The following is a 57,671-nucleotide window of genomic DNA, read 5'->3' as shown; positions in this document are numbered from 1 at the left end:
AAAAAATCTTCGCCCCAAGTAGTTTTTAACCGAATCATTGCAGTGTAATTATATAAATAATTATACAGGAAGCGTGCGCATTTTTTTTCGCCGCAATCTTAATGCGTACAATGATTCGGTTTTTTCTTTTTATTTACTTTCAGAGATTACCACCATGTCGATAAACAATATTGAAAAGTTGAACGCGTTAGTGGAACGTGTAAAAGCCGCGCAAAAGATTTATGCCACTTTCTCCCAGGAGCAGGTCGACAAAATATTCCACGCTGCAGCGCTGGCGGCAGCGGACGCCCGAATACCGCTTGCGAAAATGGCTGTTTCCGAATCCGGGATGGGGGTTGTGGAAGATAAAGTTATTAAAAATCACTTTGCCTCTGAATATATATACAATGCTTATAAGGATGAAAAAACCTGCGGTGTGCTGGAGGAAGATGACACATTTGGCACCATCACTATCGCGGAACCCATTGGTATTATTTGTGGCATCGTTCCGACGACTAACCCGACATCCACAGCCATCTTTAAGGCACTGATTAGCCTTAAAACACGTAACGCCATCATTTTCTCCCCGCATCCACGAGCCAGAAATGCCACAAATGAAGCCGCGAAAATAGTGCTCCGGGCAGCGATTGCTGCAGGTGCTCCGGCAGATCTGATTGGCTGGATCGATGAGCCATCTGTCGAATTATCTAACGCGCTGATGCACCACCCTGACATCAACCTTATTCTGGCGACCGGCGGTCCGGGTATGGTGAAAGCCGCCTACAGTTCCGGCAAACCTGCAATCGGCGTGGGAGCCGGTAACACGCCCGTAGTGATCGATGAAACCGCTGACATTAAGCGTGCAGTGGCATCGGTGCTGATGTCCAAAACGTTCGACAACGGTGTGATCTGTGCATCTGAGCAGTCTGTCGTGGTGGTGGACAGTGTCTATGACGCTGTCCGGGAGCGCTTTGCCAGTCATGGCGGATATCTTCTGCAGGGTAAAGAGCTGAAAGCCGTGCAGGGCATCATTCTGAAAAATGGCGCGCTGAATGCGGCGATTGTTGGCCAGCCGGCTTACAAAATCGCTGAAATGGCGGGTTTCACTGTTCCGGTCACCACCAAAATTTTAATTGGTGAAGTGAAAAATGTGGACGACAGCGAACCCTTTGCACACGAAAAACTGTCTCCCACCCTTGCCATGTTCCGGGCAAAAGATTTTGACGATGCGCTTGTTAAAGCAGAGAAACTGGTGGCAATGGGGGGGATCGGTCACACGTCATGCCTGTATACAGACCAGGATAATCAGCCAGAACGTATACAGAAATTCGGTTCAGAAATGAAGACTGCGCGCATTCTGATCAACACCCCGGCTTCACAGGGGGGGATTGGCGATCTCTATAACTTCAAACTGGCTCCGTCTCTTACCCTCGGCTGTGGCTCATGGGGTGGAAACTCCATTTCGGAGAACGTCGGGCCCAAGCACCTGATCAACAAAAAAACTGTGGCAAAAAGGGCTGAAAATATGTTGTGGCATAAAATACCGAAATCCGTGTACTTCCGCCGGGGTTCCCTGCCGGTTGCGCTGGATGAGGTCATTGCCGATGGCCACAAACGCGCTATCGTGGTTACCGACCGCTTCCTGTTCAATAACGGGTACGCCGATCAGATTACATCTGTTCTCAAACAGGCAGGGGTGGAAACAGAAGTTTTCTTTGAAGTGGAAGCCGATCCGACACTGAGTGTGGTTCGTAAAGGCACGGCGCTGATGAATGCCTTCAGGCCTGACGTCATTATTGCCCTCGGAGGGGGATCGCCAATGGACGCAGCCAAAATCATGTGGGTGATGTACGAACATCCGGAAACGCATTTTGAAGAGCTGGCATTGCGCTTTATGGATATTCGTAAGCGTATCTACAAATTCCCTAAAATGGGCGTAAAAGCAAAAATGATCGCGGTTACCACCACATCCGGTACGGGGTCAGAAGTGACACCTTTTGCCGTGGTGACTGACGATAAGACCGGCCAGAAATATCCGCTGGCTGATTATGCCCTGACGCCGGATATGGCCGTTGTCGATGCTAACCTGGTGATGGACATGCCGAAATCATTATGTGCATTTGGCGGTCTGGATGCGGTAACGCATGCGCTGGAAGCGTACGTTTCCGTGCTGGCATCTGAGTTCTCTGATGGCCAGGCACTGCAGGCACTCAGGTTACTGAAAGAAAATCTGCCGGCGTCCTATCATGAAGGGGCCAGAAATCCGGTTGCCCGCGAACGTGTTCACAGCGCAGCCACTATTGCCGGGATTGCATTCGCTAACGCTTTCCTGGGTGTCTGCCATTCCATGGCACATAAGCTGGGTTCGCAGTTCCACATTCCGCATGGTCTCGCTAACTCACTGCTCATCTGCAACGTGATCCGCTACAACGCGAATGATAATCCGACGAAACAGACGACATTCAGCCAGTATGATCGTCCGCAGGCCCGCCGCCGCTATGCTGAGGTGGCAAACCATCTCGGCCTGACGGCGGCAACGGACAGCACAACGGTAAAAATTGAGAAACTGCTGGCCTGGCTTGAAAGCATCAAAGCAGAACTGGGTATACCGAACTCCATTCGTGAGGCCGGCGTTCAGGAAGTCGACTTCCTGTCACATGTCGACAAGCTTGCGGAAGATGCCTTTGATGATCAGTGTACCGGGGCTAACCCGCGCTATCCCCTTATAACTGAACTGAAGCAAATTCTCCTCGACAGCTTCTATGGCCTTAAATACACGGAAGAGGAAATGAGCGGAGAAAGGTTGCCGGTGAACGCCCGACATAAACAGGGTGAAAAAACGCTTACCCGGTAGGACCCGAGCTGGCTCCCGTTACCCCGGGAGCCAGCATAATAACCAGCAAGTTACACTATACTTACTGGAAAATATCCAGTGCTTTATTCAGATTATAATCTGCATTTGTTCTGGCCAGGTTAGCCAGCAGGGGAAGAGAAGTCCGGGTGTCGCTGATATTCCAGCAAAAGTAATAGTCCACGATGGGCAGTTCGAATTCACTGACATGCGCTGTAAGTTTTTTACTGATAACAAGTGGCGTTAAAAGTGTCTGGGGCAGCAGGCTGATACCCACCTTTGCTATAGTGCATGCCGTAATGGCCGACAAACTGTTGCAGGTCATCGTTCTTGCTGAATTTACATGATTATGAGTGATCCATTGATCATAAATACGTTTTAAATGGGAATCGGCTGTGTGAGTCAGATGGGTAAAGTTTTGCAGCTGTTCTGAAGTGATACGGCTACTAACCGGGAGTAATTCGGGTGACGCAGCCCAGAGGAATTTTACTGTGGAAAGCTGAACTGCATTAAAATGCTTATCCTGCTCTGAATTGAACGGCAATATGGCGAAATCTATTTCGCCTTTCGTCAGTCTCTTCAGTAATACTGCGGCAACATCAACATAAATTTCGGCTTCGAAATTTATGTTAATGTTATAAACAGAAGAAATATAGCCAGGAAACCAGGTCATTGCCGTAAGTTCACTTATGCCGGCCTTGAATTTCCCACTTATTTCCGATGAAGGGGTGACTGTGTTGTAAATTTCATTTTCAATCTGAATCATCCGGAATGCATGGTCAAAAATTTTTGTCCCGACTTCCGTTAAGACAAGTTTTTGAGCGGAACGGGAAAAAAGTGACTGCGAAAGAAAACTTTCCAGCTCAAGCACTCTTTTGGAAAGGGTGGACTGGGTTATGTTTAATTTCGCTGCCGCTGCACTGATACTACCGAGGCTTGCCGCCCAGTAGAATGCCTGCAGTTGTTTGAGGGTCATGATTTTTTCCTTTTATTTGTTACGCAATAATTGTAGTCCTTAACTCAGGTTAATAAAAGACGTTGTAACACCAGGTATACAGATTTATGGAGGCAAAATGAAAAAATCAGTAACGAAAAATGAAGTGCCATTTATAAGTTCCTTCGACGCACACGTATCATACTGCCTCCTTGTTGCAATAGGTATTGAGCGTAAATGCGGGAGAATTAATAGCCATCACCAACAACAAAGTTTCATTGATGGCTGGATAAAAAAAGCCCTGCATAACAAGATATTTCCTGTTTCAGCAAGGCATTGTCTTGAAAAACTAAAAAACCAAAATAATTCAACGATTCAGGGCGCTGAGATCCTGAAGAATTGTTTATCCCGCTGGAATTTCTGGCAATCCGTAATACTGAACCAGAGCGATTTGGTAAAAGTTTCATATTTCTGTGAAGAGCTTAAACAGTCAGGCTGGCAGGGGAACAGTATGACGCCAGGAGAATGGGGAACACCTTTTAATGCGATGAATGGAAAACATTATTTCACTCAGAAACAGAGTCTCAGGGACGTTTTTAACAGATCCGGGAAGCTACTCAGTCCCCTTGTATTCAGGGTGAAGCAATATGACAGTGAGTTTATGTCATTGCTGAAAAATTATAATTTTTTGCGCATTAATACAGTAAAACAATGCGGAACGACAGAAATCACAATTGGAGTCTGAATTGCAGCCGCAGGGTATTTCGTGAAAAAGTGACGACCTGTCTCACTCCTAATGCTCGCTCATCATGCCCCGGCACCCGGAAGCTGTGCTCGGGTGCCTGAAGCTGGCCGCGCTGGTGACTAATAATGTAAGAGAATCTGGGCGCGTGCCAGGGCTGGCGATGGAAAACAGGGTCAAGGTAAGTCGCTGGATTCAGTGATCACCCCTGAAATTTCCGGGCTCGTTATTTCATCGTACCGGGTATTTTATTTTTAAGCGTGTAAAGTCTGTCAAATTGCGCGTAGGGTTCTCCTTTTTCGGCTGCATGCCGGAGTTTTGCCTCCAGAAGTTCGGGCAGTGCGATCCCGTGACTGAGCGAATGATAAAGATCATAACCGCTGACACAAATAACCCGCTTAACTTTACCGAAGGCAGTCAGGCCTTCTGCAGTATAACCCATCCAGCTGATGAACACGCCTCGTGTCCAGGTCGCCTTGGTCCTGAGTTTACCTTCGAAAACGTGGAGATCGGCAACGGGCGTCCTGTTCTGGTGCCATTTCGCTTCCATCAGGTAAAATTCATCATTCAGCCGAAAGCTGCCGTCGATCTGTTCGCCTGTGTTACGGAAAGATGAACGGGGGGCGAGCTTAAAGGTACTGAACAGGTCAGCCAGCCAGCTTTCAAACCGGAACCCCCGGGTATGCGGTGCCAAGGTTTTCAGCTCGTTCATTTCGTTTACAAGTGAAGGCCAGTCAATTCCGTGCCAGACCTGGACAGGTTTATCGCCCCTGGCTGTTTCAGCGTCCGTATTTTCCAGTCGGGAAAGCAATGCAAGCCAGTCATTACGGGTTCGTTCAGCCTGTTCAGGCATAGCCTCGGTTTTATATTGCCAGAGGGCGTTGAGAACCTGCAGGGCAGTATCACGATCCACCTGTTTCAGCAGACATCTGACCCGTTTGGCTTTAGACGTTCCCTCCTCCTGATAAAGCTCATCATCAATATCGATGCTCAGTTCTTCATCAAAGAAAGCCGACAGAGTACGGTTAGAGAAATCCAGTATCCATCCCGGGTCGCTTTCAAAAACGAGGTTAAACAGTCTCAGATCCTGCATTTTCAGTTTCACGCCAGCCTCCTGTTTTTTCATCAGTATAACGGGAAGGAAATGCAGGTGGTACTGAGCGACATTCACCGTACCGGTGCAGGCATATTCCGACTTCACCAGAAATCGGATCTCAGTGAAAAGATGAGAGAGCAGGTAATAAAAACGTTGAAATCGTAATACAACCAGGCAATCATAACCCAATAGCCATTTGGTGTCCGAATCACCAATTGTGGTGTTTTTTTTTGTAATTTCGCTTAAAACGTCAAAGAGGAGTTCATTATGGAAACTCAGCCTACAACTGAAAGAAATGAGTCCCAGGGGACAGTGTCGGTCTCGCTCAAGGGTATTCCGACCGATCAGGGCCACGCGCTGAAAGAAGTGGCAAAAGCCCGCGACATTAACCAGTCCGCGTTGCTGCGTGAGATGGTCAGTGCCAGCATGGGCAGCATCCTCCACGTCTTCTGCCTCAAAAGCTCGCTGGTCGCTTCCCTGGATCAGGATATCGCCCAGTATAGCGGCAGTCAGGTTCTTCCGGCCTGGAACAGTGTACCTCCGGCCCCCCAGTTTGAAGTAGCCTACCGTGATCTGCTTGGTATAAGTACGGAAGATGATTTGACCCGTATTCTGCTCCGTAATGCGCAGCACCTCCGCTCGCGGGCCAGCCAGGTTATGCGGGGGGTGCCGCAATTCTACGGTGGTACTGCCCTGTATTTTGCTCTGTTCTGTGAAGTTGCCAGTCGTGATGAGCAGACCATTGAAGCCTTCTGGGCCAGTATTGCCCGCTTCTGGGGGGCGTGGTATCGCCGCCAGGATTATTACGGTCACATTAACCAGTTACGCAGTATTATGGGACTTGATCCCGCAGATCGTCTCTATGAGGCACGGGCGAAAGGCTTTTACAGCCAGGCGGAGGTTTTTCAGGGCGAAGGTGGTGAGAAAGGACTGAGACAGGTTCTGCTGACGTTACGCACAGAGAATACCCGGGCTCTGCCAGCTGGCGCTACCAAGCTGTTCAGCCTGCCCAACTGCAATGGCCACATTCTGATGCCTGACCCGGGGTATGGCGCACCTTTCATTTACCAGAACAACGCTCTGGGAATAGGCTTCCGTTTCCAGGAAGAGTCCTGCTCTCTGCACTGTTACAGCGTGGAGGACTCCCGTATAGGAGACACACAGACACTTAGTGAACTGGCTAATGCCCTGGTTGATGGCGTAGATGAAACACTCCGTGCCTATACCGCAACCATAACCTCCTCGGTAAACCAGAAATAATTGCGTTAAGGCCACCACCGTGTGGCCTTTCTTAATCCGGGAAATTCTGCCATTCTTTTTCAGGCGAAAAGATTTTGCTCCAGTAAGTCGCTTTCTTCTTTGAAACCAGCATGTTTGAGTTTATCTATGATGCGCGAAGGATAAGCTCGCCGCCCGACGCTGCGCAACCAGACCTCCTTTATTTCAGCCATGCGGCTCCGTTGAGAAGATGAGAATGCTACCTCCACTTCCTTTTTGTAAGATTCGTAGCAGCTGTCATGCTCCTCACTAAAACAATAATCTCCGGCGTCCAGTAATGCCTGTAGCCCGGCAAGTTTCTCTGCTGTTGCCCACTGCTTAAACTGATTGAAAGAAGTGCGGGTGTCTTTCGTTACCTGGAGTTCATGGTTCAACCCCTGCATAGGGCTAACCGGTACAACCGGAGAAGTACTAATGCCGGATATGTCATCACGTAATTCGTCCGACAAAGCATCGCGATCCCATGCCACCTTCCAGAAGTCATTGAGAGTTATCAAATCTGCCATAGACAATCCCGGAATAGCTCCGGGCACGCCGATAATTCGAGCCAAATCTCTGCTGTCTTGAATTTTTCTGAATGCCTCAGACAGTTCTTTGCTGCCGATATTGTATTCAGATTTGATGGAGTCTTTGATGCCAGTAAGGCCTGAAGAAGGCTCAGCCCATGACTGCCGCATGGGCAACTGAACAGCGATAGCCTGAAGATCATTACGACTGAGGTTTTTGGTGAAAACCCCGGTTGAGTATTCCTTCCATAGCCAGTGAGTCAACCCTGTTAGTTCTTCCAGTTGCTCACGAATGACGCGAAACTGATCACGCAGAACCAATACGTTGATAACACTGACGTCTGTCAGATGTTTCTTGGCTTCAGTACTGTAACTGTAGCGAAACGTCTGACCAGTGGGATCTGTTTCCCCAATACAGCGAATGAGAGGTTCCAGCGCTGACACCTTTTCATTATAACGTCGATCAAACGCGGCTGCATGGCCTGAAAAAAATGCCCACAGGTTCATAATATCGTGCTGATTCAGCACTTTTTCTACGTCCGCATCCGGTGCAAGCGGCTGTTTACGTAGTTTCGCTAGCCGGCTGAGATCCTGTATCTGCCCCTTAATAGTCAGTTCCACTGAGTGCCGCAGATTGAAGCAGATGGGATAAATAAGCGTATCCAGTAATGCGCGCTGCCCTGAAATCAGGGCATCAATAAGCAGGAATACGCTGTCAGCGAAGCCGTCAGCATAATAATAAAGGTCCGGTGAACCGTTGTTCCCCACACAGGCATTGTAGGCCCCACGTGTATGATCACCTTGGAACAGGGCATTCCAATTAAATGGGGGTTGTTGTGAACCAGGATTTTCACTAATTGATGTTGAATTAACCATTTACTAGCACTCTCTGTAAAATTGTAATTTCCCGAAACAGGTCAGAGCTGATTATCCCGCCAGTCAAAAGATTGGTGCAACCGGAATAAATGGCAGACGGTTGAGAGGCGGATAGATCCGGAACTTGGAGTTTCCGGATCCTGAGCGGAGAAAGGAGATATTATTGAAATTTAAGCAATAATGTAAAATTAGTTATGCAGATAACGGCACAATGCGCGATAAGCAACAGTAGAAATCATTTATTGCAAGAACAGCAAAAAAACAACCGTGGTGTGCGCCCTCATCCTTCGGTCGCAGGGTCAGAATCAGATCGCACAGGATTGATGACCATCTTGTGTTCATCCCGGCCGGTTCCCATTTTTGGCGGCTGAATCAGGCCAGCTTCGCTGAGTTGCTCAGCCAGCTCCCATAACTCTGCTGTGTGAGTCATTTTGCGGTACCTCTCATTTGGTAACAGTCCATGGTAGTTCTCATCGGCGAAGCTGTTCAGCACATTATGGAGCATGTTTTTATCGGCATCTCCGGCAGCCAGGCAGCTTTTCAGGAGGGATAAGCGCAGGGTGTCGTCATACATCCATGGACTCAGTTCAGCCAGCAGATCTAAGGGCAGCAGCTGTACCTCATCCATCAGGTCCGGATCGTTATCACGCAGCCAGCGCAGGGTGCCCACCTTGATATTCATACCAATATGCCCGTTACCGAACAACTCCCGGGCCAGATCTCTGTCGAAACTATCATCGATATAGAATATCTCTTCAGGTTCAGCAGACAGAAGTTCCGGCCGCCGGGCAAGATGGTTGCAAAGCAGGGTATTCATCCTGTTCAAATTATTATCTTCGCCACTGAGAGCATTATACAGTGCCGTAAAGACCTGTATTGTCGGAGCCAGTTTGTTCAGTGAACATAATACTTCGGCATTCCTGATCGGAATGTTTTTTGGAATTTCCATAATAAGAACGCTGAAGCAATTCATCACTCTCCGTAAAGTGTCTTCCGACAGATCAGGAGATGCAATAAATTTTTTTAGAAACGTATCGAAAACGTGTCCTGAGGAAATGACAATATTTGCTGGCTTTAACATGTGGTGTTTAGCGTTAGCCCAGCGCACAAGGTCGTAAGGTATATCAATCATGTTATCGTGTAGCAGATGAACAAAGTTATCCAGACTTGGTGATATACGATCATGAGAGAGTAAAAGGCTGTAGGTATTGATTTCCGGAGCAGCCGGGTCTCTGGGTGATAACTCGGCTTGGTTTTCGATCGAAGCTATATTGTCGATACAAAATTCCATGCGATTTATAATCAGCTCCGCGGTGCTGAGCATCATAAGATGAGAGCTAAGCAGTTCGGGGATACGGTCAAATTCATCTGAGGTAACAAATAAATCAGACACGAACGCATCTATGTTTTTATTTATTACATTTTTTAATTCAGGAAAGCTAAGTGACTCAAGGCACTGTAACGGTCTGCGTGCAAAATCCAGCCCGTCCTTGCTCTGCGACAACAGCAGATAAATATTCTGAAGGTTTTCTGCTGAATAGGAAAAAAGCCCCTTAGAGACCAAGTGAGTGACCAGGGCCCGGTGTTCTTCTGTTGCCACAACCGGAATATTGGATACCAGAAAGCGGTTACTAATGAGTGTATCTGAAAACATCTCCGTATGACTTTCAGGTACGAATTCAATCAGCGACGCTGAGCCGGAAATAATTCCTTCTGCCAGTTCGTAAATATCATCGTTTAACCAGGCATTCTTATATTTGTTCAGGCATAACATCAAGGAGGTCATCTCCTGAACAAATTCCTGCGGTTCAGACTCAGAGAGATATGTCAGAAGTTTCCGGAGTAGCTTTTCGTCCTGCATAAAGATTTCACAGTACCGGAGCCGGAGCTCCGTGGAGAATTCACGCTGGATCAACGCCAGTAACTTGATCGCACGCTCACCGCCTGACTGGCCGAGTAGCGCTGCCGTGTTCTCTTTAAGCGTTTCTGGTGCATTATCAAGCAGCCAGTGAATAATGTCCGGATGCTGCGCATTTTCCCGCTCGATAACAGCCAGTTTTTTTAAACGGGCAACCACATTAGGAGTATTTTGCAGGGGGATAGTGAACGACTCCCCTGCATCATTGCCGGCCATTACCGACTTGATAAATATGTTATCATTTTCTGTCAGCACTCCCGGCATGAAGACGGAGCGGAAGGACATATAGTCGGTCGAGAGATAGCCGCTGGATAACAGAAAATAGACAAAGTCGAGTTGCTCGTTCTGACGCGGGGTCAGTTCCTTTCCGTCATTAACATGTTGCACGACCCAGCTGCGGAAGCCAGATTTCTGCATACGGTTGATGATCCCGGAAACGGATTCGGCTCTTATACTTCTTTTTTCTGTTTCAAGTAAGGCTATATTGTTTTTAAGGCGTAAAATACTGGCATCGGTTTTTTTCTCGATTAACTCACATCGTTCTTCATATGCTGTGCGAAGCGAACTGACTTCATTCACTCCGACCTGCAGAATATTATGATGCCGGAAACTATCGATGATACTAAACCCTTCGCTATTAAGTAGCTTCACAAAGTCGTCTTCATCATCGAGAATGTGTTTCAGACTCAGAATAGATCCGTTATAGAATGAAAGCTTTTCTCTGTAAACTTCACTAATGTACGGAGACAGCAGTTCTTTCCGCAGTGCCCCCCGGTAGGTATTTTTTTCGCTGTTAATACTATTTAACTGATTTTGTTCTAGGCTAATCTGCGCATTAATATCTTTAACATACCTCTGGTGAATGAATCGGTCCACATAAGCATCCATAAAATGGAAAACAATGCCGCCTTTTTTATCAATGCTGTGGTAATCCTCAGCGCATAAATTCTTATACGCAATCATGGCCAGAAGTTTAGGGGTGTTTTCCCGATTGTTTACTATATTCTGATATAATCTGAATTCATTGGTGATGTTGTGCATAACCCGCATATCAGGGATGAAAGTGGCGATCCTGCTGATACATTCATCCAGTCCTTTCTGTTTTCGTTCCTCCTTAGTGAATTTATTGCTGAAATGATCAGAGGCATTATCCTTATCCATCACCGGAATGACAGGTATAACAAAATCAAAAAATTTAGTCCGTGACTCCGCAGAACTGAAAAGATCGTCCCGGACAGCATAAATAAACTTTAAAGGATTCCTGTCAGAAAGACAGTTGTTAATTATCTGGTTAATTTCACGGAGCTTTATAAAAATGCGATTATTATTGAGGCGATCAAGATCTTCGAATATAACCACATCATACTTTGTGGAATCGAAGAAGTAGACGATCTCATCAATGTAGACATTCAACAGGGATGGGGACGATGACTTTGTCGTCACCGCACCTTTCAGAATATCTACTTTATCCAGGCTGACTTTTCTGTCAAAGATACCGGTCCGGTGCAGCTGATACAGAAGCAGGGACAGTGAGCCCAAAACCGATAATACAGCCCCGATCAGGCGTGCTGAAAAAGGCCATACAAGAAGCTTCTGACTTAATGCCACCGGCAGTGAAAGCTTGGCTGTTATGTAGTCAGGGGCAAGGAAAAAAAGGGCAACGCCTGCCAGCATCATTGTCAACGTAAGCAACGCGGCAGATTTCAGTATCTGCCCTGCCGTAACACCTGAGATTCGCTCAATGCGGGAGTAAGGTAGTTCATTTTTTTTATTTTTATAAAGGATTTGTTGCAGGATACTGTATTCAATGGATTTCTCTGAAGTCTCTGCGTTTTTTTCAACCTCTTCAGATTTTCCTTTCTCGAGCTGATCTTCTTTTTCTGACACCGATTTCTGCATATCAAAATCAGCAAGTGACACGGTTAACACACGCAGCGCGCCTTCCTTTGCCTGACACCAGGTTTTCAGTACCGAACTCTTTCCGGCTCCGTAAGGTCCGGTCACTGCAACGTTACGTATGTCGGGCTGGCTGTAAGCAAAATTCAGGGCTTCAATATAGCTGGCGGCTTTTTCTTGCTCCAGAACCGCTGGAGTGAGTGCTTCATATCCGAGTGCATTCACTTCGGCACTGTCACTCTCTGCGGCATGCAATGTAAGCCAGGGTGTGGGTATCATTTTCAGACTCTTCCGTTAGTTGTTTTGCACAGTATTTCACTGGTTTTCATCAAGTTCCATTCCAATTCCTGTCGTAAGGTTAAATGACAGCTGAAAGCTGCGCTGACCCGCATGGGTAAAGCCCTACACGTAACCGGCTGGCGCTTTTCTTGTGCCCTGCTTGCAGCGAATGCAGCTGTTTTTGGCGCAAAACTGGATGCAGGAAATTTTACTGTTCTGATCGTGGTGGGGCAGTTGTTCACCGGGTTTGTAATGGATCTCTTTCGACACACATATGTGAGATACCGGCCGTTCAGGCAGACATGTTTAGTCGGTGAGACTCACATTCTGGCTGGCGCAATTTTTTATCCAGCTTGGTAGCTGACCAAGGGCAATTACATGTAGGTTCCTACATTACCTTTTTTCGGATCTCAGCGGAAAATAGGGAAGTAAGGATTGGTTTAGCATATCCATATGTAAGACATCTGCATAGGTCAGGCATACGCATACCATCTGCATATCCAGCCCCTATACATATGCATTACATCTGCATATACTGAACATATGCACACACCCGGTGCAATGAACACCATTCCGGATATGCTTCATATATCCACACTTACCCGGGAGCGAATCATGAGAACCGTATCTATTTTTAAAAACGGCAATAACCGCGCCATCCGCCTTCCCCGCGATCTTGATTTTGAGGGGGTGAGCGAGCTGGAGATCGTCCGGGAAGGGGACAGCATCATCCTGCGTCCCGTCCGGCCGACCTGGGGCTCGTTCGCCCAGCTTGAAAAAGCTGATTCGGACTTTATGGCGGAGCGTGAGGACGTTGTCACCGACGAAGGACGATTTGACCTGTGAACAAGATTTATATGCTCGACACGAACATCTGCTCATTCATCATGCGCGAGCAGCCGGAAGCCGTCCTGAAGCGCCTGGAGCAGGCGGTGCTGCGCAGCCAGCGCATCGTTGTCTCGGCCATCACTTATTCCGAGATGCGCTTCGGCGCCACCGGGCCGAAGGCCTCACCGCGGCATATCGAGCTGGTCGACGCGTTCTGCGCCCGCCTCGATGCCATCCTGCCCTGGGACCGCGCCGCGGTGGATGCGACTACAGAAATCAAGGTGGCGCTGCGCCTCGCGGGTACACCGATCGGGCCGAACGACACGGCGATCGCCGGGCACGCCATTGCCGCCGGCGCGGTGCTGGTGACGAATAATGTGCGGGAATTTGAGCGGGTGCCGGGTCTGGTGCTGGAAGACTGGGTAAGATAACGCTGTAATACAAAACAGGCGGTCTGGCGCTGCCGGACACTCTTTCAGTCAGCGGTATATAAAGGAATAAAAGATGCCTCTGATCACGCGGCTTATGCTGCAAAACTTTAAAAAGTTTCCGGAACTGGATCTGCGCTTCACTCATGACCGTAACATTCTGGTCGGTGACAACGAGTCCGGGAAAAGCACGATTCTGCTGGCCCTTGACCTTGTGCTGAGTGACAGCCGGCACCGGGTCGAGGCATTGGGTGTGGAATCGCTCCTGTCCCAGTCAGCAGTCAGGCATTTTCAGGAAGGTGAGCGCCGCGCCGAGCTGTTACCCGTGCTGACAGCTGACGTTTTCCTGAGTAATGGGGGAGATCCTGACCTGAACGGCAGGCAAAATCTGGCGGGTATCGATGCGGATGGACTCAGAATGCGCATTGCACCAATGACGGAGGAATACGGTCAGGATATTCACAATGTACTACAGCAGGATCCCGATAATTTTCCCTATGAATACTATTCCGTGCGGTTCAGCACCTTCTCCGGTGGTCATTTCGCCGGCTTCAGACGCTATCTGCGCCATCTGCTGTTAGACAGTGCACGCATCGATAACGAGCACGCCGCACAGGAATATACGCGCACAGTTTACAGCGTCAATGTGCCGGTGGCCGATCGTTACCGGCTTGAAAACAGTTACCGGCAACAGAAAATGCTCTTCTGCACCCGGCATCTGTCAGCCATAAACGACACGCTGGAAACGTATCAGTTTGGCGTGCGTTCCGGTGCTAAATCAGGTCTTGAGGCGAATCTGGACATTACCGAGGACGGTATTTCCATTCGTCACCGTGGAAAAGGAAGGCAGTGCTTCATCAAAACAGAGTTTGCGCTGCAGCGCCATCAGCAGCAGGGAGAGCTCCACGCACTGTTGCTTGAGGAGCCGGAGAATCATCTCAGCCATGTCAGTATGAAGAGGCTAGTTAATCAGCTTGCCACTGAACGGCAGACGCAGGTGTTTATTGCCACACACAGCAGCCATATCTCCTCCCGCCTCGATCTGCGTAAGGCAATCCTCCTCGGATCTACCCGGCCGGTACTGATGAATGAACTTTCCGCTGAGACTGCCGCCTTCTTCATGAAAGCACCGGATAATAACGTGCTGGAATTTGCGCTGGCCAGACGTGTACTGCTCGTGGAGGGGGATGCTGAGTTTATTCTGATTGAGGCCTTTTATCGCCGCCTGTATGGCAGGGCGCCGGAGGATGACGGGGTTCACATCATCGCTATCGGCGGAACGAGTTTCCGTCGTTATCTTGAACTGGCCCGTCTTCTGGAAAATCGCGTCGCGGCCCTTCGTGATAATGACGGAAACTATCAGCAAAACTGCGATGAACGCTATGCTGACGTGCTGTGTTCCCGCACCCGGGTATTTGCTGATCGCGACAACACCCGATCCACATTTGAAATCTGCCTGTATCAGGATAACGCTGCTCTGTGTGACGCGCTTTTCCGCGGAACCCGCCGAACACTCACGGTGCAGGAATACATGCTGGCCAATAAGGCAGAAGCAGCATTCCGGCTGTTACAGCTGCACGCCGAAGAGCTGACGGTACCTGATTATATTCAGGAGGCACTGGCATGGATAAGAGAGTGATATTTGCGGTTGCCGGCTCGGGCAAGACCACGCTGCTGATACGGCGGTTGAGTGAGGACCGGAGAACGCTGATCCTGACCTTCACCGTGAATAATGAAGCGCATCTGCGGGCGCAGATTATCAGACGTTTTGGCTTTATCCCGGACGGGATCAGGGTGATGACCTGGTTTGAGTTTCTGCACGGTTTTTGCTTCCGGCCTTTCCTGCAGGAGCGGCTGGCATCGCGTGGCCTGAGCTTCGACCGACCCCCTCCCGGAATACCGCGCACGAATGCCCGGCATTATCAGGATCCCGCCGGACGGCTATATCACCGGAGGCTCGCAAACTTGCTGACAGCCCGGGGGCTGCTGCCGGATATCCGTACCCGGCTTGCCCGTTACTACGATGAACTGCTTCTCGATGAAGTCCAGGACTTTGCCGGACATGACTTTGATTTTCTGCTGGAGCTCTGCCGTGCGGAAATCACTGTGCTGTGTTGCGGTGATTTTTATCAGCATACCTTTGATACAAGCCGTGACGGCAACGTTAATTCAACGCTGCACGATGACATTACGCGATATGAGGCCCGCTTCGCCGCAGCAGGTTTCATGGTTGACCGCAACACGCTCAACCGAACATGGCGTTGCTCGGCTTCGGTGTGCGAGTTTATCACCGGGCAACTGAACATCCGTATCGCTGCCCATGGGATACATGCCACCCTGATTGAAACGATCACAGATGCAGAGCACACAGCCACCCTGCACGCCGATAATACGGTGATTAAGCTCTTCTATCGTGAACATCACCGTTACGGCTGCTATTCCATGAACTGGGGCGTCAGCAAAGGGCTCGATCACTTTCAGGATGTCTGCATTGTGATGGGGCCCGCCCACTGGAAGCTTCTGACCCGTCAGGAACTGGCAGCCCTTCCACCGTCGTCCCGTAACAGGCTGTACGTGGCATGCTCACGGGCGCGCGGCAACATTTATTTTGTTCCGGAAACTCATCTGCGCCGATTCCGAAATTGAGTTAGCTGCTTCTCAGTAGGGCACAAATCAGTAAAAAGCGAGGGTCATCGACGGAAATACCGGCTGGACAGGTGCGGTTCCGGTTCTCGCTTTCCGGAACCTGGCTGACAATATGTAACATTATCATTAAATTCAATTATGCCAGTTATTTTCATTCGCAAAATGTGAATAATGTGGCATACACGCCAGCATGAAATTATTGTTAACATTTTAAGTTCTGGATGGTTTTTCACTTGTTCAGTTAAAAGTGCAGGTCATTGAAAACATTGTACGGTTTTATTGACCGGAGACTATTTCATCATCGCGGATAATGAGCGGAATTAACTGTCCATTATATCTTGGCCAGACAGAAAACATGGTATAGTCGGTGATGGATGCTGAAGTTTAGTAATTTCAGAAATAATTTAATTTGAGATGCCATGACAATGGTTTTTCTGATTTACCAGAGCTGAAAATATGGCATACTGCAGATGTTACCTGACTGCACTCATACCGGGTAACGGACTGTGTATTGTGATGATTTTTTTATTACAGGAGGGGGTGATCGTGATCTATAAGATTTGCCAGGTAATTGACGGGGAGTACGTCTGCGACATTGATATCAGTGTGGAAGAATGGAAAAATCTGTTAATGAATGAAAAGGTTTTTGACTCTAAAAGTATTGAGGCGTTAAAAAAATGGTATATTGAACCAAATCATTCCTGCACATGTTTTGATATAGGCAAAAAGTACGACCAGCACAGTATGAGTGCTAATGGCGTTATTAACGGGCTCGGTGGTAGAGTTCAAAAAGAGCTAGGAAGGTTTGAAGTTAAAGGGATCGGTAATATAGCACCTGGCACAAAATTCATTACAGTCATGAAGAGTAAAGAAACCGGTGAAAAACCAAAAAGATACTTATGGACTATTCGTGATGAACTTGTTCAGGCAATTAAAGAGCTAGATTTATTTGGTGCGGAAGAAATAACCATCAATGAGTATTACTCAGACGATGAGTTGATCAACGCCATGGAAGCGAATAATACATTTGATATCGCCCAGACATTTGAATATACAGGGGAAGCTAAACCAAAGAAACATGCAATTGAAGTAAAAAATGGCGTCTCGTACCCAAGAAATAAAGGGGTTTCGAAAAATGCACTGAACAAAGCAGGTTACAGATGTGAAGTCGATGGTGAACACCCAACCTTCAGAAGGCGTAACTCTTCCCTGAATTATACTGAACCTCATCACATTGTACCTATGTCCAAACAGGATGATTTTAACACTTCGCTTGACGTCGAAGAAAATATAATATCGCTGTGTTGCAATTGCCATAAGCAAATTCACCTCGGCCAGGGATATGAAGAAATGCTTGAGAAAATATATAATGAGAGAAAGGAGTTATTAAAACAGGTAGCTATCGATATATCTCTGGAGGATTTGATTCGCTATTATAAAGGCGAGAACAGGTGAGTGTTATTCAATAGTAATGTTTTTACCTTGCTTGCAGAGAAGGTCATTATTTCCTGGTAGTTACCGATTTGGCGCGTAAAAATACAAAACCCGAAATTAATCGGGTTTGAATTATATAAAGATTAACAGACTCCCGCGCCCAGGAGCGATGTAAAATCACGCTTGTCGTGACGTTTCTGCAATGTTTACTTTTGACTATCAAGCCATTTATTCATCTGCTCAATTTCACCTTTTTGAGCTTTAATGATGTCCTGCGCGAGCTTTCTCATTTCCGGATCTTTTCCGTATTTTAGCTCGGTCTCAGCCATTGCTATTGCCCCTTCATGGTGCGCTACCATGCCTTTCGCAAAAGCCTTGTCGGGATCGGATTCATTTACGGCAGCCATCATTTTGTCATGCATGTCTTTCATGCCAGCCATATATTCCTGTGACGAAGCCGAGGTAGACATATCAGTCATTTTCATTTCTGAATGTTCTGCTGAAATCGCTGGCAGGGATAACATTAATACTGCAAATAAAGTGTTTCTGGCTTTCATAAAAAATATCCTTTTAGCGTTGATACCCGTTAACTGTAGCAGAATCTGATAAAAATGCCCCCTGTAGGGGGCAAAGATGTTGCCATATATCCGGTTACGGAAAAATCTATCAAGGAAATAAGGACAGCACAGATACTTCCCTAGCCGTCAGCCTGCACTGAGCATGCGACGATGCGCTTCGGCCATGGCCTGATGTGGGCCAGACTGACCGTTATTCATAAATTCATGGGCAACTGCAGCTCTTTCATGCTCATTCATTGCCGCTAATGACTTCGACGGCCCGGTAGGGGAAACGGTCTGACTTCCCATCATCCTCTGATGACTTTCCACCATTTTCTGGTGCGCATCCGCCGACCCGTTCGTCATGGTTTCATGAGCAATAATGGCCTGTTCATGCTGGTCCATACCGGCCATACGAGGTGCAGTCCCCTGGATCCCGACAGGAGCCGCAGCAGACTGCATCTGGTGAGCAGGTGCCTGTGCATTGTTGACCCGCTCATGGATATTCACGGTTTCAGTGGCCCCGGCCGAAGAAATTAAGCCAAAGCCCAGCAAGGATGCTAATACGATATTTTTCATGATAACTCTCCATTTCTTAATTAGTGATGTCCGGGGGAGTACAACCGGTGTTTTCAGTTCCATAACTGAAACAGGTTCGGAAGTGTTTATTTCTCCGGGAGGGGACTGGATATTCATTTCCTGGCGTACACTGACGCCGGATATTGATAAAGCAATCCAGCCTTCCTGATAAGTTGCACTAATTATATCGAATGGCTTCTGTTTGCTGCATGACAGGCTAATGACATCTTTGTCATTTAAATCTTTATTCTCAGTACTGGGTGTCCGGAATAATTTTCTCCAGTCTGGGCACGGATAAGATAAAACGCGTTGAGTGTACGTCCGATTCCACCTGCACTCTTCCGTGATGTGCTTCCACGATTGACTTCACAATCGCAAGGCCGATGCCGCTGCCTTCTCCTTTTCGTTGTCTGGACGGATCCACCCGATAAAAACGGTCAAACAACCTTGATAAATGCTCTTCAGGGATTGGTTTCCCCGGATTTTCAATCACAAGATTAAAAAAACTCTCCTGCTCCCTTATTGAGACGGTGATTGCTTGTCCCTCTGGGGTATAACGCAGGGCGTTGGATAACAGATTATTGATCGCTCTTCTGAACATTTGTGGATCTCCCTCAACCAGGCAGGGCATCCCGTTAAATTTGAGCATAATATTGCGTTCTTCGGCCCAGGCTTCGAAAAACTCGAAGACTTTCATGACTTCTGCTCTGAGGTCAAACCGAACCCTGTCAGGTATCAGCTGATTATTGTCCGCCTGTGCCAGGAACAGCATGTCGCTGACCATTTTGGTCATCCGGTTATACTCTTCAAGGCTGGAATAGAGGACATCCTCAAGTTCCTTCTGCGTTCGATCCTGACTCAGAGCTATTTCAGTCTGCGTCACCAGATTGGTGATGGGGGTTCTGATCTCGTGCGCGATATCGGCAGAGAAATTGGCCTGGCGGGTAAAAACATCCTCAATCTTTCCAATCATATGATTGAACGAGATAACCAGCTGCTCCAGCTCAATGGGAACGCGTGTCGGTTCCAGCCGCGCATCAAGATTCTCGGAGGTGATGTTTTTAATGGCATTGCTGACATTACGAAGGGGCAGGTGCCCCTGACGGACAGCAATGCGAATGATCAGAACAATCAGCAGGCTTATCACGACGGCAATCGCAATCAGATTTTTTTTCAGCGCATCGAGGTAATGGAGATGGAAATTAATGGAGAGGCCAGTCAGCATGACATAGTTCTGCTGTTTGCCCTGAAATGTCGCCTGGCCAGAGGAGGCGATAATCCGGTACGTTTCCATCTTCATTCCAGACCCGGTATCCATCGCTCTCGCAGGATCCTCCACCGTCCAGAGAAAGACATCCCGTGCGCGGCTGTGCTCGCTAAAATCGGCTGAATTCACGGCCGGGCGTAGTGCTGCCCCCTGCGCAGAACTGTACAGCACCTCACCCCGGGGATTGAGGAGCAAAAGGGCAACGTTGCGGTAGCTGGCGATCGATTCCTTTATTTTGCTTACTTTTTTTTCATCCGGATCTGCCGGGGACTGGAGTATACGGCTCAGTGTGGTGCTGATTTGTTGCAGATCGCTGACATCCTGCTCGGCAAAATGCTTTTCAACAGAATGGAGCATAAACCAGGTGAAGGCGATAAACGCCAGTATTGTGGACAGGCTGATAAAAAAGGTCAGCCGCAGAGCGAGTGAGAAAGGTCGTCTGGACGGTTTGCTATGCATCCGGGATCTCCAGCATGTAGCCCACGCCCCGCACTGTCTGGATCAGTTTTGTCCCGTAATCGTTGTCTATTTTAGCGCGGAGTCGCTTTACTGCGACATCAATCGCGTTAGTGTCGCTGTCAAAATTCATGTCCCAGACCTGAGAGGCAATCAGGGAGCGGGGAAGAACTTCTCCCTGATGGCGAATGAAGAATTCCAGCAGGCTGAACTCTTTACTGGTGAGCACAATGCGGTTCCCGGCGCGGCTGACTTTTCTGGATACGAGATCAACCGAGAGGTCAGCCACTTTAAGCTGGCTTTCCGTGATCATCGTGTTTCCCCGCCTGAGGAGGGTTCTTACCCGGGCGAGCAGTTCAGCAAACGCAAAGGGCTTCACCAGATAATCGTCCGCACCCAACTCAAGTCCTTTGACCCTGTGTTCAATCGTGCCAAGGGCCGTCAGCAGTAATACCGGCATCCCCTTTCCGGCACTGCGCAGCATACGGATGATATCCCAGCCGTTTACATCAGGCAGCATGATATCCAGGATGACTAAATCATAATCGGCTGTCATGGCAAGATGATATCCGGTCAGACCATTATCAGCATGATCCACGACGAACCCCGCCTCTGTCAGCCCCTTGCTGAGATATTCACCTGTTTTAATTTCGTCTTCAACGATTAATATTTTCATCATGCTCCCCGGCTGGCTACTAATGTCATTTTATTGCGCCCACGATCGTTATCAACGGATTACAGCAAAAATGACAACATTGTCATTATCCTGTCACCCGGCAAACAGAGAGCGTTCGGTAAAGTATCCCTATCAATACTCTGGACTTCGTTTGAACCATTTACCAGGTCTGCCTGTACGAGAAGCGTTATGTTCAAATTAAAATTACTCAGCATCAGTACCATATTCATCCTGGCAGGTTGTGTTTCTCTGGCACCTGAATATCAGCGTCCGCCAGCTCCGGTTCCCCAGCAGTTTTCATTGTCTAAAAACAGTCTGACGCCTGCGGTAAACAGCTATCAGGATACGGGCTGGCGAAACTTTTTTGTCGATCCCCAGGTCAGCAGGCTGATCGGTGAAGCCCTGAATAATAACCGTGATTTGAGAATGGCGGCCCTGAAGGTTGAAGAGGCCCGGGCCCAGTTCAACGTCACGGATGCAGATCGTTATCCCCAACTGAATGCCTCATCCGGGATCACATACAGCGGTGGTCTGAAAGGTGACAAGCCGACCACACAGGAGTACGACGCGGGTCTGGAGCTCAGCTATGAGCTCGATTTTTTTGGCAAACTTAAGAACATGAGTGAGGCTGATCGCCAGAACTACTTTGCCAGCGAAGAAGCCCGTCGTGCCGTACACATCCTGCTGGTCTCCAACGTTTCACAGAGCTATTTCAGCCAGCAACTGGCGTACGAACAACTCCGTATTGCGCGGGAAACGCTGAAAAATTATGAACAGTCTTATGCATTCGTTGAGCAACAACTGGTGACCGGGAGTACGAACGTTCTGGCGCTTGAACAAGCCAGGGGGCAAATCGAAAGTACCCGCGCCGAAATAGCCAAACGAGAAGGCGATCTGGCTCAGGCAAACAATGCCCTGCAACTGGTGCTGGGAACGTACCGCGCAGTTCCGTCAGAAAAAGGGATGAAAGGTGGGGAGATCGCACCAGTAAAATTGCCACCAAATCTGTCGTCACAAATATTGCTGCAGCGTCCGGATATTATGGAAGCGGAATACCAGTTGAAAGCGGCTGATGCTAATATTGGCGCAGCGCGAGCGGCTTTTTTCCCGTCCATTACCCTGACCAGTGGCCTCTCCTCAAGCAGTACGGAGCTGTCCAGCCTCTTTACGTCAGGAAGTGGAATGTGGAATTTTATTCCTAAAATTGAAATTCCTATATTTAATGCTGGCAGGAACAAAGCCAATCTGAAGCTGGCTGAAATTCGCCAGCAACAGTCCGTGGTTAATTACGAACAAAAAATTCAGTCAGCCTTTAAGGATGTTTCCGACACGCTTGCGCTGCGCGACAGCCTTAGCCAGCAACTTGAGTCACAGCAGCGTTATCTTGATTCACTTCAGATAACTCTACAGCGTGCCAGAGGATTGTATGCAAGTGGTGCTGTCAGTTACATCGAAGTGCTGGATGCAGAACGTTCCCTCTTCGCGACGCAGCAAACCATTCTCGATCTTACCTATTCCCGACAGGTTAACGAAATTAATCTGTTTACCGCGCTGGGTGGCGGTTGGGTAGAGTAAATTTATTCAATTAATCAGGAAATTAAAAATGCATAATTCACTTAAAGCCGTTTTATTTGGTGCCTTTTCTGTCATGTTTTCTGCCGGTCTTCATGCTGAAACACATCAGCATGGCGATATGAATGCTGCCAGTGATGCTTCGGTACAGCAGGTTATCAAGGGCACCGGTATCGTTAAAGACATTGATATGAATAGTAAAAAGATTACCATTTCGCACGAAGCAATCCCGGCGGTGGGCTGGCCTGCAATGACCATGCGCTTCACTTTTGTTAATGCAGACGACGCTATCAATGCCCTGAAAACCGGCAACCATGTCGATTTCTCGTTTATTCAGCAGGGCAATATCTCCTTACTCAAAAGCATTAACGTTACGCAATCCTGATTAACAGTCCGGAGCGAATACATCCAGTGCGCCTGAACATTCATTATGGGATTACTATGAATGAATGATCGGGCGCATATGCCAGGTGTTTTGATTTTTCAGCGAGAAATTGTATGGCTTCTTTAAAGATAAAATATGCTGCAATAATTATCAGCAGCCTCATAGCAGGAGGGCTGATATCGGTTACTGCCTGGCAGTATTTAAACTCATCACAAAAAACAGTACCAGCAGAACAAAAGGCACCGGAGAAAAAGGTACTTTTCTGGTATGACCCGATGAAACCGGATACCAAATTTGATAAACCCGGAAAATCTCCCTTTATGGATATGGACCTGGTGCCGAAATATGCTGATGAAAGTGGCGATAAAAGCAGTGGCGGGATCCGTATCGATCCAACTCAGGTTCAGAATCTGGGATTAAAAACGCAAAAAGTCACGCGAGGAATGCTGAATTATTCTCAGACAATCCCGGCTAATGTCAGTTACAACGAATATCAGTTTGTCATTGTGCAGGCGCGTTCTGACGGTTTCGTCGAAAAAGTGTATCCCCTGACGATTGGCGATCATGTGAAGAAAGGCACTCCGCTTATCGATATCACCATTCCTGAATGGGTTGAGGCACAAAGTGAGTTTCTGCTGTTATCCGGTACAGGCGGTACGCCAACCCAGATAAAAGGGGTTCTGGAGCGACTTCGTCTGGCTGGTATGCCGGAAGAGGATATTCAAAGGCTGCGTTCAACCCGCACAATCCAGACCCGTTTTACCATTAAAGCACCTATTGATGGTGTCATTACTGCATTTGACCTGCGCACAGGCATGAATATTTCGAAAGATAAGGTGGTGGCTCAGATTCAGGGGATGGACCCGGTCTGGATCAGCGCTGCAGTGCCAGAATCTATCGCCTATCTGCTGAAAGATACGTCGCAGTTTGAAATTTCGGTACCGGCTTATCCGGATAAAACATTCCATGTCGAAAAATGGAACATTCTTCCCAGCGTGGATCAGACAACCCGCACGCTTCAGGTCCGCCTCCAGGTTACTAACAAGGATGAGTTTCTCAAGCCGGGCATGAATGCCTATCTCAAACTGAATACCCAAAGTCAGGAGATGCTGCTGATACCAAGCCAGGCCGTTATCGATACCGGCAAAGAACAGCGCGTGATTACTGTTGATGATGAAGGCAAGTTTGTGCCGAAACAGATCCACGTTCTGCATGAATCACAGCAACAGTCTGGCATTGGCTCCGGTCTTAATGAAGGCGATACCGTGGTGGTCAGTGGCCTGTTCCTCATTGACTCCGAAGCCAATATTACGGGCGCGCTGGAACGTATGCGCCACCCTGAAAAAACAGAAAACAGTATGCCAGCAATGTCTGAGCAGCCTGTAAATATGCATTCAGGGCACTGAGGAGACGACGATGATTGAATGGATTATCCGGCGCTCTGTCGCCAACCGTTTCCTGGTCATGATGGGCGCACTGTTTCTCAGCATCTGGGGCACATGGACGATAATTAACACGCCGGTCGATGCGCTGCCTGACCTGTCAGATGTGCAGGTCATTATTAAAACCAGCTATCCCGGACAGGCCCCGCAGATTGTAGAAAACCAGGTCACCTATCCGCTTACCACCACCATGCTGTCCGTACCTGGCGCAAAAACCGTGCGTGGCTTTTCACAGTTCGGTGATTCGTATGTGTATGTCATTTTTGAAGACGGGACCGATCTGTACTGGGCCCGTTCGCGCGTGCTGGAATACCTGAATCAGGTTCAGGGCAAACTGCCTGCGGGTGTGAGCTCTGAAATCGGCCCGGACGCTACGGGAGTGGGCTGGATATTTGAATATGCCCTGGTCGATCGCAGCGGAAAACACGACCTTTCAGAACTGCGTTCTTTGCAGGACTGGTTTCTGAAATTTGAACTGAAGACCATCCCGAACGTGGCTGAGGTAGCCTCGGTTGGTGGCGTGGTGAAGCAGTACCAGATTCAGGTCAATCCGGTAAAACTGTCCCAGTATGGGATCAGCCTTCCCGAAGTGAAACAGGCTCTTGAATCGTCTAACCAGGAGGCCGGTGGTTCATCCGTTGAAATAGCCGAAGCGGAGTATATGGTCCGCGCCAGCGGCTATCTGCAGAGCATTGATGATTTTAATAACATCGTCCTGAAAACAGGCGAGAACGGCGTGCCGGTTTATTTGCGGGATGTTGCCCGCGTGCAGACAGGGCCTGAAATGCGGCGTGGTATTGCCGAACTGAACGGCCAGGGGGAAGTCGCTGGCGGCGTGGTGATCCTGCGGTCGGGTAAAAACGCGCGTGACGTAATCACGGCAGTGAGGGATAAACTGGAGACACTGAAGGCCAGTCTGCCGGAAGGTGTTGAAATCGTGACCACCTACGATCGCAGCCAGTTAATCGACCGGGCGATTGATAACCTCAGTTCCAAACTTCTGGAAGAGTTTATCGTGGTGGCCATCGTCTGTGCCCTGTTCCTGTGGCACGTACGTTCTGCCCTGGTGGCGATTATCTCTCTGCCGCTTGGCCTGTGTATCGCCTTTATCGTCATGCACTTCCAGGGACTGAACGCCAATATCATGTCGCTGGGAGGGATAGCTATTGCCGTCGGTGCGATGGTGGATGCCGCCATTGTGATGATTGAGAATGCGCATAAACGGCTAGAGGAGTGGGATCATCAGCATCCGGGTGAGCAGATTGACAACGCCACCCGCTGGAAGGTGATTACCGACGCCTCCGTGGAAGTGGGACCCGCACTGTTTATCAGCCTGCTGATCATCACCCTGTCCTTTATTCCTATCTTTACCCTGGAAGGTCAGGAAGGACGTCTGTTTGGCCCGCTGGCATTCACGAAAACGTACTCCATGGCGGGCGCGGCCGCGCTGGCCATCATTGTCATTCCGATCCTGATGGGATTCTGGATCCGGGGAAAAATTCCTGCCGAGACCAGTAACCCCCTGAACCGGGTGCTGATCAAAGCGTATCATCCATTGCTGCTGCGGGTCCTCCACTGGCCAAAAACAACCCTGCTGGTTGCGGCCTTGTCCATTTTCACCGTTATCTGGCCATTGAGTCAGGTGGGGGGGGAGTTTCTGCCGAAGATCAATGAGGGCGACCTGCTGTATATGCCGTCAACATTGCCTGGCGTCTCTCCGGCAGAAGCTGCAGCACTCCTGCAGACGACGGACAAGTTAATCAAAAGCGTTCCTGAAGTGGCCTCTGTATTTGGCAAGACCGGTAAAGCAGAGACCGCAACGGATTCCGCACCGCTTGAAATGGTGGAAACCACGATCCAGCTCAAACCTGAGGATCAGTGGCGTCCGGGTATGACGATTGACAAGATTATTGAAGAACTCGACAAGACCGTCCGTTTACCGGGTCTGGCAAACCTGTGGGTTCCGCCAATCCGTAACCGTATTGATATGCTCTCAACCGGGATCAAAAGCCCGATAGGTATCAAGGTCTCAGGGACTGTCCTGGCCGATATTGATGCGACTGCGCAGAGTATCGAGGCGGTAGCCAAAACCGTGCCGGGCGTGGTGTCTGCCCTGGCTGAGCGACTTGAAGGCGGGCGTTACATCGATATCGATATCAACCGGGAAAAAGCGTCCCGTTACGGTATGACTGTCGGTGATGTACAGCTGTTTGTCTCATCAGCCATCGGCGGCGCAACGGCAGGGGAAACGGTTGAAGGCGTGGCCCGCTACCCGATTAATATTCGCTATCCGCAGGATTACCGGAACAGTCCAAATGCATTGAAACAGATGCCGATCCTGACCCCGATGAAGCAGCAGATCACGCTGGGCGATGTCGCGGATATTAAGGTCGTTTCAGGGCCGACTATGCTGAAAACGGAAAATGCCCGTCCAGCCAGCTGGATTTACATTGACGCGCGCGGCAGGGATATGGTGTCGGTGGTTAATGATATTAAAACGGCTATCAGTCAGAAAGTGAAACTGAGACCGGGTACCAGCGTGTCATTCTCCGGACAATTTGAACTGCTTGAGCACGCCAACAAGAAACTTAAACTGATGGTGCCGATGACGGTGATGATCATTTTCATCCTGTTGTATCTGGCGTTCCGCCGGGTTGATGAAGCATTGTTGATCCTGATGAGTCTGCCGTTCGCCCTGGTTGGCGGGATATGGTTCCTGTACTGGCAGGGCTTCCATATGTCAGTCGCAACCGGAACCGGGTTTATCGCCCTGGCCGGTGTGGCAGCAGAGTTTGGCGTGGTCATGCTGATGTATCTGCGTCATGCCATTGAAGCGCATCCGGAACTGTCAAACAAGGAAACGTTCACACCGGAAGGTCTTGATGAAGCCCTTTATCATGGTGCCGTGCTGCGTGTCCGCCCGAAAGCCATGACCGTGGCGGTGATCATCGCGGGTCTGCTGCCGATACTCTGGGGAACCGGCGCAGGTTCAGAAGTCATGAGCCGTATTGCGGCCCCCATGATTGGCGGGATGATCACAGCTCCGCTGCTGTCCCTGTTCATTATTCCTGCCGCCTATAAACTCATCTGGCTGCGCAGACATAAAAAGAGCGTGTCATAACCCTGAAAGGACACCCCTGCAGGTGTCCTTTTGCATAAATTCACCCTGACGTCAGGGTTTATATCGATAACATACAGAGGTGAGTATGAAAAAAATAATTTTAATGACCCTGGCTTTTGGCCTTTCACTGCCGGCAATGGCAGGTGAAAAAGTAATAGACATGTACAAGTCTGAAAACTGTGGTTGCTGTTCCCTGTGGGGCAAGGCGATGGAAAAGGACGGGTTTGAGGTGCGGACCCACGTCATGAATGATCAGGCTCTGTCAGCCCTGAAAGAAAAATATGCTGTTCCTGCTGGACTGAGAAGCTGTCATACCGCAGTTACTGGTAATTTGATCATTGAAGGTCATGTGCCTGCAGCCACGATACATAAGGCAATGCAGTCTGGTTCAGGGATTTATGGCCTTGCCACCCCCGGCATGCCTGCGGGAAGCCCGGGAATGGAGATGGGGGCCCGTAAAGAGGCTTACGATGTTATCGCATTCTCCCCGGAGGGCAGTAAAAAGATCTTCCAGCGAATCAAATAGTCAGCGGAACGGCTGATAACGGGACGCCGGTAGCAGGCACTCCTGTGCCGGCGATATTCGTGGTAATCGCATCCATGACATACCCTGAAGACAGAAGATGCTTCGGTATGCATAAGGAGAGTTACTGTGAAAAATGACAATGCAGTGCAACACAACAACCAGACTGCTTCTGAGCAGACATTATCCCCGGACGAGGGCCACGTATTGCATAAGGTGAGAGATCCCGTGTGCGGGATGGTCATCCTGCCTGACAAGGCGCACAGCAGCATTCGATACCAGGACCATCAGCTTTATTTCTGCTCCGCCAGCTGTGAGAGCAAATTTAAAGCCCATCCCGATCATTATTTTACCGAAGATGCCAGTGAACATTCCCATCACCATCACCACGATCATCACGAAGTCAGCCCTGATCAGATAAAACAGCCTCACAACCAGGCGGAAAAAGAGAATTCTGAAGGTGTGTGGACATGTCCGATGCACCCGGAGATACGCCGCAGTGGTCCCGGAAGCTGTCCTGTCTGTGGAATGGCACTGGAGCCGCTCGTAGCTACGGCATCCACGGGGCCGAGTGATGAACTTCACGACATGACAAGACGCTTCTGGCTGGGGTTGTTGCTGGCGTTTCCGGTTCTGGTACTCGAAATGGGATCTCATCTGTTTCCCGACTTGAGGAATACAGTACCGCCACAGTACAACACATGGCTGCAGTTGCTTCTGGCCTCCCCTGTCGTGTTGTGGTGTGGCTGGCCATTCTTCGCCCGGGCCGGAATGTCGTTACGTAACCGCTCCCTGAATATGTTTACCCTTGTTGCAATGGGGACCGGCGTAGCCTGGGTTTACAGCGTCATTGCAACCGTCTTCCCCTCCTGGTTTCCTGCATCGTTCAGAAACATGGATGGCCTGGTGGCCGTTTATTTTGAAGCCGCAGCAGTTATTACGGTGCTTGTTCTGCTGGGACAGGTTCTTGAGCTGCGGGCACGGGAACAAACCTCAGGCGCCATTACTGCGCTTCTGAACCTTGCCCCCAAAACCGCCAGACGGCTGGATCATGACGGTCATGAAACGGATATTAATGCGGAAGATGTCCTGCCTGGCGATAAGCTCCGCATCAGACCTGGAGAGAGTATTCCGGTCGACGGTATCGTGATCGAAGGCAAAACAACCGTGGATGAATCGATGGTGACCGGGGAGTCTATGCCGGTTACCAAAACGAAGGGTGACCCTGTCATTGGGGGGACGATTAATCAGACAGGTAGTCTTATCATCCGTGCAGAGAAAGTCGGTGATGAAACGATGCTCTCACGAATTGTTCAGATGGTCGCTGATGCACAGCGTTCGCGTGCCCCCATCCAGAGAATGGCAGACAGCGTTTCAGGCTGGTTTGTTCCTCTGGTGATACTTATCGCGGTTGTTGCTTTCTTGATCTGGTCTGTCTGGGGGCCCGAGCCCAGGATGGCGCACGGTCTCATTGCGGCTGTGTCGGTCCTGATTATTGCCTGTCCCTGCGCGCTGGGACTGGCCACGCCGATGTCGATAATGGTGGGGGTGGGCAAAGGCGCCCAGGCCGGGGTGTTAATCAAGAATGCCGAAGCCCTTGAGCGTCTTGAAAAAGTGGACACGCTGGTTGTCGACAAAACAGGCACGCTCACGGAAGGTTCGCCTACGGTGACAGGGATTATCAGTCTCAGTCCGGGTGGGGAAATATCTCTTTTACGTGTAACAGCTGCAGTGGAAAAAGGTTCGCAGCATCCGTTGGGTATGGCTGTTGTCAGAGCCGCGCATGAAAAGGGGATCGTGATACCTGCCGTCAGTAATTTCAATGCCCCGTCGGGGAAAGGTGTCTCAGGCGATGTCGAAGGTCAACGGGTTGTTATTGGTAATGAACTGGCTATGCAGGAAAACAGTATCGTTATTGATAATCAAAAGGCCGTTGCGGATACGTTGCGGATGGAAGGCGCTACCGTTATCTATGTGGCCACAGACGGGAACCTTGCAGGCCTGATAGCTATCTCGGATCCCGTGAAAGCAACCACGCCGGATGCGCTTAAAGCTTTGCGTCAGGCGGGGATCCGCATTGTTATGCTCACCGGGGATAACCAGCTTACTGCTGAAGCAGTCGCACGGAAACTGGGAATAGATGAGGTTGAAGCCGGGATTCTGCCGGATGGCAAAAAAGCAGTGATAACCCGACTGAAAGAGTCTGGCCATGTGGTTGCGATGGCCGGAGACGGTGTGAATGATGCCCCGGCGCTGGCAGCGGCTGACGTGGGTATAGCCATGGGAACGGGTACAGATGTGGCAATAGAAAGTGCTGGCGTTACCCTTCTCAAAGGCGATTTGATGATACTCAACAGGGCCCGTCATCTGTCAGAGATCACCATGAAAAATATCCGGCAGAATCTGTTTTTTGCGTTTATCTACAATGCTCTTGGGGTGCCTGTAGCTGCAGGTCTGCTTTATCCTGTGTATGGAATACTGCTGTCGCCAGTTATTGCGGCGGCGGCCATGGCCCTTTCCTCCGTTAGCGTCATTGCAAATGCGTTGCGTCTGAAAAGTGTCAGGCTCGGGAAATAACACTGAGTGAAGGGGCTGTTACGAACAGAAGGAGTCCGGTATGAAAAGTACAACCTATGCGCTTATTGCTGTCGCCGCGATTGCGGCATTTGCTCTCCTGCGCGAACACTGGTCACATGTGGCAGGCTACTGGCCATATCTGTTACTGCTGCTTTGTCCGCTCATGCATCTTTTCCACGGTCACGGGGGGCATGGAGATCATCAACATCACGGAAGTGAAAACGATAAAAAAAATTAATCCGGCAGACGGGACCGCGTCGCGGTCCCGTTATCAGTCCAGGTATCGTTCGTAGTCTCTGGCATGCGCAAAGGCATGCTGTTCGAGTTTGTTATCAGCGGGTGCCGCCGTCCGGAACGCCAGTGAGTTAACAGGATTGTTATTGATGACCAGCTCGTAATGCAGATGAGGACCGGATGAACGTCCGCTGTTACCGGATAACGCAATAGCGTCTCCCCGGGTAACCCTGGCCCCTTTAGTAACGAGTATTTTATTGAGGTGGAGATAGCGAGTTTTAACACCGGCTTTTCCCGTTACTTCAACAAAATATCCCATGGTACTGTTGTATTCGGCCCGGGTGATTTTTCCGTCGATGACGCTGACTATTTTCGTGTTCATGGGCATGGAATAATCAATGCCATTATGGGGACTCACTTTTCCCGATACCGGGTTAAGTCTTGCAGGATTGAAAGGCGAACTGAGTCTTGCTGTGGCCGGTAACGGATAATCGAGACTGCCTTTCCCGGAAGTATCGGAAAGGTTATAGAACTTTTTATCTGATATACGATACGCCGTGTAATTAAATGAACCGGACGTAAATTTATAGGCCACGACACGTGATTTTCCCGCTTTCTTTTGCAGTACGAGTTTTAATGATTCATTTTTTTTCAAATGCCGCAGATTAAACCGGGAAGGCAAGGAGCGCTGAAGAGTAGCGATCTCGTTCGATTCCAGCCCCGAGCGGGTGGCTGAAAGGTAGGCATTTTCTTTTACGACATCGGTAGAATACATTTACTGGAATTCGCCGTTAGCATGAACACTGCGGCGTATGCTAGGGGTTTTCAGGAGGCGTGTCATCTGTCAGTTAATCGGGAGCACCGTTGATGGTCGTCATTTTTGTAACATATCTTGTTTCCCGTTTGCTCCGGAAGCTCTGGGAACTGTATGACCAGCCCGACGGTGATGATTAACGGGACTGAAACAGGTTACGGCAGAGCAATATGGGGCTCATGTCCTGCTACGTAACCCGTCAGTAAAGCCCTGCTGCGCACCTGACGCTAAGCACTAACCCGCCTGCAGTTACCTGGTCGAATACAGCCCGCGAAGCTTTCTTGCCTGCGTCTGATGTGCTTCCGCACCGGCATTATTGACCTGCTCATGCACGAGAGCGGCTTTTTCTCCGGCATTCAGTTCGTTAAAAGAAGAAGACGAGGTCTTTGAATTTGCATCACTGCCGGACAGCATTTTTTTATGTTCCTCAATCATTTTCTGATGCGCATAGGACGCGCTGTTGTTCATAAATGAATGAGCAACAATGGCCCTTTCATGTTCATTCATTTCAGAGAATGAGGGCGTGTTGTTTTTATTAACCCTGTCCGGTAAGTTTTCATGCGTCGAGGAATTCACATGACTGACGGCTGAGGCATTATTAACAAATCGATGTGCTTCATGGGCAATATCACTGGACTGAGCAAAAGCTGCCCCACAAAATAAAGCTGTAAACGCAGTGGTCGTGATTAATATATTCATGTGTAATTACCTTCTGAGGTACATAAAAGATGTCCTTATGATCATATATAAAAATAATCAACCTGTGGGGAAGATGACGTAAATGTAATACAGCTATGTACATTACACGATTGTAATGAATTTGTTTCTTAATGTGTGCTAGATTCATTTCATTGTAAGTGGATGAACCAGTAATTTAATTTAAATCGGTTCTCGAATTCTGTCAGTAACCATACTTTAAATAAGGGAATGCGCATGCTGTTGAAAACGTCTCGACGAACTTTCCTGAAGGGGTTAACCCTCTCTGGCGTAGCCGGAAGTCTTGGCGTATGGAGTTTCAATGCGCGTTCCAGTCTGAGCCTGCCAGTTGCCGCATCCCTGCAGGGTACTCAGTTTGACCTGACCATTGGTGAAACGGCCGTCAATATCACGGGCAGTGAGCGTCAGGCCAAAACAATCAATGGAGGCCTGCCGGGGCCCGTTCTTCGCTGGAAAGAAGGTGACACCATTACCCTGAAGGTCAAAAACCGTCTTAATGAACAGACGTCCATTCACTGGCACGGCATTATTCTTCCGGCCAATATGGATGGTGTTCCGGGGCTGAGTTTTATGGGCATAGAGCCTGATGATACCTACGTTTACACCTTTAAGGTTAAGCAGAACGGGACTTACTGGTACCACAGCCATTCCGGTCTGCAGGAACAGGAGGGGGTATACGGTGCCATTATCATCGATGCCAGGGAGCCAGAACCGTTTGCTTACGATCGTGAGCATGTGGTCATGTTGTCTGACTGGACCGATGAAAATCCTCACAGCCTGCTGAAAAAATTAAAAAAACAGTCGGATTACTACAATTTCAATAAACCAACCGTTGGCTCTTTTTTCCGCGACGTGAATACCAGGGGGCTGTCAGCCACCATTGCCGATCGGAAAATGTGGGCTGAAATGAAAATGAATCCGACTGACCTCGCGGATGTCAGTGGCTACACCTACACCTATCTCATGAACGGGCAGGCCCCGCTGAAAAACTGGACCGGACTGTTCCGTCCCGGTGAAAAGATACGCTTACGGTTTATCAACGGCTCGGCAATGACCTATTTCGATATCCGTATCCCCGGGCTGAAAATGACGGTCGTGGCTGCAGATGGCCAGTATGTAAACCCGGTTACCGTTGACGAATTCAGGATTGCCGTTGCCGAAACCTATGATGTCATTGTGGAGCCTCAGGGTGAGGCCTATACCATCTTCGCACAATCCATGGACAGGACCGGTTACGCTCGAGGGACACTGGCCACGAGAGAGGGGTTAAGTGCTGCCGTTCCCCCCCTCGATCCCCGTCCTCTGTTGACCATGGAAGATATGGGTATGGGGGGAATGGGACATGATATGGCAGGAATGGACCACAGCCAGATGGGAGGCATGGATAACAGCGGAGAGATGATGTCTATGGACGGTGCTGACCTTCCGGATAGCGGGACATCCTCCGCGCCCATGGATCACAGCAGCATGGCCGGTATGGATCATTCCCGGATGGCCGGAATGCCGGGTATGCAAAGTCATCCTGCGTCAGAAACGGATAACCCACTGGTTGATATGCAGGCGATGAGCGTCTCTCCGAAATTAAATGATCCGGGTATTGGTCTTCGAAATAACGGAAGAAAGGTTCTCACGTACGCGGATTTGAAAAGCCGCTTTGAGGATCCTGACGGACGTGAACCTGGCCGTACCATAGAACTGCATTTAACCGGCCACATGGAAAAGTTTGCCTGGTCATTTAACGGAATCAAGTTTTCAGATGCCGCACCGGTGCTGCTGAAATACGGTGAGCGGCTCAGGATCACGCTGATCAACGATACCATGATGACTCACCCCATTCACCTGCATGGTATGTGGAGCGATCTGGAAGATGAAAACGGTAATTTCATGGTTCGTAAACACACAATAGATGTTCCCCCTGGTACAAAACGCAGTTACAGAGTGACAGCAGATGCGCTTGGCCGCTGGGCGTATCACTGCCATTTGCTCTATCACATGGAAATGGGAATGTTTCGTGAAGTCCGGGTGGAGGAATGATGCGAATGAAGAGAAATTTGAAGGCCATACCTGTTCTGGTCGCCGGTTTGTTTACCTCACAGCTTTCTATTGCGGCGGGCTCCGTCTCTGCAGATCCCCACGCCGGGCACGACATGTCTGCCATGCAGATGCCAGCAGATGAGAATTTCACTGAGATGACGTCAATGGAGCCCATTGTAACTGAGAGCAGAACGCCAATTCCGCCTGTTACCGATGCCGACCGGAAGGCTGCATTCGGCAATTTACAGGGGCATGCGATTCACGACAGTGCGATTAATTATCTGGTTCTGCTGGATCAACTGGAATGGCAACGGTCGGATAACACCAACAATTTCAGCTGGAGTGTTAACAGCTGGATTGGAGGCGACACAGATCGGATTTGGCTAAAGAGTGAAGGTGAACGAAGCAATGGGGAAACGGAGGCGGCTGAAGCGCAGTTACTCTGGGGACATGCGGTTGGCCCATGGTGGGATTTGGTTGCGGGTGTCAGGCAGGATTTCAGACCTGCTTCTGCCCGGACCTGGGCTGCTGTCGGTTTTCAGGGGCTGGCACTCTATAATTTTGAGTCTGAAATTACGGGTTTTGTCAGTAATGGCGGAAAAGCAGCCCTTCGTCTGGGAGGAGAATACGACGTTTTACTGACTAACCGGCTCATACTCCAGCCATCCTATGAGGTGAATTTCTACAGTCAGGATGATGAATCGCGGGGTCGCGGCAGGGGACTGACTGACACAGAGCTGGGGCTCCGGCTGCGCTATGAAATACGCCGTGAGTTTGCACCCTATATAGGCGTTTCCTGGAATCAACTTTACGGGAAAACATCCGATATGGCGAAAAGAGAAGGTGAGAAAGACCATCAGGTAGTATTCCTGGCGGGAGCCAGAATCTGGTTTTAACGCACTGATATAAAACACTCAACTAAACAGGTAAATAAAATGTCGATTTTAAATAAAGCCATTCTTACAGGTGGCCTCGTTATGGGCGTTGCTTTCTCTGCTATGGCCCATCCGGAATTAAAAAGCTCTGTGCCACAGGCTGATTCAGCCGTAGCGGCCCCGGAAAAGATTCAGCTTAATTTCTCGGAAAATCTGACCGTGAAATTCTCAGGTGCAAAATTAACGATGACGGGTATGAAAGGCATGTCATCACATTCTCCGATGCCGGTCGCGGCAAAAGTGGCGCCAGGCGCTGACCCTAAATCGATGGTCATTATTCCGCGAGAGCCTTTACCCGCTGGCACTTATCGTGTTGACTGGCGCGCGGTTTCTTCAGATACGCACCCTATTACCGGTAATTACACCTTTACAGTGAAGTAATATTATGAACGACCTGATTATGATTGTTATTCGTTTTCTTCTTTATCTGGATTTGATGGTAATATTTGGATTGCCATTTTTTCAGATATATGGAATAAGCGGTGTCAGACATGAAACCTATAACCTGACTAATTTCAGGTCGTTTATAACCTTTGCTGTTGTTGCAGGCATCATTCTTACTGGCATTAATATGCTCCTGGTATCTAATGCCATGAGCGGAGTTACTGATCTCAGGGAATTATCCATCCATATTATCGAGATGGTTATAGAAGAAACTGATGTAGGTATTAGCTGGATTGTCAGACTCTGTGCACTGTTTACCACTCTCGGTGCTTTGTTCCTTTACACTAACAAGAGACTATTGTCCTGCCTGCTGATGACGATGAGTGGGGGCGTGGCGCTGGCTACACTTGCCTGGGGAGGACACGCCGTCATGCATGACGGTCTGCATTACTATCTCCATTTACTGAGCGATCTAACTCATCTCGGCGCTGCAGGTGCCTGGACAGGTGCTCTGGTTGCATTTGCTATCCTGCTGATGCGCAGAAACGCGCACAATGCACAGAGCGTCATTGTGATATCTGACTCCCTGGCAAAATTTGCCACGGCAGGTACGGTGATTGTTGTAGCCCTGATCCTGAGTGCGATGGTCAACTATCTGTATATTGCTGAAGGTAACTTAACCCCCTTATTCAACAGCTCCTGGGGGGGAATATTGCTTGCTAAGACGGCTCTGTTTGTTCTGATGCTTCTTCTGGCTGCAGCAAACCGGTTTCACCTGGGTCCCCGGCTTGAAGTTATGGTCAGGGAAGGGAATTATGATCGCAGCGTTGCCCTGATGCGAAACAGCATCCTGACAGAATTCGTTGTTGCGATTATCATTCTGGGTGCCGTAGCGTGGCTCGGAATGCTTGCTCCGTCTCAGGTCAGCTAAGGGACAACCAACGCTCACGCGTGCGATTTTTACTTTCATATCAGCGAGTTGACCATGCAGCGTATTTTAATCGTTGAAGACGAACAAAAAACAGGTCGTTACCTGCAGCAGGGACTGGTTGAGGAAGGCTATCAGGCCGATCTCTTTAATAATGGCCGCGATGGTCTTGGGGCCGCGTCGAAGGGACAGTATGATTTGATAATACTGGACGTGATGCTGCCTTTCCTCGACGGGTGGCAAATCATCAGCGCACTGAGGAAGTCCGGGCACGAAGAACCGGTCCTGTTTTTAACCGCAAAAGACAACGTGCGGGACAAAGTGAAAGGACTGGAGCTTGGTGCAGATGACTACCTGATTAAGCCCTTCGATTTTACGGAGCTGGTTGCACGTGTAAGAACCTTACTGCGGCGGGCACGCTCGCAGTCCGCAACGGTTTGCACCATCGCCGATATGACCGTTGATATGGTGCGCCGAACCGTGATCCGTTCGGGGAAGAAGATCCATCTCACCGGTAAAGAATACGTTCTGCTTGAGTTGCTGTTGCAACGCACCGGAGAAGTGTTACCCAGGAGTCTTATCTCGTCCCTGGTCTGGAATATGAACTTTGACAGTGATACGAATGTGATTGATGTCGCCGTGAGACGTCTGAGAAGTAAAATTGATGATGACTTTGAACCAAAACTGATCCATACCGTTCGCGGTGCCGGATATGTCTTGGAGATCAGAGAAGAGTGAGGCTCAAAATTTCCCTGACCACACGCCTGAGCCTGATTTTTTCTGCAGTGATGCTTACGGTATGGTGGTTATCAAGTTTTATCCTGATTAGCACCCTTAATGGCTATTTCGATAATCAGGATCGCGATTTTCTGACTGGTAAACTTCAGCTCACCGAAGAGTTTCTTAAAACAGAGACGTTCAGGAACAAAACGGATATAAAGTCATTATCAGAAAAAATAAACGATGCGATGGTGGGGCACAATGGCTTATTCATTTCTATAAAAAATATGGAAAATGAAAAACTGGTGGAACTGTATGCCAAAAATTCTGTTGTTCCAGCGGTCCTGCTAAATAAGTCGGGGGATATTCTCGACTATATGATCCAGACGGAAGAAAATAACACCGTATACCGCAGTATCTCGCGGCGGGTTGCCGTGACGCCGGAACAGGGTAAAAGCAAACATTTCATCGTTACGGTTGCCACGGATACCGGGTATCACACCCTATTTATGGATAAGCTCAGTACCTGGCTGTTTTGGTTCAATATCGGTCTGGTTTTTATTTCTGTTTTTCTGGGCTGGCTGACCACACGCATTGGTCTGAAACCGTTACGGGAAATGACCAGTCTGGCTTCCTCCATGACCGTACACAGCCTGGATCAGCGTCTTAATCCCGATCTGGCTCCGCCGGAAATCTCTGAGACCATGCAGGAATTCAATAACATGTTCGATCGCCTGGAGGGTTCATTCCGGAAACTGTCAGATTTCTCGTCTGACATCGCGCATGAGCTGCGCACACCGGTCAGTAATCTGATGATGCAGACGCAGTTTGCACTGGCTAAGGAAAGGGATGTTTCGCATTACCGCGAAATTTTATTCGCTAACCTGGAAGAACTGAAAAGGTTGTCACGAATGACCAGTGACATGCTTTTTCTGGCACGTTCAGAGCATGGTCTGCTGCAGCTGGATAAACATGATGTGGATCTGGCCGCCGAACTGAATGAATTACGTGAGTTATTCGAGCCCCTGGCAGACGAAACAGGAAAGACAATCACGGTTGAAGGAGAGGGCGTTGTTGCCGGAGACAGCGATATGCTGCGACGTGCTTTCAGTAACCTGCTTTCGAATGCAATCAAGTATTCTCCCGATAACACCTGTACAGCGATACGCCTTGAGCATGACGGTGACTGTGTGAACGTGATGATTACGAATACGATGTCTGGCCCGGTTCCCGCTAATCTTGAACGTTTGTTTGACCGGTTCTATCGCGCAGACTCATCAAGGGTCCACAACACGGAAGGCGCGGGGCTGGGATTATCAATTACAAGGTCAATCATTCATGCTCACGGCGGCGAGCTGTCAGCAGAACAGCAGGGGCGGGAAATTGTGTTCAAAGTGAGCCTGTTAATGGATTAACTCCGTTATTCAGGAGAAACCTGGAAGGTGACAAAATTGTCATCATCCAGTCACGCGATAAACAGATGCGGTTTTTTATAATCATTCATAAATCAGGAGCAGGGTGATAACGCAATCACCTGGTTCCTGGAGTGATGAATAACCCGCCCTGAGATCAAATGCTTTCTCTGTCATAAGCCGTTGATTGTTTGGGTATGAAAACACCGGAGACCCAACCATGAAAAAGATCCTTGTATCATTTGTTGCCATTATGGCTGCCGCTTCATCTGCCATGGCTGCAGAGACAATGAACATGCATGACCAGGTAAATAATGCACAGGCACCTGCCCACCAGATGCAGTCATCTGCTGAAAAAAGTGCAATTCAGGGAGACAGCATGACAATGATGGATATGAGCAGTCACGATCAGGCCGCAATGTCCCATGACATGATGCAAAACAGCAATTCTGCTGCCCACCAGGATATGGCTGAAATGCATAAAAAAATGATGAAAGCTAAACCAGGAGCTACCAACGAAACAGCAAAGTCATTTTCTGAAATGAGCGAGCATGAGAAGGCCGCAGTTGTGCATGAGAAGGCGAATAATGGTCAGTCTTCCGTTGTTCACCAGCAGCAGGCTGATAAACATCGCAGTCAGATCACCCAGAATTAACCCGCAGCTCCACTTGTTAGACCCTCATTTGACGCCGAAGTTACTGGCTTACGCTCCTGATAGGGAGCGTTTTTTTAAACTAAATGAAAGAGTATATCTGTGTATGACTAATCGTAGTCTGCGGTCGGGTATAAAATAAATGAGCGACGGACTAAATTTAACATAAGATAGATTACACGAACTAAGATATTGATTTTATTTACAAAAAAAGAAGTCAGCATGACAGTGGTTGTTTATCTCCAGGGATCATGCCTGGCAGAGTCCTGAGACTGGCTGAGAATACGGATGATCGTGACCACAGAATGTGATGACACAAAATAAAGCATGTGCTGTTCCACCGGTAACGAGAAGATATCCTCTCCAAGCTCTGCACGCTGTGTTCCGATCTCGTGCATTGCCAGCACGTCAAATACTGCCGCTATCCGGCCGATATACTCATCCGCCTGGACAACCCCGAATTGTCTGAAACTGTAATCCCAGATAGCCTCCAGATCTTCTTCCGCTTTTGGTGTCAGCTCAATTTCTTTCATTTGCCGCCCTGGCTTTAACATTCATCAGGAAAGCATCCTTGTCCCATGGCTTCGCGTCGCCGCTGCTAATCCCTTCGGCCAGTAGATCGCGTAATTCCTGCAGACGGGATTGAGCCTGCTTCTCACGTAATAAACGTAGTGCATCGCGCATGACCTCACTCTGGGTGCGGTAATCCCCTGCCTTGACCAGGGAATCGATAAACTCACGTAGCTCATCGCCAACATCAACCGTCATCGTACGGGCCATATCGCCTCCAACTTGTAATGTAAGATTTGTTCTTACATTAGTATATCAACTTCCCCTCCTCTTTCAATCTCCGGCATTTGCATAAAAGACCTCTCGCTTAAAATCGGAGGATCCGACTTTTGCCTTTTTTCGGATCTCACCGAAAAAAGAGAGAAAAGCGGATAGGTATGACGTATCCATATGCCGGGGATCTGCATAAGCATAAAGGCCGGTTGGCTAGGAGGAAAATCATGAGAACCGTATCCATTTTTAAAAACGGCAATAACCGTGCAATCCGTCTGCCCCGCGGCCTGGATTTTGAGGGGGTGAGCAAGTTGGAGATCGTCCGGGAAGGGGACAGCATCATTCTGCGTCCCGTCCGGCCGACCTGGGGCTCGTTCGCGCAGCTCGAGAAAGCCGATCCGGACTTTATGGCGGAGCGCGAGGACGTTGTCACCGATGAGGGACGATTTGACCTGTGAACAAAACGTATATACTGGACACCTGTATCTGCTCGTTTATCATGTGCGAGCAGCCGGAAGCCGTCCTGAAGCGCCTGGAGCAGGCGGTGCTGCGCAACCAACGCATCGTGATCTCGGCCATTACCTATTCCGAGATTCGCTTCGGCACCACCGGCCCGAAGGCCTCGCCGCGCCACACTGAGCTGGTTGACGCGTTCTGCGCCCGCCTCGATGCCATTCTGCCCTGCGACAGCCCCGCGGTTGATGCGACTACAGGAATCAAGGTGGCGCTGCGCCTCGCCGGCACCCCGATCAGGCCGAAAGACACGGCGATCGCCGGGCATGCCATTACCGCCGGTGCCATTCTGGTGACGGACAATGTGATAGGGTTTGAGCGGGTGCCGGGCCTGTTACTTGAAGACTGGGTAAAATAAAACAAAAGTGAAAGGACTTAAGGTATGAGTGAACTGAAAATCGACAACCCAGCTCTGCGACTGCTCGAAATTCTTGAACAAGGTAAACATCATCAGGCTTCGGCTACCTGTCGCGAAGTCTGGAAAGTACTGCTGCAGGCGCAGAATCTGTCTGAGCACCAGTTACTTTCCCGGCTGGCTCGAGTCATGGAACTTCCGGAGCGGATAGAGCAGGTGAGGGAAGACCATTTTTCTTCACTCCGGAATAAATCTAACTACTGGAGAGGCCAGATCGAGATTGCATTTACTTCACAGACTTTGAATGGACGCTGGGATTCATTTAAAAATCATATAGATGAAAGAACCCTGTCCGAACTGAGCCTGTTATCCGATGTTTTTGAAACGCGGGGCGCTCATGCCGGCATTGCTTCAAAAGAAATCGAATCACTGCTGGCAAGAATTACAGAACTTCGCAGCGAGATACGCAGTGCGAAACTCCCTCTCACGATGAAAACTATGCTTCTCAGGCAGCTATTTCAGATTCAGGAAGCGCTGGAATCCTATAGTATTTCAGGAATAGAACCCATCATGGATGCAGTTCAGTCCACACTGGGGCTTGCCGTCATTGATCCAAAGTACAAACAAGAAATCAAATCAGGTTCAGGAAGCCAATTTGGCGACAGAATTTCCTCCCTGCTTGGGGATGTAGCAAATGTCGTGACCGTGGCCGGTGCATTATCCGCTCTGCCTGCTGCTATTCAATCAGCACTCAACCTACTAGGTCAATAAATCATACCTTTGACGCCCTTAATTAAGGGCGCTCCATGTGGATAAAGCTTATTTCCGCGATACTCGGTGGCTGCATCAAAAATCCGACATATCATCGAATGGTTCATGAGGCGTGGATTTGACAATATTTGAACCCTGATTGATAGCCGTCTTATCGGTTTTAAACTTCACGCCAGTAATTTTATGGTAGACCATACCGTCAGTTTTCATACTCAGCGTATCGCTAGTGTCGTTCGTAGAAGAGAATAAGCCCATGTACCGCGACCGCGATTTTTTTGGTTCCTCAACAATCAGCTGAATATCCGGACTGAACGCATATCTATCATCATCAACGTATTCATACAGCTCAACATTAAAGCTCCGTGATGAATCGGAAGAGTATCGTACACCGGAGGACATATTAAACAGAACGACATTATATCCGGTGCCAACGTCCTCATCGTCGGCGTAAACTTGCGTTGATTTGAAGCTGACACCATCGAGGTTAAACTTTTTCCGATCACCGAGATAATCAGCCACTACTTGAGTGATCAAATAATCACTATCCAATCTTTTTCCGAAAGCAGGAAGCGTCAGTTTGCGGGAAAGCGTTCTGAAAAATACGGCACGCTCACTGGTTTGCCGGGTGAGGGGATCAAATTTACTCCCGGAGCCGAAACTGAGCGAATCAAGTGATGAAATATCCAGCACCTTCAGCTTACGTAGCGGGACAAACGGGGCTGTTATTACAATGCTGCCCACGGGCGGTCTGACCTCTGCAATGGCAACTTCTACGGAGGTAGCGCCATAAAAGACTGAGATACCCTGCGCATTCATTCGACCCGAGCGTGCCAACAACGATGGAGGAGGTCCGAAATTTTTTTCGGGCTGCGCGAGGGCTAGTTTTACCTCTTCAAGGTCTTCAAAAACCCGAGCACGATATAAATAGTTCTCTTCAGACAGTATTTTGATCGGAGAGTCTCTGTTTCTGGTTTTCAGCTGGTCGATATCATAAAATAGTGAATCAAGAAACTCCTTCACCTCACGGTTAAAATAACGCGTCTCCTTAAGAAGTGATTTTGTGACTGTACCCCAAGTATCATCCAGTTCTCCAGAAGAATAGTCTTTAGATCGGTATAAAAAATCTTCATTGTATACCCCTGCATGATAGTCATAATAGTCGTTGAATTCCTCGCAAAGCCCGGAATAGATATCTTCAGCCACCTCATAATCAACACCCAATTCTTCGCAAATGACTTCCTGTGCGCTCTCTCCACGTCCGGTGCCATAGATATCTTCATAAACATCATAGTAATAATTGAATACTTCATTCATCATTTTGAAGATATCTTCGAGAGGAATATTTTTACGCCTCCGATGACAGTATGAGCACGACTGAGTGACATCGCCGTTACTTCTAATGTGCTTACTAACATAATTATCATTAACACAATGATGGCAAATAAATTTTTCTTCCAACATGATGAATCCATTTTTGATGTTTTGTTATCAGTTACTTTCCAGTAAATCACAATTATGTCAAGCAGATGGCCGCTCATAGATTAATGTAAAAAAAGAGAAAAATCAGGATTGCAGGTGATTATATAAATATATCGGATGTTATTCGATTAAGCCAGAAATCGGAGTTGTGTGGCGGGAAACATACAGCTAGCCGCCCCGCTTCTGAACGATGAACAGGCGCGCGTCTTGACGGAGCAGCGCGCGATGGAGGTCCGGGTTCTGCCCCTATTCCTGTGTAGCTAGGCTGATGAGGCTGAAGACCGACCGGTGAAGTTTGACAGTGGCCCACACCAGGCGTGTCGGGGCGACTACTTTATCCGTCTCGACGTAACCACTTGCGTGCAGCTGTGGAGCATTGCCGGGCAGGTGACGCGCCTGGCGAGCCCCTACAGATCGCAACCTGGCTACAGGTCTGCCACGATGCGGGTATTGCGGTCCGGATACAGATCAAAGAAAGCGCCACGCCAAAGGAGGGTGCGATGAACGTTACCGCGCCGGGGGACCGGACGCCTACCTTGCACCGCCAGCTGGACGTCGCGCTTCAGGCCGGGCTGAACGAAGAGGTTAGGCAGGTAGCTTTAACTCCAATGCATTGATTTTTTTATAATGTTGTGCGAACCAATGGTGTAACTCCAATAGTCTGATGTAACTTTTAACCCATGTTAGTGATGCCACTTTTTCTGACATAAAGGAGCCAATCCTCAGCCATGGCGACATCAGACTTGGCTAATATCTTAGCCTGGCAGGAATTACGCAAGCTGCCGAAACTCTGATTTTATTCTCATCCTCACTATTTTGAGCTTTTACGTAGTAAGTGGATATCCTACAAACAGCAACTTAATACATCCTCAGATTATAATGTTTTATAGATTTTTCAAAATGTATTAATTTTGAATTAAACAAGACTCACATTAATTATTATAACATGAGAATATTAATTAGACGATAAGTGCAATCGCAGGAAGAATGCTAACATAATTGAATCCCTTTTACCTTGTAGAGTGCAAGGGATCAATAGAGGGTATGCTTTTTGGCTATTTTTCAGGAGAGTAGTTGAGGTATATTGGAATATGGATGACCTTGTAATCATTTCCACTCACACCATGCGCATGTGTAGTTATTTTTATATTATGATCATCGTCAAAACATCTTTCATTCAATATTTCTGGAAACCTAGATTTTAGTTCTACCATCCATTTTGACATGAATTGGTTAACTTTTTTTTGATTACAATACAAAATCAATCCACCAGATCTAGAGTTGGATCCACTAAGTGAATATCTGGTGATTAATTGCAAAAAGCCATCATAAATCCATTGATAGTCCTTTGCTTTTTTCGCCTCTCCAAGCCATTTATACTTACCTAATTCTATGGCTATGTCACAGTGCCCACCATTGTTAGCCTCACGACTCACTTTTAGCCCATAATTCTTATAACCGCTTAGAATATAGAATAGGACAGCAGAATAACCATCCTCCGATGTGTCATCGTATTTTAAGTGGTTTCTCGACTCTGACATTGATGCTGACGCATCTATAAGTAAATCATGAATTAGATTTTCGAAATCATCCCAGCCAGTCCTAGCTTTTCTAAAACGAGTTATATTTTGAAAAAGTCTCAACTCATCAGGAGATGAATCAGATAAATTATCGAATTCAAAGTTTAGCATTCTTGCCGCCAATTACTTTTTCTATATAAAAGTCAGTTATAATGAAAGTTGGGAAAACATAATTATCATAATCGTATATGAGATGATCTGGATTTTTTGGGTTTTGTAAGTACCCAGTTTTATAAGCATCAGCCATAGTATCATTGCTTATTTCAATAGGGTCATCATACTCATCTATGACTAAAACATACTCAAGTTGCAGAAAATCGATATCAGGATGAGTAAGTAAAGCAATCACCTCAAGGTGACTTGTTGTTATATCATTGTTTTCTATTATTTTTTTTATTGCCCCCACAGACAAAACAATACTCTTGGGGTTATTGTTTAAGCGCATGGTCGCCCTAGCGAACTTTACAGTATCGCTCTCTATCTCATCATAGATGACTAACGATGAGATCCTTTCTTTTAACGTAGCCATAGCAGTTTCTATATTCATGTTAAAGAATCAACGGTTCTATGATTTTAAAATCACTCATATTAAGGAAGTTTGTCGATAAGAAATAATCTACTTTTCCTTTGCCGTGAGCTGCCCTAGAATACATGCCTGGTATGCTTACCATTACTTTATACTTAAATCCAATAACTGGGTGTATTCTATCAATATTGAATGAAACCTTATAGAAAACCAATGATTTAATATTTTTTTTCAGGCCATCCTTATTAAAGGTGTCTTTTCTTATATCTGGTTTATTAGGTGATTTTTTTGCAGTGTATCTGGATAACTCAGGAGTAATGAAGTTTATTTCATGAACAGAGTAGTCAGTTTTTTTGTATGGATTAGTATTTTGAACGCAAATTAGCCCAATAGAGTTAAATATATCTTTTGTCGATATATTTAACACATTTGTGTGTTTCGTTATCTCTGCTTTTATTTTAGGTAGAAGCACGTCATATGACTGCTTACAATATTCATGGCTATCATCATCTATGACATCAACAAGCATAAAAGCTTTGTCTTTTGTTAAAAGAAGGCAATCAATATATTGGTTTTTGACTAATTCAAACCCATATAAAGAATCAAACCCTTCCATGCCTGGATGTTTTTTGGGGTCTAATGATGTTCTTTTATTAGCTTCTTTTACAGTAGGAAAGAAACAGATTTTGCAATTGTCATAATCAATCCAGCAGGAATTGTTTTTTTTAGAACTAAAGTCCTCAGTCCTATCAACAATATCTAGTGCATTATCTTGTGGCTCTGATGATATTTTTTTTAGTAAATCGTCAAGTTCCTTTTTTTGTAAATTAATGCTGTAAATAGCTTTATTGCTTATTGTTAATATTGAAAATGCATAATCTTTAATTTCTTTGAAAATTAAATCAAATGCTGATTTGTTTGTGCTCTTTAATTCATTAAAGCTGATGTTTAGCTTCTCGTAGGTTGCGCGACGGCTATTACTCATCATTTTTTCATACTGATGATGTTTAAGAAATTCGCGGAGAAAATCCCAATTCCCTCTCATTGCAAAAATGAATATAGCGCTCTGCTCTTGCTCACTTAAAGTATCAATGAGCACATCCTCGTTAGAAACGCTTTCCGCACTGCCATCAACAGCTACAGCTTTCATCATTGAATATGCCTTGTTTTTTAGTCGGTTCGCACTGAAATAAGCCTATATCAAATGGCAGCCCCATTCTAGCATTTATTTTTTTCTCCCATTAGCTACTACTCTATGCCGTCCTGCAATCGGTAGATAACATCTCGACGCTCTTAATCAGCACCGACCGTTCCTGATACACCGTGTCACAATGTTAGATTAGTGCTGCATAATCGTCGGATCATCAGGGGGGCTTGATCACCTTTTACCGTCAGGATTGCTTCATCTGTGGTTAAAGCTATAGCGGACAGCCGGAGAGCTTCACTGCAGAGAAGATGCGAACCATCGGATGTTACCTTCACTGTACGGCGAACTGGAATATCGACTCGGACCTAAATCTGTGGGTGAGTCCATCCTCAGGGAGAGGTTTCTTTGCGAAAGCAGTATGCGCCGACTGATAAGAGCTCCTTCGTATGGCCGATGGCACCAAGCAAAGGCTGGGGGACGGGGAACATTCTCCTTGATGCGAGTTTCACACCGCAGCATGTGGTCACTTCTGACGTCTAGCCCGCCGCTGCGCTTCTCTCTATACGAATCAGGCTGGACGGTATCAATGCAGCGAAGAAAGCACACCCATTTGGCAAGCGTTCGCGGCAGGCATTAACCGCTATGATCGCCGACAAGTCTGGTTACGCGAAGGTTGAGGTTCAGAACTGCAGCACCTCAATAACTTCCCGAATATCGAGCACATCCGTATCGAATATTACAGTCGTCGTCCCGTGCAGATAGCTGTCCGTAAAGATACCCTCCCAGTCATACACCCCCTGAATACCACAGGACATATACAGGCTGATTAGTTCAGCGGGCTCTACGTGGCGGTTTCCCTCGTAAATCAGACTTCCTTTGCGATATGTATACCGGGGTTCATTCAGGGCGTGCCAGTCCAGTCCCCTGCCTAGCTGGCTGCTGATACTTACGGGCAGACCAGTCCTGAGACGTGATGCAATATCAGGTTGCTCAGAAAGCAGCTGACGATGATTTGCGATAACGCAGCCTTTCTTCAATGTGCACCGGTAAACCAACGGATTTCCGGGGTTCCTGTTTTTTAACAAGGCATGATTGCAAGCCCCTTTAAAGTTATCGGTAAACCAGCAGGCGTTGATACTGCCGGCCTCACCGGTCCCCCGGACTGAGACATCAAATCTGTCAAAGCGCTGCCGGGTTCCGTGGAAAAGCTGCACTGAATATACCTTCTGTTAAGAGGAACCATGCACTCCGTGACGATATGCTAACTGGGGTCCGCCCGGAATTCGGAAATTATCCTACGTTGAGAATAAATTAGGATAATTTAGTTCCATTTAGCGATAAGGGATGTACAGAACTTTCAGCCTGGCGGAAGATGCAAAAAAGCGACAACTAACCAGCCATCACTGAATCCCTTTGCGCGTATCTGGCAAGTTCTGTCAGCATCTCGCCGAAGTCCGGGAATCCATATCTGGCCAGAACGTTTGCCGCGGAACAGGCTCTGGCATTATCCCTTTCCAGCCATACGATGCACAGCTCTGTGCCACTCGTCCTCGGATCGTGCATGTTCTCAGGTAACGCTGACCATACAAACGGGCTTTCAAAGGCTTTCATTGATTCATAAAAACTGCCGAACAGCTCTTCCTTCGGGATCACAAACATCTGCCATTTGTTACGTAATACATGCACCATCTGCACATTCACACTGTAGCGGTGCAGCGTCCCTGTCAGCGGAACAGACTGCTGCAGGCGGCCTGCCTGATAGCGGACAGCGCTGAAATGATGGGACCCGTCGTCATTGTGCCAATAGTACCGGCGTTCAGACCACAGATACTCCGCAAACCGCATACGGTCGAGGCGCAACCCGCCATGAGACATATTCTCCTGAAGATGTTCCGGGGTGACGGGTTCGGCCAGTTCGGGACTACGCAGCACCGCAAGATCGTTAATATCGGTGATGTCATGGCTCTCTGACTTCGGACTGGACATTCCTCTCAGTAAACTGATGTCACACTGAAAATCGTGAATTATCTCTTCCTGAATAAGATTTTCAGCCTCCGGGATCGTAATCAGGTGCCCTTCAAGATGGCCTGTGCCGTCAGGTTTACGGTAATCAAGCATATAGGGGCGGGCAAAATAAGAAGATGAAGGATCCAGCCACGTATCCCAGGCTGGTACTGACCGTGTCCAGAACGTATCGGCAGGTGGTATTATGGAACAGGGAACCAGTACGCCGGTTTTTATTACTCTTTCAAGCCCTGCCGGCTGGCCAAGGCGGTGCAGCAGCTCCTCACGCGACCAGTCAAGAACCCTGCGCCATGCCGGTGTTCTGACGATCTCCGATATTTCAACAGAACCTCTCCTTCCTGAATTATCTGCCACAGGCAACTCCTTTCTGCAGTTCATCGATACGGGTTTACCAGGCGCGCCAGAATCAGGTGATGCTTAAGGCAGTCCGGAGAAACGGTTTACTGAAGGTGGTGACGCTTTCACCAGGTCACGCAGGTGAGCATATCGCATTAAATCATCCTGAGGATCAATAATCTCATGATTTAAAAGTATAAATATGGTGGGTTTGTGATGCGCTGCAGGCGCATGGAGGCGCCAGCAGTTGCTGAGGATGTCTCTGCGATTGAATGGCGCCGTCACCCGGCGAAGCCGGCTACAGATTTGATAGCTTCCACCAATCCATCCCTTTGCCCTGTCAAGCTATACCCGTCTACAGCGACTCAGGTGCTTCTGTGCGCGGTCGGAGTGGTCCCGACAAGGCAGAGCCGCAGTCGGGGCGTATCTCCGCGTTATGCGGGCCGTCAGGGCCGCTTACGAGCGTGTACTGCGAAACCTGACGCGAGGACACCTGAAGCGGCTCAGATTTCTAGTTACAACATCCATCATTAAAAGCGATGTCTTCCGGCCCTTCGGGCCGGGTGGCGGCGCTTTTCAGTGGTGGGTCATGGGGTTAAAGCCACAGATATGCTCCTTCTGGTTCTGACTCCAGAGGATGTTGTAACTATGCGCGCGGCGGGACCAGCTTCCTGCGTTTACCGAACCGGCGCGGACATAGTTCGCTGCAAGGACGGGCGCTGACCACCTGAAAAAGCCCTGTTCGCCATCTTCGGCCTTTAGTTCTTTCTCGACGACCGTTTTGCCGCTAACGCCCTGATGGATGTCCTGAACCGCTCATACCGTCTCAAAAGCCGCAGGGATAAAGGGAAATTCTCGCGTCCGGTTTATGCGCTGTCCCGTCCCGCGTTCAGTCGCGTTATTCGCAATGAAAGTGCCGCAAAGTGGTTGCGTGAACCCCCGTATGTCAGTAGCAGCCTTGTCTGGCTGTATGCCCATAATTTACGCCTGTCGCCACCAAACTTGCTGTGGCTCAAGGGGGCCGACCGGAAGCTCTTTTACCCCCTGCACAGTGCAAACACGACCAAAGGGTTTATTGAAGGGGTTGGGATCGTGGCCGTTGCCCGGACGGAGGCCGAGGCCATTCGCCTAATCCTGCACCGTCCGGAAAACCATCCCGCCGCAAAAAGAAGTCAAGAGGAGAGCCGTGGAAAGCGATCGCCACCTTCCTGGCGGCTGGCCAGCCGCCAGGAAGCGCACAACCTGATGACAGAATATGACATGGACCGCCGCGGGCGTGAAAAAAGTCTGTGGGAGGAAGCACTGGAAGTTATCAAAACCACAACCATGGCAGAACTTACCATACGCTATATCACGCTCAACAAACCTGAGACTGATGAAACAGCCGCACCGGAAGCGATGATACCTACAGATGCAATTCTGCGTAATATTAGACTTCCGGAGATAGCGGTCAGGACATCGCTCAAACAACAATTATTCGAACCCAGCTGGGCTCCGCCTCAGTTAAGTGGCCGAATCTTTCTCGCTGATAAAAAAAGGCCGCTTGCGCGGCCTTTTTTCTTTAATTATCTTATGCCTGCTTCTGCCTTGCCTTCGGTATTATTCGGTCTGCCTGTTCTGGCGACCCGGGAAGTGTAATGATATCCTGCTCATCTGCGTATAAATGCCGGATTTAACAATAAGAATGGCTAAAGCTCTCAATGGATTACCAACCTTTAAAGATTTGGACCTGAAAGACCTCAGGAACCTTGAAGCTGAAGAACGTCGTGATCAACCAGAAGAGATCGTCGCAGGGAGTACAGCTGAAGAAGCCTTGGCGTTCCTGGAAGCGCATATGGGTTTCAGCTCGCCAGAAATGTCTGCAATTATTAAGGCAACGCATATAGGAAACATGTGTATTGTACGCGATAAGCTTGCCCACATTGTGGAGAAGCGCGTAGACGCACGTGAACGTTACGTAAAGCTGGCACTCGACACACTTGAGCATCCCTACGAGATATGGGAAACAATGTATGACGATGAAATGTTGCGTTATATCTTTATCGGCACATACAAGCAGAGGCAGCAAATGCTGGTAGTTGTTGCACCCTGGGATGGAAAGGTTCTCTGGAACTTTATGCACACAGAAGCAAAGGGGCTGAACAAACACCGCAGAGGGAAGTTGCTGTATTGCAGATAACAAAAAGCCGCAATGATGAACACTGCGGCTAATAATGTTGTCTTTTTATATTAAACACCTTCAGACTAAAGGTGCTGAGGTCTCACCCAGGCACAGAAGTCAGGGCTTCTATGGGGTTCATCCACCAACTATTGCACCCTAATGCAGTTGGCTTCCCGCTCAAGAATAATATTACGCTAATATAAGTTAGTGTCAACCATGATGAATGGCTTGCGTAAAGAGGTTTAGTGCGCCTGCTCATGCTAACGCGGAGAAGGTGGCTTCCAGTCGTTACGTGGCTCATGTGAGATGTATGCCGGCGTAGTCTGCTCCGCCTCTGCGTTACGGAAAAACGCTTCGCACTGCTCACGCATTCTGTCCACATCCGGTCGGCTGATACGGACCTGATCCTCTTCTCCCGCACGGTACACATTATACCAGCCCACCATCTCAGCAAGCGCCTGGTTAAACTGTATGTCATTCCCTTCCGGAGCAAAGCCCATCTTCGGGTCCTTGGCGAAAAGCACAGGGGATACCCGGTTTAGTTCACGCTGAAGGGACGCAAAATCACTGCCGTTTCTGAACACCACCCGATCGCCGTAATCGGTACAGACGTGCTGCCCGGTATCAGTATCGCTGAACCGGATGCTGCCGTTTTTCTGTAAGGCAGGCTTAAGGCCTGGCATATTGTAGTACAGCGGTGCGCTTCCCGGTTCGCAAAGCACCACGCAACGCTGGCTGGACGTCGACTGCGTATTATCATGACGACGATCCCGGTAATCCCATCCCCTCAGCTGCGATATCGCAGCCCTGTCACCTTTCAGCGCTTCCACTTCAACCCACTGCCGGTAAGACGGCGGATACCATTTCCCCTGCCCGATAAGCTCCAGTCGTTCCGCTTTCACACTCTCTTTCAGCGCAATGAGTGCCTGCATGCGCTGCAGCTCCGCAATGTGATAATGCAGCTTCCGCACGAGAGGATCGCGTTGCTGTGCGCGGATACGTGCCTTACGCATCCTGCACTCGTCATGTATCGCCTGCCAGCGTTCCCGGTTGTGTAAGTCCGGACGCTGCCAGTTCGCGCGCCAGGCTGAATAGCGGGCCTTCAGATCGTCGCGCGCTGCAGCGCGTGCTTCGCGACGCTGACGACGCAGTTCAGGATCACGTTTCATGCCCGGGATATCGCGGTCGCTGACGGCAAGATCAGGGTTATAACGGCTCACCGGCGCAACGCGTTCAAAAATATCTGACGGCACAGGAACAAACGCACCGGCATGCGGCTCTGCACGTACAAGCGTCAGATCCGGATGGACATGGCTTGCTTTAACCGGCGTCTGGTCGTGGTTATATGCGTCCATAACCACCAGGCCCTGCTTCTCACGCATCAGCAGTAATCCCTGACGCGCCAGCAGTTCATGACCGCGCTCCCAGGTGAATTTCCCGCTGCTGATAAGCGCCTCTAAATCCTGACGGCAGTGTGATAACGCATATCTCCACAGGCTTTCTTTGTCGGAGAAAATCTCACGTTTAAGCGCGCCCTGCGGACCCGAACCGGTGCGCAGTTTTGCCCATTCCCGATCGCTGACCGGGCGGGCTTCCAGTCCACCGCCGGCAAAACGTTCCGCAGGAGGGACCTGGCGGAAAATGTCATGAGGAACAGGCTGCCACCCACCTTCATAGCTGTTCATGACCGCTTTCGTCAGGGCTGGCCAGACACGTTCAGCGCGTACGGGCGTACGCGTCTGATCGTAACCGTCACAGATAACCAGGCGGTCATGCTGCTCTTTCAGGTACAGACCGGAATGTGCCAGAAGCGTATGAACAGCCTGCATGGTGCGTTGCGCCGGGTCCTGATAAAGTGCGGTAAGTGGCGCGCGCAGACGGGAGACAGCGTACTCATTCAGCGTCTCCGTTTCGGTCATGCGTCCAGGGCGGGACAGCATGGTAACGGTATCCGGATCGTAGCGACCCACATCCGGTACCTGCGTGAAAATGTCCTGCGCGGGGGGCGTGAACTCACCCAGTTTGCGCTTAAGTTTGTCCGTGCTCCACGAATAGCCAAACGCCGAAAGCGTCACGCCCGGGCGTTTGCGATCCCAGCCGTCTTTCACTTTCAGCTCGCCGTTATCGCTGGCGATAAACAGCCCTGCTTTCGCAAAACGCTGATGCAGTGAGGGCCAGTCGGTCACCGGTGCTTCGCGCAGGCCCGCAACAGCGGTATCGGCAATGTACTCTTTCAGACTCGGCTTGCGGCCGTGCAGCCAGGCACTCTGACGGTCACGTTCGACCGACGTGCGGCGCACAATACGGTTATCCGGCGCAAGGACATAGCAGCCATTGTCCGGTGAAAAACCATGCTTCAGCTCCAGCTCGCGGCAGGCTTTGCTCAGTTTTTCCTGGCTGTAGGAGAGCCAGTTAAGATAGCCGGTTTCAGGGTGAACACGGTTTACGGCAACGTGAACGTGCAGGTTATCAGTATCGTTGTGAACGGCAGAAACGAACTGGTGCCCGCTCAGTCCGAGGCGGGAAAGCGAATGGCGAACGGAGTCATAAATCTGTTCCGGACGCGGACTTTCATGAGACTGCCAGCTGAGAATGTAGTGGAACACCGGGTCGCTTTTACTGCGGGCGAACTTCGCTTTGCGTGCCGTAAACTCCATCTCTTCAGCCGCACTTTCGATTGAGGAGCAGTTGTGAAAGCAGGTCACGCCATAAAAATTGACCCATTCTCCGCCGTCCGGCATCACATCCACCAGGGAGATAAACGACTCATCGCGCAGCTTTGTGGCGTAGTCAACGAGACGGGAAAAGCGGCTGCTGTGTGGCATGTCCGCTTTCGTACCGGATGCCCTGACGGCTTCCATCAGATCATCATCCTGCGGTTCATCACGCACGGAAACGTATGACACCAGGTCCCCAAAGGAGGACTTGCCGTCTTTACGTTTCTTCGGAATGACCGGGATCATGATGCGCTGTTGTCTCCGTCTTAATCGTTATTCATCAGCTGCTTTCTGAGCGTGTTGGCCAGCTCGGTTATTGCCACAAGGACCGTGGAATACTCCTTATCCCCGACCCGTTTCCCTTCAACAAAGTGGTGTTTTTGCAGTCGCCCCAGTCTCAGCAGCTCGGGCAGAAAGTTGTTATCAATGACCGAGATAACCTTCCTGTTCATCGCCGCGTTGCGGATAAAAGCCGAAACGCTTTGCCCTGCCTGCTCTGCTTCCCGCTCAATCTGTTCTGTTTCGTCGGGCGTAAATCTCAGGGTTTTGATAACGGTTTTCTGCCGTTTTTCACTGCCCCTTCGGGATGCTTTGTCGCTCATGCGTGCTCCTTACTCGGGTGTCGGGGCGGAGCCCTGACCAGGTGGTGTTTGTAATATCGTGCGTGCGCGGTATTACAAACACACATCCTGTCCCGTCTTTAAGTCAATAATACCCTCGATCATTGGAATCACCTAGCGGCAATTTGACAGCATAGGCAGTGCGGGGGACTGCCACTTTTTAGCAGACAATGTCATGATTTAACTGATAATTCAGGCACCGATAAGTAAAAGAAAAAAACGTTATGGCAGATAAGAAATGGTTCACCAGCGAAGATGTGGAAGTGGCAAAATTTGCGCTGGAAGAGTTCCCCGATTTGACTGAAAAACGTCTGACTAAATCCGACGTTCTGGATAAACTGAAAGACCAGATAATTTTGCTTTCTGGTCACTAGGTGTATTCAGTCGAAGATATCCGTTCGGCGTTAGAAACGGAGGGATCCAGACAAGTGTGAAAGCAATTCGCGAAATCCTGAACGCGCAAAAAAATTCCAGCAAAGGAACGCTAAGTTCTCGACGCAAAATCACAAAGGATGTCACCCCAGCCCCATCTACTGAAGCAAAGTAATCAGAAGGAGTTGCCATCATGATCGGGAATCATCTGGTAGTTGCTGCTACCATCATGGCTATTGAGCAGAATGATTTCCGGGACCTCAGCACCTGCAATCTGCCCGGCACGGCACAGACGCATCATGTGTTTGGTGTGGCCACGTTTCCCTTCATCATGCGTGCGGGTCTGGCAGGCAAAGAACGGCAGGAAACCTTCTTCACGCAATTTATCCAGAACCGTGATGGTTGGTATGTGGGTGTAACGGTCGCTGCGCGAATCATGTTTGTCCTCTGAACAAATGCCAAGAACAGCGTGCATCAGCTCGTCATTGTTCAGCGGGTGCTCTTTACGGATGACGTTCATGGATGAAAGACGGGATGCTAAACGGTTCATATAAATTTCCTCATCGGTTTTAAAAATCTCTCTCTGCCGTCGCCTTTTTTGCTGATGTATCACCATCGCGGGAGGCCGTTTCCATGATAGGCAACCGCCCTGACCCTTCAGGGGGAGATGCAAGGAGGCAATGCGAAGCCGCAGCGCAAGCGACAGAGGGAGTGCGAATGGGTGAGAAGTGCGTCCTTGCATATTCTCCGGGTCAGGACAGAGTCTTTCACGGGAAGAGGCAGCACGCGGTGAACGCTGAAGGCAAAAGGATGATGCGAAGTTGTCCAGACGGGCGTAGCCCGTTTCCTTTCTGGAGCCGCCGGGCGGGTCCAGTCGGGGGCGTTGCTTCCGGAACGGCAGCTGCAAGCCCGGGCGCCCGTATTGCAGAATATCACCCGGACATGCACCGGTTTCATTACCAGTCGAACGTCGGTATACCTTCTTGCCGATCACCCCCACTGGGTGACATGGATCATGCTGATGTTCGCCTGCTTAATGGCATACTGGATAAGCCAGCGCGCTTCACGGGATAAACCGTGTTTTTTCAGCATGAGCACCGGGTAACGTACGGCATCCACATCGATGATATAACCGAATTCAGATTCATATATCCACTCACTTTCACATTCAGACTGGCAAAGCATCGCAAGTAAATCGTTATCCTTTTTGGTGATATGTTCCAGGCTGCATTTTAGCATTGGGGTAATAAAACGGCAGGTCATCTTCCGCCCGGCATCCATCCCAGTGACACGGTCACGTCATCCCATGACCAGTCTCCGGTTACCGGTACGCTTGCGCTGAGCTGATAGAATGGCAGGCTGACTACCGTAGCCAGATTTCTTTCGCAGGCAACAACCGCCGCATCTACGCCGTTTTGCCTTGGCCACAAGAGTTTCGCAGTTCCTTGCCCGCTCGCCCTGCTCAACAGCGCCTTTTATGCGATTTTTGTTCATCGGCTCGTGATTTATGCTTCACGCTTCCTCCCCACATTCAGTCACCCTCATGCAGTTGCGCTTCACTTCTTTCGCTGTGACCAGCTTAAGGCGGGGTTTTCCCCGCCTCCGGGTTGCTGCTTGTCGGGCACCCGATGTCGATGACATGACTACATTGTAGGGATGCTTCATACCTCACCGTTACCAGTGACGCACTATCCTTAGGCTACCGTTAGCTGAATAACGAGTCCCTCTTCCAGATTGGTTGGGACAATGATGAATATGGCTTACGCCATGAGATTCTATGTATATAATTTCACGACTTCTTGTCGCACACTGAATTCGTAGGCAAGTACGGCAGCGTACCTCCCGTTTTCCGTCCTTCAGGCGGATTTCGCAAAGCGATTTCCTCGTCAGGTAAGTGAATGCCAGCAGTGTGAGACACACTATCAGTACGCACCAGATAACGGTACTTCGCGGCAGTTTCATAGCCTTCTTCTCCTTGCGCAGAGCGCAGTAAGCGGCTATTCTGGATGTGTCTAGCATGTAGATCAGCCTCGGTTTGTACTGTCCCCCAAAAGTTGGACAGAATAAACGAGGCATCTCAGAAAGAGTCCATGGAATACATGGGCTCTTTTTTGTTTGCTGTTAAAGCTAAATAACGTGTTCCACAATCGAATTATCCATTTCGTTGTTTATTACTTCACCCGCTTCCCTGCTTCATCAATAACCTTTTCGCCATCTTCTTTCGTGAATGCACCCTGCTGAGGTTCCGGAATAATTTCCAGCACCACCTCTGAAGGTCTGCACAGGCGGGTTCCTACAGGTGTGACAACAATTGGCCGGTTGATAAGAATTGGATGCTGCAGCATTAATTCTACCAATTGCTCATCGGTAAACCTGTCTTCTGCAAGTGCCAGTTGCTCATAAGGCTCAACATTCTTACGCAGCAATGCACGTACCGTAATTCCCATATCTGAAATAAGTTTAATAAGCTCATCACGGGTCGGTGGCGTATCGAGATAATAAATTATCGTCGGTTCGTTGCCGCTGTTACGGATCATCTCCAGCGTGTTGCGTGAAGTGCCACAGGCCGGGTTGTGATAGATGGTAATGTTGCTCATATCAGTATCTCAT

Annotated in this window: 51 protein-coding genes and 4 pseudogenes; 29 read left to right on the top strand and 26 right to left on the bottom strand. The window is 48.9% G+C overall.

Features of this window, described 5'->3' with window-relative positions:
• Window positions 1–154: 154 nt before the first annotated feature.
• Window positions 155–2,833, top strand: coding sequence for a bifunctional acetaldehyde-CoA/alcohol dehydrogenase (adhE, locus tag ACOKCT_RS21360; RefSeq protein ID WP_172693856.1), 2,679 nt, complete (start codon window positions 155–157; stop codon window positions 2,831–2,833).
• A 61-nt stretch (window positions 2,834–2,894) separates the two neighbouring features.
• On the opposite strand, the gene ACOKCT_RS21355 is transcribed toward adhE, so the two are convergent.
• Window positions 2,895–3,806, bottom strand: a complete 912-nt coding sequence (locus ACOKCT_RS21355) for a LysR family transcriptional regulator (RefSeq protein WP_172693857.1) — start codon at window positions 3,804–3,806, stop codon at window positions 2,895–2,897.
• Between the two features lie 97 nt (window positions 3,807–3,903).
• On the opposite strand from ACOKCT_RS21355, the gene ACOKCT_RS21350 reads away from it, so the two are divergent.
• On the top strand, window positions 3,904–4,509 hold the full coding sequence (locus ACOKCT_RS21350) for a hypothetical protein (protein WP_172693858.1): 606 nt from the start codon (window positions 3,904–3,906) through the stop codon (window positions 4,507–4,509).
• A 223-nt stretch (window positions 4,510–4,732) separates the two neighbouring features.
• On the opposite strand, the gene ACOKCT_RS21345 is transcribed toward ACOKCT_RS21350, so the two are convergent.
• Complete coding sequence (locus ACOKCT_RS21345; RefSeq protein ID WP_172693874.1) at window positions 4,733–5,611, bottom strand: restriction endonuclease; 879 nt, start codon at window positions 5,609–5,611, stop codon at window positions 4,733–4,735.
• 258 nt (window positions 5,612–5,869) lie between these two features.
• On the opposite strand from ACOKCT_RS21345, the gene ACOKCT_RS21340 reads away from it, so the two are divergent.
• Window positions 5,870–6,862 carry a hypothetical protein gene (locus ACOKCT_RS21340; protein WP_254258572.1) on the top strand — a complete coding sequence of 331 codons (993 nt, stop codon included), beginning with the start codon at window positions 5,870–5,872 and terminating at the stop codon, window positions 6,860–6,862.
• Window positions 6,863–6,921: 59 nt separating this feature from the next.
• On the opposite strand, the gene ACOKCT_RS21335 is transcribed toward ACOKCT_RS21340, so the two are convergent.
• Window positions 6,922–8,262, bottom strand: coding sequence for a hypothetical protein (locus tag ACOKCT_RS21335; protein WP_172693859.1), 1,341 nt, complete (start codon window positions 8,260–8,262; stop codon window positions 6,922–6,924).
• Between the two features lie 280 nt (window positions 8,263–8,542).
• Window positions 8,543–12,355: a hypothetical protein gene (locus ACOKCT_RS21330; protein ID WP_172693860.1), complete on the bottom strand. Its 3,813-nt coding sequence runs from the start codon at window positions 12,353–12,355 to the stop codon at window positions 8,543–8,545.
• Window positions 12,356–12,466: 111 nt separating this feature from the next.
• Between ACOKCT_RS21330 and ACOKCT_RS21325 the strand changes: the two genes are divergently transcribed.
• The 6 genes from ACOKCT_RS21325 to ACOKCT_RS21300 all read left to right on the top strand — a co-directional run bounded on the left by ACOKCT_RS21325 (window position 12,467) and on the right by ACOKCT_RS21300 (window position 17,712).
• Window positions 12,467–12,715, top strand: coding sequence for a DMT family transporter (locus ACOKCT_RS21325; protein ID WP_172693861.1), 249 nt, complete (start codon window positions 12,467–12,469; stop codon window positions 12,713–12,715).
• Between the two features lie 255 nt (window positions 12,716–12,970).
• Window positions 12,971–13,201 carry a type II toxin-antitoxin system VapB family antitoxin gene (gene vapB / locus ACOKCT_RS21320; protein ID WP_172693876.1) on the top strand — a complete coding sequence of 77 codons (231 nt, stop codon included), beginning with the start codon at window positions 12,971–12,973 and terminating at the stop codon, window positions 13,199–13,201.
• Window positions 13,198–13,614, top strand: a complete 417-nt coding sequence (locus tag ACOKCT_RS21315; RefSeq protein ID WP_114388530.1) for a type II toxin-antitoxin system VapC family toxin — start codon at window positions 13,198–13,200, stop codon at window positions 13,612–13,614. Before vapB (ACOKCT_RS21320) ends, ACOKCT_RS21315 begins: the two co-directional genes overlap by 4 nt.
• Window positions 13,615–13,687: 73 nt before the next feature.
• Window positions 13,688–15,250 carry an ATP-dependent nuclease gene (locus ACOKCT_RS21310; protein ID WP_114388529.1) on the top strand — a complete coding sequence of 521 codons (1,563 nt, stop codon included), beginning with the start codon at window positions 13,688–13,690 and terminating at the stop codon, window positions 15,248–15,250.
• A complete protein-coding gene (locus ACOKCT_RS21305; RefSeq protein WP_114388528.1) occupies window positions 15,235–16,257 on the top strand; it encodes a DNA helicase UvrD in 1,023 nt (340 codons plus the stop codon). The genes ACOKCT_RS21310 and ACOKCT_RS21305 overlap by 16 nt, the downstream gene beginning before the upstream one ends.
• Before the next feature lie 546 nt (window positions 16,258–16,803).
• The gene (locus ACOKCT_RS21300) at window positions 16,804–17,712 is read left to right on the top strand and encodes an HNH endonuclease (protein WP_172693877.1); all 909 of its coding nucleotides are present in this window, start codon (window positions 16,804–16,806) and stop codon (window positions 17,710–17,712) included.
• A gap of 185 nt (window positions 17,713–17,897) precedes the next feature.
• On the opposite strand, the gene ACOKCT_RS21295 is transcribed toward ACOKCT_RS21300, so the two are convergent.
• The 4 genes from ACOKCT_RS21295 to silR form a co-directional block, all read right to left on the bottom strand.
• A complete protein-coding gene (locus tag ACOKCT_RS21295; RefSeq protein ID WP_114388527.1) occupies window positions 17,898–18,248 on the bottom strand; it encodes a DUF305 domain-containing protein in 351 nt (116 codons plus the stop codon).
• Window positions 18,249–18,395: 147 nt separating this feature from the next.
• A complete protein-coding gene (gene silE, locus ACOKCT_RS21290; RefSeq protein WP_114388526.1) occupies window positions 18,396–18,827 on the bottom strand; it encodes a silver-binding protein SilE in 432 nt (143 codons plus the stop codon).
• Window positions 18,828–19,077: 250 nt separating this feature from the next.
• Window positions 19,078–20,553: a copper/silver sensor histidine kinase SilS gene (gene silS / locus ACOKCT_RS21285; RefSeq protein ID WP_114388525.1), complete on the bottom strand. Its 1,476-nt coding sequence runs from the start codon at window positions 20,551–20,553 to the stop codon at window positions 19,078–19,080.
• Window positions 20,546–21,226: a copper/silver response regulator transcription factor SilR gene (gene silR, locus ACOKCT_RS21280; protein WP_114388524.1), complete on the bottom strand. Its 681-nt coding sequence runs from the start codon at window positions 21,224–21,226 to the stop codon at window positions 20,546–20,548. Before silR ends, silS begins: the two co-directional genes overlap by 8 nt.
• Before the next feature lie 189 nt (window positions 21,227–21,415).
• Between silR and silC the strand changes: the two genes are divergently transcribed.
• The 7 genes from silC to ACOKCT_RS21245 all read left to right on the top strand — a co-directional run bounded on the left by silC (window position 21,416) and on the right by ACOKCT_RS21245 (window position 31,084).
• Complete coding sequence (gene silC, locus ACOKCT_RS21275) at window positions 21,416–22,801, top strand: Cu(+)/Ag(+) efflux RND transporter outer membrane channel SilC (RefSeq protein WP_000475515.1); 1,386 nt, start codon at window positions 21,416–21,418, stop codon at window positions 22,799–22,801.
• Between the two features lie 28 nt (window positions 22,802–22,829).
• Window positions 22,830–23,183, top strand: coding sequence for a cation efflux system protein CusF (gene cusF, locus ACOKCT_RS21270; RefSeq protein WP_114388523.1), 354 nt, complete (start codon window positions 22,830–22,832; stop codon window positions 23,181–23,183).
• Window positions 23,184–23,296: 113 nt separating this feature from the next.
• Window positions 23,297–24,589, top strand: coding sequence for a Cu(+)/Ag(+) efflux RND transporter periplasmic adaptor subunit SilB (gene silB / locus ACOKCT_RS21265; RefSeq protein WP_001446341.1), 1,293 nt, complete (start codon window positions 23,297–23,299; stop codon window positions 24,587–24,589).
• A gap of 10 nt (window positions 24,590–24,599) precedes the next feature.
• Entirely contained in the window at window positions 24,600–27,746 is a 3,147-nt protein-coding gene (gene silA / locus ACOKCT_RS21260; protein WP_172693862.1) for a Cu(+)/Ag(+) efflux RND transporter permease subunit SilA, read from the top strand.
• 85 nt (window positions 27,747–27,831) lie between these two features.
• Window positions 27,832–28,272: a DUF411 domain-containing protein gene (locus ACOKCT_RS21255; protein WP_114388521.1), complete on the top strand. Its 441-nt coding sequence runs from the start codon at window positions 27,832–27,834 to the stop codon at window positions 28,270–28,272.
• 126 nt (window positions 28,273–28,398) lie between these two features.
• Window positions 28,399–30,846, top strand: a complete 2,448-nt coding sequence (gene silP, locus ACOKCT_RS21250; protein ID WP_023327683.1) for an Ag(+)-translocating P-type ATPase SilP — start codon at window positions 28,399–28,401, stop codon at window positions 30,844–30,846.
• 40 nt (window positions 30,847–30,886) lie between these two features.
• Window positions 30,887–31,084, top strand: a complete 198-nt coding sequence (locus tag ACOKCT_RS21245) for a DUF2933 domain-containing protein (RefSeq protein ID WP_004388331.1) — start codon at window positions 30,887–30,889, stop codon at window positions 31,082–31,084.
• A gap of 33 nt (window positions 31,085–31,117) precedes the next feature.
• Here ACOKCT_RS21245 and ACOKCT_RS21240 read toward each other — a convergent pair whose 3' ends face one another.
• Both ACOKCT_RS21240 and ACOKCT_RS21235 read right to left on the bottom strand, forming a co-directional pair.
• The gene (locus ACOKCT_RS21240) at window positions 31,118–31,855 is read right to left on the bottom strand and encodes a peptidoglycan DD-metalloendopeptidase family protein (protein ID WP_004388332.1); all 738 of its coding nucleotides are present in this window, start codon (window positions 31,853–31,855) and stop codon (window positions 31,118–31,120) included.
• A gap of 288 nt (window positions 31,856–32,143) precedes the next feature.
• Window positions 32,144–32,593 (bottom strand): copper resistance protein, encoded by a 450-nt coding sequence (locus ACOKCT_RS21235; RefSeq protein WP_001023257.1) that lies wholly within the window; start codon window positions 32,591–32,593, stop codon window positions 32,144–32,146.
• 234 nt (window positions 32,594–32,827) lie between these two features.
• On the opposite strand from ACOKCT_RS21235, the gene pcoA reads away from it, so the two are divergent.
• From pcoA to pcoE, 7 genes are all read left to right on the top strand, one after another.
• Complete coding sequence (gene pcoA / locus ACOKCT_RS21230) at window positions 32,828–34,645, top strand: multicopper oxidase PcoA (RefSeq protein WP_000925242.1); 1,818 nt, start codon at window positions 32,828–32,830, stop codon at window positions 34,643–34,645.
• A gap of 5 nt (window positions 34,646–34,650) precedes the next feature.
• Window positions 34,651–35,541 (top strand): copper resistance outer membrane transporter PcoB, encoded by an 891-nt coding sequence (gene pcoB / locus ACOKCT_RS21225; RefSeq protein WP_001378118.1) that lies wholly within the window; start codon window positions 34,651–34,653, stop codon window positions 35,539–35,541.
• A gap of 39 nt (window positions 35,542–35,580) precedes the next feature.
• Complete coding sequence (pcoC, locus tag ACOKCT_RS21220) at window positions 35,581–35,961, top strand: copper resistance system metallochaperone PcoC (RefSeq protein WP_000025662.1); 381 nt, start codon at window positions 35,581–35,583, stop codon at window positions 35,959–35,961.
• A 55-nt stretch (window positions 35,962–36,016) separates the two neighbouring features.
• On the top strand, window positions 36,017–36,895 hold the full coding sequence (pcoD, locus tag ACOKCT_RS21215) for a copper resistance inner membrane protein PcoD (RefSeq protein ID WP_312208584.1): 879 nt from the start codon (window positions 36,017–36,019) through the stop codon (window positions 36,893–36,895).
• A 54-nt stretch (window positions 36,896–36,949) separates the two neighbouring features.
• On the top strand, window positions 36,950–37,630 hold the full coding sequence (pcoR, locus tag ACOKCT_RS21210) for a copper response regulator transcription factor PcoR (protein ID WP_032662230.1): 681 nt from the start codon (window positions 36,950–36,952) through the stop codon (window positions 37,628–37,630).
• Entirely contained in the window at window positions 37,627–39,027 is a 1,401-nt protein-coding gene (gene pcoS, locus ACOKCT_RS21205; protein ID WP_114388518.1) for a copper resistance membrane spanning protein PcoS, read from the top strand. Before pcoR ends, pcoS begins: the two co-directional genes overlap by 4 nt.
• A gap of 217 nt (window positions 39,028–39,244) precedes the next feature.
• Window positions 39,245–39,679, top strand: coding sequence for a copper resistance system metallochaperone PcoE (gene pcoE / locus ACOKCT_RS21200; RefSeq protein WP_114388517.1), 435 nt, complete (start codon window positions 39,245–39,247; stop codon window positions 39,677–39,679).
• A gap of 233 nt (window positions 39,680–39,912) precedes the next feature.
• Here the strand turns inward: pcoE and ACOKCT_RS21195 are convergent, their stop codons facing one another.
• Together ACOKCT_RS21195 and ACOKCT_RS21190 are read right to left on the bottom strand one after the other, a co-directional pair.
• Window positions 39,913–40,209, bottom strand: coding sequence for a type II toxin-antitoxin system RelE/ParE family toxin (locus tag ACOKCT_RS21195; RefSeq protein WP_139565665.1), 297 nt, complete (start codon window positions 40,207–40,209; stop codon window positions 39,913–39,915).
• Complete coding sequence (locus tag ACOKCT_RS21190) at window positions 40,196–40,456, bottom strand: type II toxin-antitoxin system ParD family antitoxin (RefSeq protein WP_139565666.1); 261 nt, start codon at window positions 40,454–40,456, stop codon at window positions 40,196–40,198. The genes ACOKCT_RS21195 and ACOKCT_RS21190 overlap by 14 nt, the downstream gene beginning before the upstream one ends.
• Before the next feature lie 230 nt (window positions 40,457–40,686).
• Here ACOKCT_RS21190 and vapB (ACOKCT_RS21185) point away from each other — a divergent pair, with 230 nt between their 5' ends.
• From vapB (ACOKCT_RS21185) to ACOKCT_RS21175, 3 genes are read left to right on the top strand one after another with little or no spacing between them, the layout of a single operon-like run.
• Entirely contained in the window at window positions 40,687–40,917 is a 231-nt protein-coding gene (gene vapB, locus ACOKCT_RS21185) for a type II toxin-antitoxin system VapB family antitoxin (RefSeq protein WP_139565667.1), read from the top strand.
• Window positions 40,914–41,330 (top strand): type II toxin-antitoxin system VapC family toxin, encoded by a 417-nt coding sequence (locus ACOKCT_RS21180; protein ID WP_139565668.1) that lies wholly within the window; start codon window positions 40,914–40,916, stop codon window positions 41,328–41,330. The genes vapB (ACOKCT_RS21185) and ACOKCT_RS21180 overlap by 4 nt, the downstream gene beginning before the upstream one ends.
• Window positions 41,331–41,354: 24 nt before the next feature.
• Window positions 41,355–42,098: a hypothetical protein gene (locus ACOKCT_RS21175; protein WP_139565669.1), complete on the top strand. Its 744-nt coding sequence runs from the start codon at window positions 41,355–41,357 to the stop codon at window positions 42,096–42,098.
• A 75-nt stretch (window positions 42,099–42,173) separates the two neighbouring features.
• Here the strand turns inward: ACOKCT_RS21175 and ACOKCT_RS21170 are convergent, their stop codons facing one another.
• The 6 genes from ACOKCT_RS21170 to ACOKCT_RS21145 all read right to left on the bottom strand — a co-directional run bounded on the left by ACOKCT_RS21170 (window position 42,174) and on the right by ACOKCT_RS21145 (window position 49,209).
• The gene (locus ACOKCT_RS21170) at window positions 42,174–43,559 is read right to left on the bottom strand and encodes an RES domain-containing protein (RefSeq protein WP_420193859.1); all 1,386 of its coding nucleotides are present in this window, start codon (window positions 43,557–43,559) and stop codon (window positions 42,174–42,176) included.
• Between the two features lie 1,073 nt (window positions 43,560–44,632).
• Window positions 44,633–45,268, bottom strand: a complete 636-nt coding sequence (locus tag ACOKCT_RS21165; RefSeq protein WP_254258568.1) for a hypothetical protein — start codon at window positions 45,266–45,268, stop codon at window positions 44,633–44,635.
• A complete protein-coding gene (locus ACOKCT_RS21160; protein WP_420193858.1) occupies window positions 45,255–45,686 on the bottom strand; it encodes a hypothetical protein in 432 nt (143 codons plus the stop codon). The genes ACOKCT_RS21165 and ACOKCT_RS21160 overlap by 14 nt, the downstream gene beginning before the upstream one ends.
• A 19-nt stretch (window positions 45,687–45,705) precedes the next feature.
• Entirely contained in the window at window positions 45,706–46,836 is a 1,131-nt protein-coding gene (locus ACOKCT_RS21155) for a hypothetical protein (RefSeq protein ID WP_254258569.1), read from the bottom strand.
• Between the two features lie 674 nt (window positions 46,837–47,510).
• Window positions 47,511–48,044 carry a hypothetical protein gene (locus ACOKCT_RS21150; RefSeq protein ID WP_172693866.1) on the bottom strand — a complete coding sequence of 178 codons (534 nt, stop codon included), beginning with the start codon at window positions 48,042–48,044 and terminating at the stop codon, window positions 47,511–47,513.
• A gap of 175 nt (window positions 48,045–48,219) precedes the next feature.
• Window positions 48,220–49,209: a DUF6685 family protein gene (locus tag ACOKCT_RS21145; RefSeq protein ID WP_420193857.1), complete on the bottom strand. Its 990-nt coding sequence runs from the start codon at window positions 49,207–49,209 to the stop codon at window positions 48,220–48,222.
• 705 nt (window positions 49,210–49,914) lie between these two features.
• On the opposite strand from ACOKCT_RS21145, the pseudogene ACOKCT_RS21140 reads away from it, so the two are divergent.
• Both ACOKCT_RS21140 and ACOKCT_RS21135 read left to right on the top strand, forming a co-directional pair.
• Window positions 49,915–50,340: pseudogene (locus tag ACOKCT_RS21140) on the top strand (conjugal transfer protein TrbA); the annotation flags it as partial.
• A 535-nt stretch (window positions 50,341–50,875) separates the two neighbouring features.
• Window positions 50,876–51,370 carry a PBECR2 nuclease fold domain-containing protein gene (locus tag ACOKCT_RS21135; RefSeq protein ID WP_159340502.1) on the top strand — a complete coding sequence of 165 codons (495 nt, stop codon included), beginning with the start codon at window positions 50,876–50,878 and terminating at the stop codon, window positions 51,368–51,370.
• A gap of 242 nt (window positions 51,371–51,612) precedes the next feature.
• Here ACOKCT_RS21135 and ACOKCT_RS21130 read toward each other — a convergent pair whose 3' ends face one another.
• On the bottom strand, window positions 51,613–54,315 hold the full coding sequence (locus ACOKCT_RS21130) for a relaxase/mobilization nuclease domain-containing protein (RefSeq protein WP_420193856.1): 2,703 nt from the start codon (window positions 54,313–54,315) through the stop codon (window positions 51,613–51,615).
• 20 nt (window positions 54,316–54,335) lie between these two features.
• Window positions 54,336–54,671, bottom strand: a complete 336-nt coding sequence (gene mobA, locus ACOKCT_RS21125; protein WP_420193855.1) for a plasmid mobilization protein MobA — start codon at window positions 54,669–54,671, stop codon at window positions 54,336–54,338.
• Between the two features lie 242 nt (window positions 54,672–54,913).
• Here mobA and ACOKCT_RS21120 point away from each other — a divergent pair, with 242 nt between their 5' ends.
• Window positions 54,914–55,063 carry a hypothetical protein gene (locus tag ACOKCT_RS21120; protein ID WP_176686779.1) on the top strand — a complete coding sequence of 50 codons (150 nt, stop codon included), beginning with the start codon at window positions 54,914–54,916 and terminating at the stop codon, window positions 55,061–55,063.
• Between the two features lie 197 nt (window positions 55,064–55,260).
• On the opposite strand, the pseudogene ACOKCT_RS21115 reads toward ACOKCT_RS21120, so the two are convergent.
• The 6 genes and pseudogenes from ACOKCT_RS21115 to arsC form a co-directional block, all read right to left on the bottom strand.
• A pseudogene (locus tag ACOKCT_RS21115) lies at window positions 55,261–55,611 on the bottom strand (DUF932 domain-containing protein); the annotation flags it as partial.
• A 440-nt stretch (window positions 55,612–56,051) separates the two neighbouring features.
• A complete protein-coding gene (locus ACOKCT_RS21110) occupies window positions 56,052–56,324 on the bottom strand; it encodes a DUF5983 family protein (protein ID WP_159340504.1) in 273 nt (90 codons plus the stop codon).
• Window positions 56,321–56,491: a hypothetical protein gene (locus ACOKCT_RS21105; protein ID WP_159340505.1), complete on the bottom strand. Its 171-nt coding sequence runs from the start codon at window positions 56,489–56,491 to the stop codon at window positions 56,321–56,323. Before ACOKCT_RS21105 ends, ACOKCT_RS21110 begins: the two co-directional genes overlap by 4 nt.
• A 345-nt stretch (window positions 56,492–56,836) precedes the next feature.
• A pseudogene (locus ACOKCT_RS21100) lies at window positions 56,837–57,023 on the bottom strand (type I toxin-antitoxin system Hok family toxin).
• Window positions 56,956–57,123, bottom strand: a pseudogene (locus ACOKCT_RS21095) (DUF5431 family protein); the annotation flags it as partial. The pseudogenes ACOKCT_RS21095 and ACOKCT_RS21100, both read right to left, overlap by 68 nt.
• Before the next feature lie 109 nt (window positions 57,124–57,232).
• Complete coding sequence (gene arsC, locus ACOKCT_RS21090; RefSeq protein WP_172693871.1) at window positions 57,233–57,658, bottom strand: glutaredoxin-dependent arsenate reductase; 426 nt, start codon at window positions 57,656–57,658, stop codon at window positions 57,233–57,235.
• Between the last annotated feature and the right edge of the window lie 13 nt (window positions 57,659–57,671).

It is taken from the genome of Leclercia sp. M-A074-M, from assembly GCF_965195605.1.
GTDB lineage: Bacteria > Pseudomonadota > Gammaproteobacteria > Enterobacterales > Enterobacteriaceae > Enterobacter.
This window is presented reverse-complemented; position numbering and strand designations above follow the sequence as displayed.

What these genes read in the sequence shown, in the direction of transcription:
- adhE (WP_172693856.1), top strand. Translation starts at nt 155, where the DNA reads ATGTCGATAAACAATATTGAAAAGTTGAACGCGTTAGTGGAACGTGTA.
- ACOKCT_RS21355 (WP_172693857.1), bottom strand. Translation starts at nt 3,806, where the DNA reads ATGACCCTCAAACAACTGCAGGCATTCTACTGGGCGGCAAGCCTCGGT.
- ACOKCT_RS21350 (WP_172693858.1), top strand. Translation starts at nt 3,904, where the DNA reads ATGAAAAAATCAGTAACGAAAAATGAAGTGCCATTTATAAGTTCCTTC.
- ACOKCT_RS21340 (WP_254258572.1), top strand. Translation starts at nt 5,870, where the DNA reads ATGGAAACTCAGCCTACAACTGAAAGAAATGAGTCCCAGGGGACAGTG.
- ACOKCT_RS21335 (WP_172693859.1), bottom strand. Translation starts at nt 8,262, where the DNA reads ATGGTTAATTCAACATCAATTAGTGAAAATCCTGGTTCACAACAACCC.
- ACOKCT_RS21330 (WP_172693860.1), bottom strand. Translation starts at nt 12,355, where the DNA reads ATGATACCCACACCCTGGCTTACATTGCATGCCGCAGAGAGTGACAGT.
- ACOKCT_RS21325 (WP_172693861.1), top strand. Translation starts at nt 12,467, where the DNA reads ATGGGTAAAGCCCTACACGTAACCGGCTGGCGCTTTTCTTGTGCCCTG.
- vapB (WP_172693876.1), top strand. Translation starts at nt 12,971, where the DNA reads ATGAGAACCGTATCTATTTTTAAAAACGGCAATAACCGCGCCATCCGC.
- ACOKCT_RS21310 (WP_114388529.1), top strand. Translation starts at nt 13,688, where the DNA reads ATGCCTCTGATCACGCGGCTTATGCTGCAAAACTTTAAAAAGTTTCCG.
- ACOKCT_RS21305 (WP_114388528.1), top strand. Translation starts at nt 15,235, where the DNA reads ATGGATAAGAGAGTGATATTTGCGGTTGCCGGCTCGGGCAAGACCACG.
- ACOKCT_RS21295 (WP_114388527.1), bottom strand. Translation starts at nt 18,248, where the DNA reads ATGAAAGCCAGAAACACTTTATTTGCAGTATTAATGTTATCCCTGCCA.
- silE (WP_114388526.1), bottom strand. Translation starts at nt 18,827, where the DNA reads ATGAAAAATATCGTATTAGCATCCTTGCTGGGCTTTGGCTTAATTTCT.
- silS (WP_114388525.1), bottom strand. Translation starts at nt 20,553, where the DNA reads ATGCATAGCAAACCGTCCAGACGACCTTTCTCACTCGCTCTGCGGCTG.
- silR (WP_114388524.1), bottom strand. Translation starts at nt 21,226, where the DNA reads ATGAAAATATTAATCGTTGAAGACGAAATTAAAACAGGTGAATATCTC.
- silC (WP_000475515.1), top strand. Translation starts at nt 21,416, where the DNA reads ATGTTCAAATTAAAATTACTCAGCATCAGTACCATATTCATCCTGGCA.
- cusF (WP_114388523.1), top strand. Translation starts at nt 22,830, where the DNA reads ATGCATAATTCACTTAAAGCCGTTTTATTTGGTGCCTTTTCTGTCATG.
- silB (WP_001446341.1), top strand. Translation starts at nt 23,297, where the DNA reads ATGGCTTCTTTAAAGATAAAATATGCTGCAATAATTATCAGCAGCCTC.
- silA (WP_172693862.1), top strand. Translation starts at nt 24,600, where the DNA reads ATGATTGAATGGATTATCCGGCGCTCTGTCGCCAACCGTTTCCTGGTC.
- ACOKCT_RS21255 (WP_114388521.1), top strand. Translation starts at nt 27,832, where the DNA reads ATGAAAAAAATAATTTTAATGACCCTGGCTTTTGGCCTTTCACTGCCG.
- ACOKCT_RS21245 (WP_004388331.1), top strand. Translation starts at nt 30,887, where the DNA reads ATGAAAAGTACAACCTATGCGCTTATTGCTGTCGCCGCGATTGCGGCA.
- ACOKCT_RS21240 (WP_004388332.1), bottom strand. Translation starts at nt 31,855, where the DNA reads ATGTATTCTACCGATGTCGTAAAAGAAAATGCCTACCTTTCAGCCACC.
- ACOKCT_RS21235 (WP_001023257.1), bottom strand. Translation starts at nt 32,593, where the DNA reads ATGAATATATTAATCACGACCACTGCGTTTACAGCTTTATTTTGTGGG.
- pcoA (WP_000925242.1), top strand. Translation starts at nt 32,828, where the DNA reads ATGCTGTTGAAAACGTCTCGACGAACTTTCCTGAAGGGGTTAACCCTC.
- pcoB (WP_001378118.1), top strand. Translation starts at nt 34,651, where the DNA reads ATGAAGAGAAATTTGAAGGCCATACCTGTTCTGGTCGCCGGTTTGTTT.
- pcoC (WP_000025662.1), top strand. Translation starts at nt 35,581, where the DNA reads ATGTCGATTTTAAATAAAGCCATTCTTACAGGTGGCCTCGTTATGGGC.
- pcoD (WP_312208584.1), top strand. Translation starts at nt 36,017, where the DNA reads ATGGTAATATTTGGATTGCCATTTTTTCAGATATATGGAATAAGCGGT.
- pcoR (WP_032662230.1), top strand. Translation starts at nt 36,950, where the DNA reads ATGCAGCGTATTTTAATCGTTGAAGACGAACAAAAAACAGGTCGTTAC.
- pcoE (WP_114388517.1), top strand. Translation starts at nt 39,245, where the DNA reads ATGAAAAAGATCCTTGTATCATTTGTTGCCATTATGGCTGCCGCTTCA.
- ACOKCT_RS21195 (WP_139565665.1), bottom strand. Translation starts at nt 40,209, where the DNA reads ATGAAAGAAATTGAGCTGACACCAAAAGCGGAAGAAGATCTGGAGGCT.
- ACOKCT_RS21190 (WP_139565666.1), bottom strand. Translation starts at nt 40,456, where the DNA reads ATGGCCCGTACGATGACGGTTGATGTTGGCGATGAGCTACGTGAGTTT.
- vapB (WP_139565667.1), top strand. Translation starts at nt 40,687, where the DNA reads ATGAGAACCGTATCCATTTTTAAAAACGGCAATAACCGTGCAATCCGT.
- ACOKCT_RS21175 (WP_139565669.1), top strand. Translation starts at nt 41,355, where the DNA reads ATGAGTGAACTGAAAATCGACAACCCAGCTCTGCGACTGCTCGAAATT.
- ACOKCT_RS21170 (WP_420193859.1), bottom strand. Translation starts at nt 43,559, where the DNA reads ATGTTGGAAGAAAAATTTATTTGCCATCATTGTGTTAATGATAATTAT.
- ACOKCT_RS21165 (WP_254258568.1), bottom strand. Translation starts at nt 45,268, where the DNA reads ATGCTAAACTTTGAATTCGATAATTTATCTGATTCATCTCCTGATGAG.
- ACOKCT_RS21160 (WP_420193858.1), bottom strand. Translation starts at nt 45,686, where the DNA reads ATGGCTACGTTAAAAGAAAGGATCTCATCGTTAGTCATCTATGATGAG.
- ACOKCT_RS21155 (WP_254258569.1), bottom strand. Translation starts at nt 46,836, where the DNA reads ATGATGAAAGCTGTAGCTGTTGATGGCAGTGCGGAAAGCGTTTCTAAC.
- ACOKCT_RS21135 (WP_159340502.1), top strand. Translation starts at nt 50,876, where the DNA reads ATGGCTAAAGCTCTCAATGGATTACCAACCTTTAAAGATTTGGACCTG.
- ACOKCT_RS21130 (WP_420193856.1), bottom strand. Translation starts at nt 54,315, where the DNA reads ATGATCCCGGTCATTCCGAAGAAACGTAAAGACGGCAAGTCCTCCTTT.
- mobA (WP_420193855.1), bottom strand. Translation starts at nt 54,671, where the DNA reads ATGAGCGACAAAGCATCCCGAAGGGGCAGTGAAAAACGGCAGAAAACC.
- ACOKCT_RS21120 (WP_176686779.1), top strand. Translation starts at nt 54,914, where the DNA reads ATGGCAGATAAGAAATGGTTCACCAGCGAAGATGTGGAAGTGGCAAAA.
- ACOKCT_RS21110 (WP_159340504.1), bottom strand. Translation starts at nt 56,324, where the DNA reads ATGACCTGCCGTTTTATTACCCCAATGCTAAAATGCAGCCTGGAACAT.
- arsC (WP_172693871.1), bottom strand. Translation starts at nt 57,658, where the DNA reads ATGAGCAACATTACCATCTATCACAACCCGGCCTGTGGCACTTCACGC.